Origin of the sequence: Mesorhizobium carmichaelinearum (assembly GCF_900199455.1) — a bacterium.
Classification (GTDB): domain Bacteria; phylum Pseudomonadota; class Alphaproteobacteria; order Rhizobiales; family Rhizobiaceae; genus Mesorhizobium; species Mesorhizobium carmichaelinearum.
Map to the genome: position 1 here is coordinate 1 of NZ_FZQR01000039.1, position 40,724 is coordinate 40,724.

Consider the following 40,724-nt stretch of genomic DNA (forward strand, 5'->3'; position numbering starts at 1 on the left):
CATCCGCGTTCGCCCGGGCTGCGCAACCCTCACCAGCTCCGCCCGGGCGAACGCTGACCGCCGCGCATTACATAAGGGGGTCAAAATTGGACGCCGATCGGGGGTCAGTTTTGGAAGCCGTTTGACAGTGAGCCATCTCTTTACTCTAATCCCGTGGATTTCCGTGATGTCAGCCATGGAGTTTGGGGCTGGCAGATCTTCTGAATCGTCTAGGAACCGGAACAGATTTCGAGCCCCGGTCATGCGCTTTACCAAGCTGTCTTCTCCCAGAGGCTCCCGCTCTAGGTAGTCGCGAAACTCGCTCGCCAGCTGTGGACGTCCCTTAAAATCTCCCGGCCACGTCCCTGTCCGATCGGCGCCCGAGCCGCCTTCGAAGAATTCCGTCAGGTCGATTTCAGCTGAGTTGCCAGACTTGGTAGTGACGACAGCCAATTGACGACGGTCAAGCATGGATGCGTTCATGGGAATATATCTTCCCCATCAAGGAAGCTGCCCCATCCACGGGCGACATCGACCATTTGATACATCGTCACAAGCCACCTGAGATAAAGCTCTGTCGTCGTTTCTGAGATATGACCCAGCTGCCGCCGCAGTGTGTCGAGCCAAAATGAGGCGCGGTTCGTGACCCAGTCCGGTTTCATCGAAGGGAGGGTGTGCCCGTATGCCGCCGCGTCTCTGGTAAGGCCTTCGAGCACATAGGTGCAGGCAAACCAATGCCGCCCGAGATGGGGGTACCATTCCTCTGGGCCGCCCGGGATTTCTAGCTTAAAGCAAAGATAGATGGTCGAACGTGTTAGGGCCGTTCCTTCGAAGCCCCGGCAGTCGGATACGAACAGCGTTCCGTGGTTCGCTAGGCGAGGGGGCACCAATCTGCTTCGCTCGCGATCTATCCAATCGCGGACCAGGGCAGCGAAGTCGAGCTTCAGTTGTATGGTTCGGGGTTTACCTCCTTTGGTCACTTTCAATGTCATATTGACGAAGCCGCGTCCGGCGCGTCGAGCGGAGTCAATGGCCGCCGCTGAGGGCCACTGTTGCACGCGAAGCGCGCATGTCTCATGTAGGCGTGCCCCAGTTTCTATGATGTAGCGACAGGCCAGCATCTTGGCCTTGCCCCGTCTTCGCTTCAGTGCTGACAGCCACGTCAGCACCTGGGGCTTTTGGGGCAGGGCTAGTATTCTCAGGCCGTGCTCGCCGATTGGCAGTCGCCCGGTTCGAGTAAGGAAAAGTTGGCCACGCTTCCGCCCAGGACCGACGAAGCGCACCAGTTTCGAATCGACTTTGAAATGCCCGCGATACCCGCAGTCAGCCAGCCACATTAAATAGAAAGTCGCTTCGTCTGCGCGCGGATTACAGGTCGATGGTTTGAGCTCCCTGCCACTAATGGACCAGCGTCCCTGCGCCATTCCATTCTGGTATTCCAAGATATCCTGGTACGTCATATTCTCGGGTTCGAGACCGAGCATCTCAGTCCAGTTAAGGAAATTGGAAAGCCGGTCGCCTATACCTTTGCAACTTGACGCCGCTTGCGGGTCACCTGAAGCACCTGACGGGCCCCTTTCGAACGTTGGCGTCCAACGGCCAGTGCTCCGATCCCTCAGATACCGGTTGGGAACCCTTCCGTAGCCTCTGACGCTATGGAACAGCGTGCAGCAGCCCGATACTGTCGCGTATCCAATCCGTTCGAGGCGTTCGGCGCTCGGCGCAAAGACGCTCCATGGCATGCTGCTACCCCCGCCCATGTGTCTTCAAGGGATGTGGGCTACAGTTCTCGACCCAACTCCGCGGCGAGTGTCGGAGGCAGTTTAGGCTGAGACAGGTGACGGGTTCCGCCATCACTGCGATGCAATTGCCCCGTTGAAAACCCACGGGACGGTGTCTTCGGTCTTTACGAGATTGGCAACGAACCTCAGCAGTGGGTACGCTAACGGGATCCGCGCTCTTGCGTTCGATGGCCAAGGCCAAGCTTCTCCAATCCCGGACAGACGCGAGCTGCAGAATAAGACGGATGCGGCGGCTCTCCTTTTCCGCAGGGGAAACTACCGAATCTCTGCGGCTCTCATGAACCAAAACAGGAAGTATCGACATCGTTACGGTCTCCAGCTGCGCGCGCTATCGGAGACGAAAGAAAGCAGGTGCGCAAGGTCTCTGCAAATTGTCTCAAAAAAATGGAAATATATGTTGACATCGTCGAATTCAACTTCTCGTACACGACGCCCGGATTGTGGTGCGATATCGAAGTATAGTAGAGATATCGAGGAAAGAGTTCTTAATGTGGGCAGATGAGTCCTTGAGGTGCTTGCAGGTCATTGAATGATATTGGGTTTTTGAGTTGTTAGAATTTGGCACCAGTTCCATGCCGCACCAGCCGTCAAGAACTCGTCGTCTCTCTCTTGCCAGCCCATTTGATGCTGTTGAGAGGTCCGCGTCGGTCACTCGCAAGGATTCAAAATACAGGCTGTGCCGAGACAAGAAGCGAAGAACGTGGTCGCGGCCACACCTTCTAGTTGATCGCTGTCCACAGATTTTCTGTTTTTCAACAGCGCGGATGAACCCGGTCAGCTCGGGCCGCCGCCGCGCGTGCCCGCGCGACAGACAACTTGTGCCGGGCAAGCGTCTAAACGAGGTCCTCGAGAAACTCTGAACCCGGCTTCACACTGGACACGAACAGCCTGTCCCGAGCCCGCGTCGCCGCCACATAGAGAAGTTGCCGCTCAGTGGCAATGACTTCATCGAGTTCAAATTCGTCGGCGACGTCCGCCACCCGAGCCGCGAGGGGTAGAACGCCCTCGTCACAGGCGACGACCAACACGGCCCGGAACTCCAGGCCCTTGGCCAAGTGCATGGTCCCGACCAGCGCCGCTGCGTCTTCGCCAGGTTTTCCGGAAGAGATCGTCCGGTACGGCAACGCTGCAGCCTCGGCGATGGCACGGGCGCGCGGAAGCTCGGCGGCCGAACGGACGAAAATAGCCATCTGATCTGCCGTCATGCCGTCGTCGAGCGCCTCGCGGATGAAGGCGGTAGCCGCCTTCCGCTCTGAAGCTTGATCATTGGCGATGACGACCGTCGGCTCCAGCCCTTCGAAGACGGATACAGTGCCCCGGCGGTCTTCCTCAAGCCCATCGATATCGCGGATCGTCTTCGGGATGAGCCGATCGGCCATCGCTCGGATCTGATGCGATGTGCGGTAGTTGACCTTCAACGTGGATGAGCGGCCGCGCACGTCGATTCCCAGTCCTTTCCAAGAAAACGGCTGCTGGAAGATCCGTTGGCCGATGTCGCCGGCAAAGAAGAGCGCGTCAGGCCTGTCGGGCGCGACACCCGCGAGGAAGCGTAGTTCAGGCACGCCGAGATCCTGTGCCTCGTCGACGACAATGTGGGTGAAGGGTTTTTCGGTTCTTTCGGAATAGGTCTCGGTCACTGCGGCGAACAGCGAAGCTGGCGTGAACAGCGCCTGCTGCCTGAGGGCATCGTGGACGTGCAAGAAGACCTGCCACAGCACCTCGCGTTGCCTCTGACCCAGGCGGTTCTTGCGACCCATGCGCGGCACCTCGGCGTAGGCATCGGCGCTGCCGATCCGCCAGGCGTCGATCACGTTCTCCCATTCGGAGATCAGGAATCTCTGGGAGAAGTCTCGCGCTCCCGCATCGTCCGCCGCTTTCTCGATCATCCCGCGTACTGTATCGCGCTTCGCAATATGCGCCTTGCGTCCGGTCGTGAGTGCATACAATTCTTCTGCAATCCTGCGGAAGGAGGCGACGGTCACGCGATCCTCAATTTCGGCGCGGCCGCCTGAGAGCATCGGCAGCTTACGCTGGAGCGCAGCTGCTAGCGGATCGGAAAAGGTGGTGAGGAGCACGCGGGCATCTGGATGTAGGCGAAGAATCCGCATTACCCGATGAAGCGCGACGACCGTCTTGCCTGTCCCGGCCGATCCGGCGACGCGCGCTGGGCCGGAATAGTCGCGGTCGACGACGCCGCGTTGGAGAGGGTGCAAGAAAACCGCCCACTTCTCGAACGGCGCGTCGAGGGCAGCTTGCAGTTCCTCAAGCCCTTCGAGAACGCGGAAGCGGCGCATCGTATCCGGATGCGCCATCGGGTCTTCGACGGACGCCACCGCGGATTTCAGGATTCCAGTCGCGGCATATTCAAGCAGTGCCTCAGCTGCCTCCTGAGGCAGGCGAGCAGCAAGCGTGAAGAAGGAATCTTCGGTCGCCTCGGCAACGTCGGAAAGCCAGTCCGTGGGAACGCCGACGGAGAGCAGATCGCCCTGCGCCAGTTTCGCGAAGATCGGTGCGGCGGATACAGGGGTTTCTTCTTCTATAGGGGCGACACGGAAGGGCAGATCGGCCTGTTTGAACGCGGTCGTTGCGGGCAGCGCCATCTCCTTGACCAGTGCCCGCACCTCGACGATCTGCATTGCACCAGTTGTCGGGTGTGCCTCGATGCGCCGCCGTTCCGCCCAGGAATATGCGTCATCGTGATGGCCGACATAGGCGAGCATCAGGCTTCCGCCCGCCTTGTGCACGATGATGCGGATGTCGCGGGAAACCCGCACCGACCAGAAATTCGGGTCCTTCGACTTGTCGATGCGATGGAATTGCAGGCCGGGCTGATCGGGATTCGCCTGCAGGTCGAACGCAGTCAATTTCGCCTGCTTCTGCTCGTCATTGGCGAGTTTTGCGAGGGATGCGGTAAAGCTGTCGGCGAGGATGGTGGTCATCTATGCCTTCGTACTCGCGGGGGAACTCTGTCAGCATCGATTCCCTCATCGCCGATACCGACCTTGCAGAACTGAATGCCTTCCCTCTCACAAACCATCTCGAGAGTGTCGAACAGAGCCTCATTCATTCGATGGCCGGCAATGACTCGCCTGACGGCGATATCGTTGTAGTACGTCTGGTTAGACAAAATTCGTATCTCTTCTTCGTAGGACCATTCCTGATATTTCGAGAACAGAATAGTTCTAGCGGCTTCGTCCTCCGTAAGAACTTGGTCCATATCCAAAAACGCAAAAACGCCCCTGTAATCTAGTCGTCTGACATTTGGATCATTGTTAGGGAGCTCTACTTCTATGACCAGACCATCAAAGCCGTTAGCATAGTGAGCCCACAGAAGGTGAGACTGAAAACTCGCCGAGAGAGAGCAGACCCTGTAAATGGACTTAGCGTCGCCGATCCCCTTGATGCGCTCTTGTATACTCGGGACCTGGCCCGTGGTCGAATACATGAATAGACCTTCCATCGGGTCATTCATTGACCGCCAGTCGCCGCAATAAAGTCGGCGCCTTAGAATGATGTCCAAGGCAAACTCAATTTTTGCCGCAGAGCGAAACTTGAAAGCTCTCACACCCCGAAAACCTTAAGCACTTCGTCGCCAAAATGGTTGATGACCTTTACCGCAATCCTCCCCGTGCTCGGTCTCGGGAACGGTCGTGAGGTGTCGGAATAGAGCGTCTCCCAAGCTTCCTCGTCAATCTCGGCCTTCAGTGCGGTCTTCAGCGATTTGTAGGGATCGTTGGCGCCGAGGAAATAGGCGTGGCGGACGAAGAAGCTCTCTTCGTTGTAGTCGGTGTCGATGAACCAGGCGGCGATGCCCTTCACGTCGTCGGAGCGGATTTCGCCCGTCGAGGGATCGAATATGTCGATGCCGTTGACCTTCACCTGCAATTCGCCTTGTGCTGTCTCGATCAGGTCGACGTCCGGCTCGCCGAATACGACGAAGAGGTTGCCCTTGCCTGTGTTCTTCAGGTCGTCAGCCATGTGGAGATCAGGGTTCATGCGCGCCTTCAGGATCGGCAAGGGGCCGAGCCGGTTCAGGTCGCTCACCTGGGCCTCGAAATTGAAGGCGCAGGCGATCAATGCGTCAAAGCGGGCCTCGGAGGCCTCCCTGGCGGCAGCAGTGATCTGGCTCCGGGTCAGAGTTCCGAACTCAGGACCGATCAGGATTCCCGCGCGCTTTTCGCGCCCGTCACCATCGGTGTAGCGGCCTTCAGCGGCCAGCCAGTTGCCAGGCCTTGGCTCGACCGAGTTGAAACGGATCGTGTCGCGTTTTTCCTGTTGGTGGACTCCGGCGGTACGCAGATGATCGAGCACCATCTGGCCGAAATCGATCTCCGGAACGTTTTTCGGGTCGGGCTGCATGCCGCCTTCGCCAGCCTTGATCTCGCTGCCTAGGGTGTCATCGCGCGCGGTAACGACGCGGTGTGGCGACAGACTTTCGACCGTGAACGGCCCGGCAACGCGCACGCGCGACTTGTCCTCGTAGGGGCGATCGAAAAGCATCTCGACGTCGGCGGCCCTGGCAATCGAGGCGTCGATCTCCTTCTGCCGCGCGATGCGGCCTTCCCACCAACCCTTGTGCAACTCGCGGACGCGGGCGCTGACCAGCCCGGCCTTTGCGGCGCCCTCCTTTGTCTCCAGCCACCGGTCGAGGTCGCGCGGGATTTCCCACTCCTCGAATCCCGTCGTCAGCTTCTCGTTCAGTTCCGTCCGCAGAGGCTCCGCCACCGCCTGCCACCTTTCCCGGATCACGTCGATCTCGGCATTGTTGGCGATGGATCTCAGCGTAACATGCGGTGCGCGCTCGTAGACAAATCCTTGACGGATATCGCCACTGGTCGGTAGATGCGGCTGGATTTTTCCGGAGACCTTCTGCTCTTGTGCGCGGCCATCCGTGCTGTCGGCGAGCAGGTAATAGGGATAGCGAGCCGACATCAGGCGCGTGCGGGCGAGCGCCAACGCCACGCGCGAAGTGTCGATGGTGATCCAGCGCCGGCCCCACTGCTCGGCGACCGTTGCCGTGGTGCCGGAACCGCAGGTCGGGTCGAGCACTAGATCGCCGGGGTCGGTGGTCATTAAAATGCAGCGTTGGACAGTATTCGCTGAAGTTTGCACGACATAAGTCTTGTCCTCTGATCGGCTCGAAAATTTTACGTCCCGCCAAATATTGTTTACTGGCACGACCGGGAAATCCTCAATGAAACGAACATAGCTCAAGCTGGTGCCACGCGCCTCGACACGTCGCGCAGCTACGAGCCGTGCCATTCCTTGTTCATTCGTCTTCCACCGATTCTGAAGGCTTGGACGAAAATTCTGGCCATCCACAAGAACGTCGAACCAGGATGCTGCACCTTCGCCCTTTTGTCGTCCCATGCTTTGACTGGTCAGGTTGTCTTGACGATAGACACGAGCAGCTTCGGGAATTTTGGAGCGGTCGACAGATTCGAGCGCACTCATTCGTCGCCTAAGCAAGTTCGGCTCTTCAACGCGACTGTACTCAGCGAACCCAGCAAGATCAGAGTTCTTTTCCAGCCACATGGGGCGATACTTTGCTGCCCTCCTGTTTTTGGCGCTCCAGAGGATGTAGTCGGCTACTGGTGAGATGTAATCTTGGGTTTGGCCGCTCGTTTTCTCGACAGTAACTTGCGCGATAAAATTTTCATCCCCAAATACCTCGCCTATTAGTGTACGCACATGATGAACGTTCTCGTCGCCGATCTGGACGAACACCGAGCCGCTTTCCGCCAGCAACTCGCGCGCAACCATCAACCGGTCACGCAGGTAAGTGAGGTATGAGTGGATGCCGTCCTTCCAGGTGTCGCGGAAGGCCTTGACCTGTTCCGGCTCGCGGGAGACGTCGGTTGCCTTGCCGTCCTTGACATCACGCGAGAGCGTCGAGACCTGCCAGTTGGAATTGAATTTGATGCCGTAGGGCGGGTCGAAATAAATGCATTGCACCTTGCCGCGCATCGCCTCGCGCTCGGCTAGGCTCGCCATCACCTGCAAAGAGTCACCTAGGACAAAACGGTTCGTCCAGTGCTGCGGATGCTGGTAGAACTCGGCCCGCGCTTCCGGGTCGGTGATGCCGTTGAAGTCGGAAAAGAAGCTCGGCTCGTCAGTCTTTTCTTCACGCGCCTTGTCGGACCTGCGCCTCAGATCGTCGATGAGGTGCCTCGGGTGGATCGCTTCCTGACGATAGATCGGTGGCGCATTGACGACGAGGTCGGACCAGTCCTGCGAATCCTTGCCTTTCCAGACGAGTTGGGCGTTGCCGATCTCGATATCGCCGGTCTCGGCGAGCTTGCGCATCTGATCCCTGGTGATCCTGATCCTCACACCGTTCCAGACGATCTGCGGGTCGAGATCACCATCGCGTTCGCGCTTCTCGCCATTCGCCAGCGGCCTCGGCCGGGGCAAGCTTATAGAGTGCTCACCCTCACCAAGGATTTCCTGCTGCTGCTCGAACAGCGAGGCCATCTCGGCAGTCGGGTTGTTGATGCGCCTGGCAGCGTCATGGGTCAGCGCATCGATGTTTTTCTGTGTCGGCGTCTTGGCCATTGAGCAGTCCAATCGAGTCGTCAGAGAAATTTCTTTATGAGGAAGTGGTAGACCGCAACGATCTCATCGTCGCGTTCGCGCTCAATGCCCTTGATGGTGAAGTCGGAGACCTTGCCGACAGTGGTGCCGCTGCCCTTGCTTGAGCCATTCCTGACCACGCCATCCTTGACGTTACCGACGGCTGTGCCCGCTCCGATCGAGGAACCATTGCGGATAACTCCGTCCTTTACGTTGCCTAGCGCTGTGCCTGAACCGGAAGAGGAGCCATTGCGGACTATCCCATTCTTGAGGTTACCCAATGCCGTCCCGGAACCGATAGAAGATCCGTCGCGGATTACACCGTCCTTGAAATTAGCCACTGCATCCCCCCTTTGCTTCGCTCGACTGTTTAGACAGCCAGCTCAATCAACACGCGTTCGAAAACGTTGCTTCCGTGGTGAGCCAGTCGGTCATAGCGGGCCAGTTGTCGGCCGCGAAGCAGTTGACCTGCCATTCCGACATGAACGGAAACTCCGTCGAACTGACCGCCGGATCGAGCTTCAGGATCTCGCAAAGGCGAGCGGCATGCCGCTGCAATCGCTCCACGACATCAATCGCGCCGAGTTTCTCGTTGCGGCCGAAGAAAAGACCGCAGCGGTCATTGTCCGGCGCGACATACATGGTGACTACGAGACTTAGCGAAGGCAGTGCGCGCTGCCAGTAGAACTTCGACTTTGCAGCCCGCCTGGTCCGTTCCTCCGGGTGCCGTTCCTCCAGCACCCTGCAGAACCAGTCGTCTTCAAATTCGGCAGCAGTGCGGGGGCCGATGTCGAAAATGGCGTTCATGCTGAGGTCATTTCATCTGGAGAGGGGGCGGCCGTGTCGGTCAGGAAGAGATAGCGTTTGCTGAGATAGCTCGCCCAGGGATCGTCCGCGGACCCATCGGCTATCAGCGGGCTGAATAGCTTGTCGGTCGAGCGGCTGATGAAGTCTTCGGGGTCGGCCAGCAAGGCGCGGTAGACCGTGAAGGCATTGTCGCCGAGCGACCGCAGTGCGGGCGAGGTGATACGAGCGAGTCGCCGATTGCCGGCCGGCGCAATATGCAGCACGCGAACGCGATCCGTGCCGTCTTCCTTCGATGCCTGCATACGCGACGCTAGCATTTGCTGACGAGTGAGCTGGTAGAACGGTTCCCAGAACAGGTCGGGAAGTTTCAGGTCGGCATTGCTGCGCAACGGGCCGAACGGCGCGAAGGCAATGTTCTGGTAGCGGCGAAGGCGTTCCGGTTGGCGCTTCGGTTCGGGTGGAGCGCCGTAGGATTCAGTGTACTTCCACTCGATCAGCAAGGTCTCGGCACGACCTGCCTGCCGGAAGCGTAAAATGGCATCAGCGCTTGTGACATTGGCGCCGCGTTTTGGCGATCCAGTTCGAGGCCATTCGTTGAGGTAATCCCTGCGGCCGATCCATTCAAAGCCGACGAACCAGGGTTCACCGTCCGGCCCTTTCTCGACCTCCAGCATTTCCGGCAGATCGCCACCAAGCGTGCTCTGGACGAGACGCGCCAACATCTCCGGACGCGTCGCGAGAGGCATCAGGAAATTCAGGCAGCTAACCTGTGACGAGAGGCCATGAGCGGCATGTTGATGCCAGGCGATGGCGTAGTCGGAGAAATAGCGGGCGGCGATGTTGCGGATTCCGGGATTGAGGTTCGAAAGGCGGTTCTCAGGAGCAAGGCGATAGGCACTGCCCCCGAACCCTCCTTCGCTCGGAAGATATGCTTCGAAGAAAGCCGATTGACGTGCGCGTTCCTGTGCCACGAAATGGGGCTCGCGTGGGCCGGTCATGCTTCGGTCCCACCCAGAGTTCCGAGCAGGGCCTTTTCATAGCGCTGCGAGGTGTCCCACAGGAAATCGGCCGCGGCGTCCCAATTGCCTTCGTCGTTCATGTCGAGATCAAGCCTGCTCGAAAAGAACCTGTCGCTCTCGCCCGGGCTTTTTAACGGAGCGCCCAGTGCTGGAAGCAGCTCGTCCTGCCAGTGTGTCAGGCGCTCGCGTAGCTTCGACGCTTTCCCGCCTTCCATCGTCCGGACGAAGACGCGGACAAAGTGGATGCCGGTGGTGATACTGATCGCCAGACCCAGTTCCGGCATGGCATGCCAGCGCGCGCCGACCGGCTGTGCCTTCCCATACAGCATCTCACCCTTGTGACGGCCGAACATATGCAGCCAGAAGCGCTTGATCACGTCTGTCTTGAGGTCATTGTAGATCATCGCACGTTCACTCCGCCGCGATAGTCATCTCAGCTTCGACGCCGTCGTCGTCGCGCTCGTCGTCCTCGCCTTCCTCGGAGACCTCGCCGCGATAAGCATCCTTGCCCATCGCCTGCCCGATCAGCGCCAGCAGCCGCGCCTGTCGGTCGGCCATAAAGGCCTGGAACGCGTCCGTGCGCAGGAGGCCGGAGTCAATCAGGTGCGAACTCAGGCTTGCATTGAGCCTTTCGCGCTCGATCGCCGGGCGCTCCGGTGGTGCGCCTTGCTCCAACCGCGCCAGATAGACGGAAGGCGCATCGCCTCCGATCGTTCGGTTCGTGCGATAGGCGAGCGGAGTCTTGTTGATGATGGAATCGTAGATGTCCGGCTTGATCCCGTTAGCGCGGCACCAGGCCTGCGGGAAGATGTGATGGATATCGACATTCTCGCCGAAGAACACGGTGTGGTCGAATGGCTGCCCGGAACGGAAATCCCTCGCTCCCTCCTTCATCAGCAGCGCGTTGACCCCCTTGTAGGCAGCTGAGAGGCGCATTCGCATCGTCTTCAGTCGATCAGCGCGGAAGATGGTCTCGCTGACGGTCGATGGGGGCGGACCTCCCCGAATCCAAGACGGCACTTCCATGAAGTCCCGAGCGATGCGGGTATCGACCGCGGAACCGTAGAGCTCGCCGAAAACGCCGTTCCAGTACCATTGCACGAGCTTCGCCCGGGCTGTTTCGTTTTCCCAAGCGTCACCAATGTCGGCGAGGATCGCCGCGAGTGGAATGATCTGCGATTGATAGGGCAGGTCGAAGATCCTGTAGATATGCAGCGTGCGCAGGAACTTGGCGGCCGTCAGGAAGCCGCGCTCTGCCTGTGTCTGATACTTCTTATAGGCGTCAAGCGGCAGGCTCAGGAGCGCCTGGCGGTTACCCGTGACCTGCGAGAGCTCCTTTCCCTGCTTGCCCTCGGCTTCCGCCTGCCTGCGCTTATCACGCGTATGGAACAACGAGACAACTTGGAGGAAATCGGTATTTCCGACCTCGGCAAGGATTCCTTTCTCCGCGTCGGCAAGCTTCAGCGCCCACACGAAGCGGCCATGACGCCCCCCATCGTTTTTGCCGTCGCCATACCAGTCCTTGCGCAGCTCGTGTCCGTCGGCCGCGTACATGGCGGTGACAAGTTCGAAGGCGTCGAGTGGCTTGCCGCCGGTGTTCACCTTCTCGAACACGACGCAGACCGCTTCCTTCGACGTTGATCGGTCGAGCGCGATGACGGGCACCTGGTAGGTCTTGAAACTCTCTAGCACTTCCTTCTTGAAGGCCCTGAAAAGTGCGCGTTTATCTTCGTCTTTCCAATATTCGTTGTAGCCGTCCTGCCAGTCATCCCAATCGAATATCTGTGAGACGGGATAGTGCAGGTTCTCGAACTCGCGTTCGGGTGACGAGAGGTCAAGAACTACCTCGCGGCCAAAATTCTCGCGAACCAGCTTGTCCTCGGGGACGCCGATGATGGCGTCCTCGCGATCCGTTACGCCGTCCAGCGCCTTTAGTATGTCTATATAGAACCAGCGCTTCACCTTCTTCTTTTTTGGCGTGATGGTTTCGACCACTGCACCGCGAAGCGAAACCTGAAAGAGCGAGGTCATGCGCTGTTGCCCGTCAAGAAGCAGCGCCCGTGGGGTAACGGTCCTCGCTGCCTCCGGCGCACCCTCGATCGGTCGTGGCTTGAAGTCGACGTTGCCGCCGGTTTCGAGCGTCATCAACGCTCCGACCGGGAAGGCACGCGAAACGGACGCGATCAGGCTCTTGATCCGGTCCTCATCCCAAACCCAGCTGCGCTGGAAGTCCGGAAGCTGGAGAACCCCGGAACCGCAGTCCTTGAGCAACTCATGCAGGTAATAAGGATTGGTCTTGAATGCGGCCCCCGCCATGATCTACGCGATCTCCTTTTGCTGATTCCTGTTTGTGCTGGAGGCGATGAGGCTGTCCATCAGCTTTCCGTATTCTTCCTGGGTCGCGAACGCATCGCGGAATTCGGCGAAAGCCCATCGTCCAAAATTCTTCAGATTGTTCACTCCCGGCACCCAGAGATTTTCCATGGTCTGTGCCTTGAGCCGCGCATCCAGACCGCGAAACCCCTTGATTTCGACGACGAGGTTGAGCGGGTCGTCGGCACTTCGCCCGTCATCGATCTGGACGATGAAGTCCGGCAGATAGCGGCGCGTGACGGAGCCGTTTAGATAGGGAATTTCGAAGCCCAGTGCCTGGTTCTTGACGTAGGAGAGGGTTGAAGGGTGACCCTCGACGACGCGGGCGAACTCCGCCTCCCAGTCAGAGTCGCAGACGACGTAGTTGATGTGGCTCTTCAAGGGTGAAGTCGTCCACAGATTCGTCTTGGTGGTATTGAAGGCAACGTGATTGGTCGAGCCGTGTGGATTGTATGGGTCGAGCATCGCCTTTACGACCGGCGCACCGTCGGCGCTCGCTTCGCGTACGATGCCCGCATAGATGAGGCTTGCGGCTTTTTCGGCGATCTCGGCATAGGTGAGCATGCCAATCTTGGTGCCGCCGGAAGTCTTCAGATGGTTTTGAATCCAGCGCCGGGTGATCGGCTGGACGAGATTGAACAGATGGTAGGGCGGGTCCTGGTCGCCGTCGCGAAAGTACCGTTCCACCAGCCGCTTGGTCAGATGCATCCCCACTTCGCTCGGCCGCATGTCATCAAGCGCATCCGGCGAGATGTCGTGGCCTTCGCCAACGAGTCCTTCAAGGCGGGTCTCGCAGGGGCCGACCAACTCCGGCGTCAACGTCAACGTGGAGTCTGGTGTAAACGTTGCAGAGATGCGATCCGGCGGCAGCTCGGTTCGGTAACCCGCGACGCGGGGAAAGCGGATGCCGAGGCGCTCGCGCTCCCGAACCGCGGCGACGCGCGTAACGGGCTTGGGCGGGTTCTTGGTGACCTTCTGCGGTTCCGTGGCGAAGTCGAAGGGAATGCCCAGGATGTCGGCATATTCGGTATCGAACAGTCGGCTTCCAGCGGGGTCGGTATTGTCGCCGAGGTCGTACGATTGGCGCCTTAGCCCGCGGCCGATCACCTGCTCACACAGAAGCTGGGTTCCGAAGGCGCGAACGCCGAGAATGTGCGTGACGGTATTGGCGTCCCAGCCCTCGGTCAGCATGGAGACGGAAACGACACAGCGAATTTGCTCGCCGAGGCGACCTTTCTGGCCGACCGTGTTCATCACCTCGCGCAGAAGCTCGCTGTCGGAGATGTTTTCGGCCGCCGCTCCTTCGCGCTCCTGTTTCTCGCGGCGGAATTGCTCGATCTCACCCGCAGCCATTTCGCGGAAACCGGGGTCCAGCGCCTCGCCGGACTCGATCTGTTGGGAATCGATCAGCAGCGTGTTCATGCGAGGCAGCGGCTCGCCGGTGTTCTTGTCGTAATTGCCGAACAACTCGAGATGCCCATGATGGATAGTCTGCATCTGGCCCTCGCGCTCGCGCTGCCATCCGGAGACCCATTCATAGACCAGCTTCGAACTGGCCGTGTTGTTGCAGACGACGATGAAAACCGGCGGTACTGGAATGGGCACGCGCTGCCATTCGTCGTATTCGGTCTTGTAGTGGCTGTAGAGGGAGATCAGCGCGGTCTGGAGCTGGGCGGGGATCGAAAGCGGGTTGAGTTCGCCGGACTTGCCCGCTCCCTTTTTCGGCATCGCCTTGCCGATGTGGTCCCACAAATTGCGATAGACTGGCGACTCGGCGTTGACTGAGTTGTCCGAGACCGGCACGCGCGGCAGTTTGACGATGCCGCATTCAATCGCGTCGACGAGGCTGAAGTCCGACACCACCCACGGAAACAATGTGCCCTCCTCGTAGCCCGAGCCGCGCAGGAAGAAGGGCGTGGCGGATAGATCATAGACGGCGCGCAGACCGACCTTGCGTTTCAGCGCCTCCAGCCCGGAAATCCAAAGCCGCGCGGCCTCGTTGTTCTTCTTTGCCTCTTCTTTGTCTTCGCCCTTCGCCTCTAACTCCTCGTCCGTGCCCGGCCGCTCGCGGTAGCAATGGTGCGCCTCGTCGTTGATGACGACGATGTTCTTCAGGTGAAGGAGCTCACCGCAAGCGCGGGCGAGCATTTCGCCTTCGCTTTCCTGCTTCTCGATCGGCTGGCCTGTGCGCCCCTGCATCAGCCGTTCGCCGACAGGATTGAGGTCGTGCGCCTTGCGGCGCTGAAAGGCATGATAGTTGGTGATGACGATCTTGGCCTTGCCGAGGTCGGTCATCAGCTCGGCCGGAACCAGCTCGCGCGTGCGGTAGTAATTATCGGTGTCCGAAGGATTCAGCACCCGCAGCCGATCCTTGATGGTAATGCCTGGCGCGACGAGTAGAAACCCTCGCGAGAAGAGCGACGAGTTCGGCTGCCGCGCTGCGTTGATCGACTGCCAGGCGATCAGCATGGCCATCACAGTCGTCTTGCCGGCGCCTGTTGCAAGCTTCAGGGCAAGGCGGAAGAGTTCCGGGTTTGCATCACGATTGGCCTCCTGCAGGTGGCGAAAGATATGCGCGTACTGCTTTCGCCCACGCGCCACCTCGGCCAGCCAGATCGCCGTCTCGACCGCTTCGATCTGACAGAAGAACGGCTGCTGGTTGGAGAACTCGTGATGCCGCCAATGCTGCAGCAGACGCTGTGTCACCGGCGTCACGCCCCAGTCGTTGGGATTCGGAAGCGCGCGCCAGGATTCGGTGTGGCCTCGGATCTCGTTGATGATTGGAGTCGGGTTGTAGCCGCTTTCGCTGGTTTCCTCGGCATCGAAGCCGAGCGAGGTCTGGCCTCGCGCCGAACCCGGCTTCGAGCGCCGTGCCTTGGGCACCGGCGTCACATATTTCGAGCGTCTCCGCCCTTCGATCGGCGGATGTTCCAGCGGCTGACCGTCGTCGCCCAGCGCGTGATGCCGCGTGGGTGGCAAGTACGGAGAATTAAGGATCGGCTCCGCGTAAAAAGGTTTTGTCATGGCCGCCCCCCAGAGCGAATCTTGCGTATCTTGTACGGGATGAAATTCGTTTATCAACCTTGAGGTGGTGGTTATTCCGATATGTCGTTTGCCAAATGGGCAAATGGGTGGAGGGCAGCCGATTGACCAAGGCAGTGAAAATCCTTTGCTGACCCTCACGAATTACCGAATTGGCGAAAAAGAGACGTTCCAATGAGCCAGTGAATTGCAGCCCAGAAAGCCAGGGGGCCAGGGTCTTGCACTACGCGATCAAATTTCGTGTCTCCACTCCCAGCACGGCAAGGTAAGCTAGAACTTCTAAAGAGAGGGGTGTATTGACAGGCGAAGGGCTCGGGGATTCAAATGTCTATTTTCGCATCGAAGCTGCTGTGGAACGGCGCCGTCCGCTTTGTCTTTTTTTGGGCCATTGTTGCGGCTGTATTATGGAAGCTTGCCTCCACATTCGCCTGGTTAGATGTTGATCTGATTTGGGCGACCCTCATAGAAGTGGGAAACAGAGACCTGAAAGGCGTGAGCACTCAAGGTTTCGCGTTCGCCATAGCTAGCAGTTTGGTGGCGTTCGCAGCGGCCTTGGCTATCGCTTTCACTGTCATGCACACGATTTTGATTTCGCTTTCTATCTCCGGCATAAGGCGCCGCGTGCAGAAAACGAAGGATATGGTCGACTTCGCCAAGGCCTATCCCTCAATGCAAAAGCGGCTGGAACTGCACCCGTTATTGGGTCACGCCTGGAAAGAGTTCGACGAGACGCTTGTTCCGCCAAAGGAAGAGGGTGGCGTCTATCGCAACACCGTACGTCCACAAGCCTTCGTCAACATGTCGGTCGCGCGAGAACATCTGCTCGGGTTGAAGCTCGTCGGCAGCATCCCCGGGTATTTTGTCGGCATAGGCTTGCTGTTGACTTTTGTGGGTTTGGTGCTTGCACTCAACAAAGCTGCAACTGCCGTCAACAGCGTGGATGCAGAAGGCATGCAGGTTGCGACGCGCGAGTTGCTCCAGGTCGCAACATTCAAATTTTCAACTTCGATCGCGGGTCTCGGCGCGTCGATTTTCTTGTCCTTCTGGTTCAAGCTCAATCTTTCAGTCATCGAATCGGTTTTCGACAAATTCTGCAAAGCGGTGGAGCGAAAACTTCGTTACACTGCGCCTCAGGCCATTACAGCCGAGATGAACGAAACGCTGGCGGGCCAACTCACGGAATTGAAACAGATTAATTCCGCTGACTTCTTCGCTCGCATGGGCGAAAACCTCTCGCCGCAGATCCAGACTGCCTTTGCGAGCGCCATGGCGCCTGTGACGGCAAGCATCGATCAGGCTGTTGGAAAGCTTTCCACTAATAGCCAATCTGGCGTCGCAGAACTTGTTACTCGGTTCAGCGAGAGCGTGCAGGGGGGCGCCGGAACTGAACTGCGCGAATTGGCTTCCACACTCCAGTCGATGCAAGGCACGCTGGTCGAGGCGCAGCGCGGAATCCACGGCAGCGGCGCCGATTTCGGCCGAAGACTGTCGGAGGCAGCTGAGAACCTCAATCGGCTCGTCTCGGATGCCGGTGACAAGCTCGGTTCAAGTTCCGAACAGAGCCGTGTCGCAATGGTCGAGGTCGTTGCTGCGCTGCGAGAAACGATGGAGCAGGCGAACCGCAAGGTAGACGAGAGCCTTGGCCAAGCGGCATCCGGCGCATCGGCGCGGCTCGAAGAAGCAATGGGGAGAGTATTCGAACGACTGGAAGCACAGGTATCGACGTTCAACAACGGGCTCGGTGGCTTCCAGGATGGCTTGTCGAAACAGCTCGAGGAAACGCGCGAGCGCGTCGCGGCGGCTCAGGCAGGTGCAGCTGAAGCTATTGGCGGTGCATCTGCAGAAGCTGCCAAGGCGTTGCGCGATGGGCTTGGAGGAGCCCTTGCCACCATCCGCGAAGAGATCGAGCGCTTCGCTGCGGCAATGCGTGGAACCGAAACCACGCTTGTCGCTCAGGGCAATGCAATGCGGGAGACGACCGACCAATCTCGCGCCGTAGCCGACGCTTTCCAGCGTACCGCCCAGGATGTTCGCACGGCTTCCGCACCGCTGCTCCAGTCCGGCGAGCGTATCGCGGGCGCGACCGACAAAATGGCAGAGGCGGTTACCTCCTCGGTAGCTACTCTGCAGGCGGGCCAGACCGCATCGCGCTCGTTGGCTGATGCACTAACGCAGCACCACAACCATCTGGCGACAGCTTGGTCGTCCTACGCGGAGCGCTTCGAAGGCGTAGACAAGAGTCTTGCCAGTGCAGTCGAAGGCTTGGCCAAGGCAGCCCAGGACCAAGGTGAAGTCATTGCGCAGCGGGTGCAGCAAATCGACGCCGGCTTCGCGAGCGCCATCGACAAGCTAAACCCGCTCTTAACAGACATGAACGACAACACCACTGCGTTGAGCGAGGAAGTTGATCGACTGCGGATGGCGTTGCTGCCGCAGGCCGCGGAATAGGACGCCGCGTGAATGATTAACGAGGAAGATTCTCACACAGCCGCGGAAGAAGGCGAAAACTATTTCGTTTCGATGACCGACATGATGGTGGGCGTCCTGTTTATTTTCATCATTATGCTCATGGTGTTCGCCCTCGATTTCCGGACGAAGACAGACACGCAGCAGATTGCCCTGGAAGCGGCGAGGCAGGCGGCGAAAAAGGTCGCGGCGTTGCAGATCGAGGTTCGCCAACACATCGCAGCGATGGATGAAGCGGCGGTAGCACGACGCACATTGCTGGAGCGGATCCGGGACCAGCTCGCCAGTCGAAATATTGATGTGGTGATCAGTCCTAAGAGTGATGTCCTGCGGATAACAGAAAATGCTGTCCAGTTTGGCTCAGATGAGTCGACACTAAAAGGTCAGGCTGAACGAAATGTGGAGACGATCGCACAAATCCTTCGGGAGGTGCTTGTCGACTATGTTGCATGCAAAGTGGAAGATGGTACGCGCACGTGTCGCGATACAAACGCACCCGCCATTGAGACCGTTTTCATCGAAGGGCACACCGACAGCACCGGCATCGACCAGAACAATTGGCGGCTATCAACCGCCCGCGCTTCGGAAACATTCAAGCAAATGATCGCAAGTGCTCCTGAGCTGAGAACGTTTTCGAACCACAATGATCAGGAAATCCTATCTGTCTCCGGTTACTCCTCGACGCGCCCTGCAGACAAGTCAGATACGACCGAAGCTCGGGCTGCCAATAGGCGCATCGACTTGCGTTTCGTTATGGAAAGCGACAATCGCGAACGGCTGGAGCAGTTGCGCAAGCAGACGGACGACATGCAGGGAGAAATCAAGATCCTGATAGACGCGATCGGAGGTGCACCGTGAGCCATCTGAAGGGAGTAATTCAGCAGTTGAAGGCGCGCCCGCTCACCTCCCCGAAACTCCGGGATGTTCCGGCCGTGGCGGCGGCAGCCGAGCGTATCAGTGGCATTGATGGGCAAGCCTTCCGTCGGGAGGCGAAGGATTACAACGAGCTGGCACGGACATTTCTCAATCGCCTGAGCGTCGGGTCGGACGTAACCATGCGTGAACTTCGTGATGCAGCGTGGTGCCTTTGGATGACTACTCCCGCCCTTTCCGATCACAGCGAGATCCTTAAAGGCACACTTGCTCGTATTGAAAACTGTGGCCGCAAGCCGCCCGGCCGCGCCTTGGCGTCGTCGTTCCTCTCAGCCTTCGCACCTGGTCGTAACGGAATGGCGGAAGCCTCAGCCGCGCTCGGCCGGCTTGCAAGCGGTTTGGGTCGGCCATGGTCCGACCTTCACGACGAACATGACCTGTTCGATTGGCGGACCGGACCGCGCAATATTAGCCGCCGCGCGCTGACAGATGGGGTCTCGCCGACAGTCGTCTTGCAGAAGGGCGGACTTGGCGCCCTCGACTCGCGATCTGGCTATGCGCGTGCCTGCGCAATGGAAGCGCTATCGCAGCTTGCTGCCGACGCCGGACTTCACGCCGACACCCGACTGGCAATCGTCAAGAACCTTGCTCTTGACCGGCATGGCGGGCTCATCTTCGAGGAGCATGCGCCTCTCGTAGCGAACGCGCTGGTGCTTCCCTTTGGCGCCGCTCTGCCGGCCAAACAGGTTCGCGATCAGTATCTTTCGTTGCTCCTCGAACTGTTCAAGGATCCGAGGCTGGAGAGCGGGCGATGGTCACGGATGCGGCAGGCGGAGGAGATCGTCCGGAAATGGCTGACCGAGCAGTCGCTAAGGCAGTTCCTCGACGTCGTCGACAAGATTGCGCTCGAACGGATGTGGGTCTATCGACGAGCCTTCTGGGAGGCTGTCTACAAGCTCGATCTCATCTCCGATGCGTGGGTTGTGTTTGACCCCTCAGGCGCGCGAGCGGCACGACACGCCTTCGGAAAGGACATCTCCTTCGCCACATTCGACGGCTCGGTTCAATCGGGCCAAGCCGTCCTTCTCCTACGGATAGGGCGTGGAGTTGTGGCAGAGTGGAGCCACGATGGAAGATGCCACATATGGAACGACGCGGAAGACCGCATAGCACCAAAACTAGGTCAAAGCCGGCGCCTCTACAGCCCGAGCGCCCTACGATCTCATGGCAACGATTCCATCCATCACTCGACATTCGCAGTGACTCACTGGCCGCACGACGGCGCGAATAGCTGGCAATCAAAGGTGGCCAACAAGATCCACCAGATGACTGGCATTCGAATCCCCTCGTCAAGCTACAAGGTAAGGGGATGAGGATTGTTTTCCGTACGCGCGTTGCGCCGGACGGCGTCCATGTAGAAGCGCAGCAGAAGGGATTGCTTGGACGAAAAAATGTTCCGCCGGCGCAGTGGGAAACCTTCAAAGGCGCTGAGTCCGTCGCGGCGCGAATGATCTTGTCGGCGGCCGCCAGACAGGAGGCTCGCGAAGAGCCGGCTTCGGTCGTGTTGTCCCACACTGCCGTGACTGGATTGCCGGCATCGATTGCCAGCACGCTTGGAATAGCTCCGTTGGCCCATCTCTCGGCAACGCTCTCTTTCGAGGACAGGATTGATTCGGCGACCGGACGAATCCGCGTTCGCTGGTACGACTCGAATACTCGGCCCGTTCTCGGAATCCGCACCGGAGCTTTCGTGACGGTTGGTGAGGACACGGGGAGGCTGACCGGTGCATTGTTTCGACTGACGGAGGCCATCGAATCCTACAATGCGAGTGCGGGGCAACCGATCGAGGTCCGCATCGGTCTATGGCAACCCGTGCAGGAAGCGTTGCACGAGAGCACGGGACTTGAGGTCAAATCTGATCAATATCTCTCCAGCCTTACGATCTATCAGGCGGGGTCCTTCGCGCTCGATGTCAGGGAAACGTCAAACGGCCCCGACTTTACGCCCATCCTGATGAGCCGAGGCAAGGCGGCAACTCTCGAGGACGTGGCGCCCGCCGTCGAAGGTGATGAGGACGAGCCAACGGGAAAGCTTCGTGACGAAATTGCCGACGCGCTTCTGCCGCCGGAACTGCAACAGAAATTCGTTTCCGAGCGTTACGAGGCCAGCGGCCGCACCCACAATGCCTACGTCCTTGGGCGCAATGTCTTCGTCGTCCTTGATCCTGACCTGAAGCAGGCGCTGGATGTGGTCAGAAAGATGCGTTCCGCTCCACGGGAAGCGCGACGGGCCTTTATCCGCAACCCTCGACCGGCGCTCTCGGAGGCGCTGGACGGTGAGGCGGCCGATGCCGTCGCCGCTTCGCTTTTTGTCGAGACACAACAATATTCCGAACGCGTTCTCGGCCTTGGCGTGTGGGAAAGGCCAGCGCTTCCCTGGTTGCAGAACAAGGCGGGTCAGTGGCTGCCCGAAGGTTTCGCGCTGAAGCTACGCGATAAGACCCTCATCTTCAGCCAGGAGGGCGTGGAGCAGCTGTCGCACCAGGTTCAGGCCGCCAAGGTCGAAGGACACGAGACCGTCGCCGTTATGGGGACGGACTATTCGGTATCCGAGGTCGAGGGCGCGCTTGCTCACATTGCGCCAGTTGATTCTGCCCCGGTCGGCATCGACCAAACGGGGGACGAACCCGGCCAGACCGCAAGCGATGAGGTACTGGCACAAGACGACCGGCAAGTCCTTCTCATCAGGCAGAATCTGGAAGACGCCGACTATGTGCATGCTGCTCCAAGGCGGATTGCATCCATTCCGCTTGAAGTGCCATCAGCACTGATGGGGAGCACCCGGGCAAAGCCGCACCAGCAAACAGGATTGTCATGGTTGCTCAACGCCTGGGTGGCGGGGCGACCGGGTGTACTTTTAGCTGACGACATGGGTTTGGGAAAAACGTTTCAGGCTTTGGGCTTTCTGGCCTGGACCAGGGCGAACCGGAAATCTCAAGCAGCATCGCTGACGCCGCTGCAGCGAGGTCCGATCCTGATCGTCGCACCAACGGCGCTTCTGAACAACTGGATCGCCGAGGCAGAACAACATCTTGCCTCGGATGCACTGGGAGAGAGGATGGACGCGTTCGGGCCGGGCTTGAAGAGGCTGAAGCGGCCACGAACGGTCTCCTGGTCCCCTGAGGACGCCCTCGACAGCGACGCCTTGAGGCGCGCCGACTGGATCCTGACCACATACGAAACCCTTGCGGACTATCATCGCGCCTTCGCACGGATTGGCTATTCGGTGGCGGTGTTCGACGAAATGCAGAAGGTGAAGGACCCACGTACGATCAACACTCATGCCGCTAAGGCGATGAACGCCGATTTCGTATTGGGGCTGACGGGAACGCCCATCGAGAACCGGCTCGAGGATCTGTGGTGTATCATGGACCGCGTTGCGCCCGGATTTCTTGGCGATCTCAAGAGATTTTCCGAGGCGCATACCGAGGACCAGCCGGCCAATCTCAAGGCGCTCAAGGACAAGCTCGACGAGCCGCAGGCCAACGGGCCACCAATGATGCTTCGTAGGATGAAGGAAAGCCACATAGAGGGGCTGCCTGAAAAGAAGATCATGTCCTACGAGACGCACATGCCCGGTGCACAAGCGGAGGCTTATATGGACGCCGTTCGCTCCGCTCAGGCAGGCGAGCGCTCGCATGGAGCGATGCTCAAGGCGATTCACGCGTTGCGCGGGATTTCCCTCCATCCCGAAGGAGCCGGGGACGTCGATCCTTATGACAGCCAATCGGCAGGGACTTGGCTCGGGCAATCGGCACGGCTGACACGAGCAATCGAAATCTTGCGACAAGTCAAATCAGCGGGTGATAAGGCACTGATCTTCATCGAAGACCGCGCCGTTCAGAGAGCCTTCGCCGGAGTTGCCGCCACTCTCTTCGATCTTCACGCCGAACCGACAATTATCAACGGTGAAGTGCCCGGCCATAGGCGGCAGGAATACGTCAAACGGTTTCAGGAGGCGCAAAAGGGCTTCGATCTACTGGTGCTGTCCCCGAAGGCGGCCGGAATCGGCCTCACCATAACGGCCGCGAATCACGTCATTCATCTTAGCCGCTGGTGGAATCCGGCGGTTGAGGATCAGTGCAATGACCGTTGTTATCGCATCGGGCAGGACAAGCCGGTAACTATCCATCTGCCGATAGCGATTCATCCAGTATTGGGCGACGCGTCCTTCGACGTCACGCTGGACCGTCTCCTGAGCCGAAAGCGTACGCTTTCGCGCAACATGCTGGCGCCACCCGTGTCGGATGGAGATTTGGGCGCTCTTTTCGGCGCCACCATCTCGACGCATTGATCCATCCGATCCCTCACATCAGAGTAAGCAAATGAAAGCGCTCATCGTTCGAGAGCCATGGATCGATCTGATCCTGGACGGCCACAAGACGTGGGAGCTGCGAACCCAGCCCACCTCGATCCGCGGGCGGATCGCACTCATTCGTAAAGGCAGCCGAGAAATCGAAGGCGTAGTTAAACTCGTCGACGTGCTGCCGCAATTGTCAGCGTCCGGCTTGGCAGATTCCATCGAGTTTCACGGTGTCCCGTCGAACAGACTTCAAGAGGTGACGCAAGCTGGCTGGTTGACACCATGGGTGCTGGTAGACGCCCACCGGTTTTCTGCGCCCGTTCCTTTCACGCGTCCCTCCGGGCCCGTCACCTGGGTCGATCTGGATGTCGAAACCATGCGTGCCGTGCAGCAGCATTCGGCCATCTTATATCGGTCGGACGCCGCGACAGTGCAGGCGGTGTCCGCCGCATTGCCCACTTCAACGTCTCGGCGATATGCAGAGGAGAAATTCGGTTATTCCCCCAGGTCATCTGGCAAGGAACCGCAAATATCCGCCGCCCTCGAGTCCAAGCTCGTGCTAAAGGCCGAGGAGCTCGGCTTCGCCGTCAAGCCGCGCAGAAGTTCGCAGACCAAGATGCTTGAACTGTCGGTTACTACACGGAGGGGCAAGCGCTTTATCTTCGTCGACCGGATGCCGAAGTCCGAACCGCTATTCAGGGTTTTCCTCCCGCCGGAGCTGGACAAGAAGGCTGAAACCGCAATCGCTGGAATTTCTGGCGTTGAGCGATTCAGGAATGGTAGATCGGGCCATTATGTGTTCAGACACAGCGCTTTTCGCGCATTCGCCCCATATGAGGGTCAGGAGCCTGAAGCGCATGGCTGGTTTGTGTCCGCGCTCCGCGCGGAATCCGCATTCGGAGCCATCCTTCAAGCCGTTGAGGTCGCTTGAACGCGGATCGCTACAAGAGACCCGCTTCCGTCAGATACGGCGACGGGTTGGCGGGTTGGTCTCCAATCCTTCCACTAAGCGTAATCATGAGACGGCGCTTTGGTCTTGTCATGGCCACGTAGAACAAGCGTCGCTCACTCTCCTTGGCTTCTGCCGTTTCCGCCCGGCGCAAGGGCCAGATGCCATCATTGGCATCAAGTATGATGACGGTATCGTATTCCTTGCCCTTTGCGCGCAACGCTGTCATCAGATGAACTGGTCGGCGCCACAGTTCGTCGGCAGCGCCTGAAGCGTCCTCCTCGCCCGGCAGCCGAGCAAGCGTATCGCGTGCGCTGTCAAGATCATCAATGAAGCGCTGGAAGTCGTCCTCATAGCGTCCCGCAAATTCCGCCAAGTAGAGGAAGGGCGGGTCGGTGTAGAATATGTCTTCCTGCGATTTGCCATAATCCTGGTTGAGCCCCGCAAAGCCCGCACCCAATGCCACGATTGCATCCCTTACCGTCGGCGCATCCAAGAGGTCGCGCAGCACCCGGCAGAAAACGAGGCCGGCGGCCCCATCCTCGTTGAGGCCTTTCAATGATCCGCGGTAGGCTGCTATCGCATCGAGCGCGTCGCTGTAGCTTTTTGGTCGGCTCGTGCGCAAATGGGCGGCCAATGCTTCTCGTTCCGCCTTTTTCAACGGATACCGTTTCACCAGGTCGCAAAGCTTGACAATATCGTCCACAAGCGCAGGCGGCCTGAAATTGGCTCGCGCCACTGCACATGTCTGCAGTGCATGCCGCAGCTTTTCAAAGGCACCACTCATGAAAATCTGAAGATCCTCGGCTGCACAAAAGGGCAAATCCTCGCTCGCCATAAGAACCTGATACGGGATAAGTTGCGCGCGTTTGCGGGAAAGAATGGCAAGCTTCGCATTTGGTCTGTTGCTGGCGAGGAAAGACCGCACTTCATCCATCACAGCATCGATGGATTCGACGAACCTGTCGCTTCTCACGATTTGGACCTCTGCATCTGCCGTTTGCATTGCAACGACGCGCTTATCTTCTCGACGCTTGTTGTTAACGATCAGCTTTTGTGATGCCGCTACAAGATTTCTGGGGCAACGATAATTTCGTTCCAGGATATGAGTCGAAAATTCACGATCGAAATGTTGATCAGGTTGCAGGATGTAGTGAGGCGTCGCCCCCCGCCACTCGAAGATGGCTTGGTCATCATCCCCCACGATCGTCAAGTCAGCCTTGTGCAGATCGACGATTTTTCGGACGAGGTTGAGGTCAAGCGGATTGATGTCCTGGAATTCATCCACGAGTACCTGTGTGTACCGCGAACCGCCGGTGGGAAAGCGATCCTCCGCAATCTGCCGGCGCAGATCCAGGAACGCGACATATTTCTGATCTTCCAATGAAAAAAGAGCCTGCCCAATCATCGTCTGACAACTGTCGACCCAAAACGGCAACACATCTTCGATAAAGGATTCAAGGCGCTTGTCGGCCAGTATCTCGCATTCGGCCAACTGGTCGATTAGATTTTGGATTTGCCAAAGCAAGCCCAGACGCATGAGGTAGTCCATCTGGTCGTGGGCGGCCCAAATGCTCGGAGCTTCATGATCAAAGCCCAATGATTTCAGTCGTTCAATCAGGCCGTTCAGAATCTTGTCGACAACGTAGGGTTGCGCCTCCATAGCCTTCTCAATCCGTGGGAATTTGCGCCAGACGGGCTGCAATGTGTTTCGCACGCAACCTGACTTTTCGAATTCGCTTACCAGCAGGCGCGGGCTGTGATGATTGGCGCGTAGCCTCTTGAAGCCCCAGCCGTTCAGAGTCACCACCTCGACAGCACTCGCCATAAATGCGAAATCGGGGTTTGAAAGTCGTGCGCGTAGTTCGTCGCGCGCTGCACGGGTGAAAGTCACGACAAGGAACCGGCCCTTCGAATCCGCTCGGCGATAAAGCTCTGCACACCGCCATAAGAGAGATTGTGTCTTACCACTGCCGGCAGGAGCAAGGAGGCGCAAATTGCCCCCGGGGGCCTTACAGAACCGCTGCTGAAATTCGTCAAGTTGCTGATCCGAGACGTCAATTGGCCTGGTCGAAATAGCTTGTGCGTCAGTCATGTCAGTGTTCCCAAACTGAGGCGATGGTCTACAGAATCTAATGATCTGTGCTTGCAGTCTGCCCCCTGGACTGCGGCGTGAGCAAGTTTCGAACACGGAGCACGACAGCGCGCAGTGCAAGCTTGTGCTGCGGCCCTGCTCGAATGCTGCGACCATGAGGTCAATGCTGACGCGTCATTGGCAACGGGATTTCCGAGCACAGCTCAAGATATCTGCAGAATGCATTGGCAAGCTGGATCTGGCGTGGCGTGCTGCATTCCGCTTCGAACACAGGCGGTGACGCTACCAGAATCGACAAACATTTGGCACGCGAAGTCGCAACGTTGAAGCGGTTTAGACTGTAAAGAAATTCCATTCCCCGTGGAGCATCTGCGTGAGTTGACGTCGTCATCGAATAAATCGCGATTGGCGCCTCCTGCCCCTGAAACTTGTCGACCGTACCGACTCTGGCGCCGAGCAGGCGCTGCTGGATTTCGAAGACCTGCGCGTTGTAGGGCGTGATGATCAGGATATCGTTGAGGGTGATGGCCGCTTCTTTGCCATCCCGATCTATCCAACGCGTATCCGACCGCAGCACGTGATCGACAAGACGATGAATGGCGTCAGCCTCTTCAGGTGAGGAATTCTGATTTCCACGGTGGGTGATAGGGAGGTACCGCAGGCCGGAACCGCTTATCGGACCGGTGGAGATGACCTGGCCCTCAAGTCCCGGTCTCGACGTCAGCTTGCCCTCATAGAACAGTTCCGAAGTGAATGCGCAGAGGTCCGGATGGAGTCGCCAGGTCTCTTCGAGAAAGAGGCCCTGGCCAGCGTCGATAGTTTTATCGCCATGAAGGATATGGTTGAGGGCAGACACGTCGGTTCCATCCGGGTGACTTCCCTGCATCGGCTGATCCAGCTGCTGAGGATCGCCAAGCAGCACGACCGTGTGGGCTGCCTGCGAAACCGCCAGCACATTTGCCAGGGACATCTGAGCGGCTTCGTCGACGACGAGAACGTCGACCGATGCGAACGCATCGGCACGCGACCAGAGAAAGCTTGTTCCCCCCGCGACTTTGCAGGGTCCGCTCAACGCGTCATACACGTCGGCATTAGTCTTTGCGAAAACCAAGCGATGCTGATTGGATTCCATCTCCTTCGGCTTCAGGATGCACGTCAGGTTGACGCCAAGTTCGTCGGCCGCTTCAATCACCTTGTCGACCAGATTCCTGATGACCTTGTGGCTGTTGGCGGTGATCCCGACAGTCTTACCTTCGCGAACAAGCGCACATACCATCCGAGCGCCAGTGAACGATTTTCCGGTGCCGGGAGGGCCTTGTATTGGGAAGATGCCGCCATCGAAGAGCGTGGCAACCCGCATCGCTGCCGCAAGGCTTGTCTCCCCATCAGTCTTGATCGGCTCACCCCGCAGGCGGGGCGCCAGGCGCAGCAGCAGATCGCGCGCCGCACAAAATGGCCCATCGCCAGCCAGCCCGTGGTCCACCACGTATTCGCCGATCCGCACGAGGGAATTGGCCTGTTCATCAGAGCCGAAAGTCTTGGAGCCGTAGATCGCCTGGGGATGAACACCAATGGACTTGCCCGTCTTTTTGAGGTCGATCGTACGGTTCTGCTGCGATACGGCAACGGTGGTTCCAATCTTGTCGCCGCCGACGTTGTGCAGGTCGTCGTCGACGCGAATGTCTGTTTCCTGCGGAATGAATGAATAGCGGTGAGTCGGCAGCTTTCCGGCCCCAGGGACCTCGCCGACGAAGGTGAGGCCCGACAGGCCGCTGCGTTCGTCCATCAACTCTTCGGCCGACAGATCGCGAAGGCGAAAGAACTCCCACCAAGTGGCCTTTGCCTCGCGCCGATGCCAATCGAGAATGTTGGCGAGTATCCATCGCGCTTGCTGGTCATGGTCGCGTTCCTCCGGATCGGCCGATACGCTTGCCGTTAGCCGCTCAATCAGCGGGCCGATCTTTGCGAGCCATGCCGTGACGTTTTCGCTTGCGACGTCGTCGCCGGGCTGGGGCCGGGCAATGTTTTCACCGGCAGCGATCGCCTGAGCGCGGAGCATTTCCAGCCAGTCCCGAAGACACTGCGTCGATACGCAGTCGTCGCGATTGTAGCTCTCGACTACCGATCGGTCTTGTTCGCGAATTTTGTCCGGGTGTCCTAGTTCCAAGCCCGATTGGAGACTCAGCAGTGCAATGTTTGCATCCTGAAGGGCTGTTTCGCGCGTGAATCCATAAAACGGCTCCAGCCTTTTGATCGAATAGCTTTCAACGCTGGCGCGAAGGCCGTTGCGGACGACGGCGTAAAGATCGACGAACAGCTTCGACCGTAGCATGTTGTCGAATTCTTCTTCGCGCGTTGCATGCCGACCCATCAGCCGTTTCAGAGCCCCAGGCTCGTAGGGCGCGTAGTGGTAGACGTGTAGTTCCGGATACGCCTTTCGACGCTTCGTTACGAAGTCGACGAACGCTTCGAACGCCACCTTCTCGTCGTCGCGGGAGAAAGCCCAGTCTCCGACGTAGGTCCATTCGCCAGTCTCATCTTTGAATTGATATCCAAAGAGGTACTCGAGCCCGTGTTCGCCGACGAACGGGTCGCCTTCCAGGTCAAGGAAGACATCTCCGTCAGAAGGTTCCGGAAGGCATGACCGTCCGAAGCCTGCTTCGACAGGGAGGAGCTCGAAACAGAGGTTGCCGCTGACTTTCGCCTCAACTTGCAACCGCGCTTGGTCGCGAACACGCTCATAGGAATGGGCCGAGCCGCGTTCGGGCTTCCATTGCAGGGGCAGGGGCATATGAGCCAGGGATTCCATGGCACCTACGCCGCGGCTCTTCAGTTCGTTGATCTGCACTTTGGAAATGCCGGCGACGAGACACAGGTGATCGTCGGCTCGGCGCCGCTTGTCACATTGCATGCTCCAGCGGCAAACATCGCAGTGACTGTTGGGGTCAGGATAGGTGTCGGAGTCACCGACAGAGTCGACAGTCAGCTCAAGCCCGGATTTAGCTCGGCGATAGAATGCGCCGTAGTCAGCGAAGCGATATTGCTCTCGTTGAAAATCCGCCCATGGCGGAACCACATGCATGAATTCAGGCGTCAGGCCTTGAACGCCGCCCAGGAGATCGGAATAAAGGCAAAGCTGGAGGACCGTGCCTCCCTTTGTTTCGCGAGCCAACTTGGTGTCGACTGCCTCATAAGACCAGGGGCCGAGTGCTGATGGTGTCTCAACACGGAGAAGCACGTCTGTTCGGCCGCTCCACCGTCCGTTCAATAAAGCTCCTTGGACGATAGCGGGCGTTCCAGCGCGCATGGCATCGAGTGTCTGTGCGGCCGTTGTCGCCGTGATATCGATGCCTTCAATGCGCACGGGATCGAGACCCGAAGTTTTCAGATGGTCGATGTACGCTTGCTCGTGAAGCGCGCCTCGTTCTCGAAGGATTTCGAGAAACGGATCGTAAGAAGCTGGTTTGGCAAGCGTCCCCTTCGCAACGGCTTGGTCTAGGCTTGTGAGATGGCGGCAGCTCAGATGGCCCACGAGATCAGTCGCGCTGAGATATGTTTTATGATCCGCCCACTTCATGCCCAGACCTTAGAGAGAATAGCGGCCCAATCAAAGGAATGAATGGCTCCTAAACGGATTTTTACTGTCGAAATTAGCTTGAGCTCCATGGAAAAATTAGAACTTATGAGCCTTCTGCGCGGCGTCTCAACGCCAGACCTACGCGGCTATCACCGGCGTAAGACGCCTTTGCGCCCAATGTCGGTCGTTCGGGCAAACGTTGCCGCGGCTCAAAAGCGGACATGTGGGCGGCCTGCGATGAAAAGCAGCAACGCGCGCCCATTGCGGACCCTCGGTGGCGACCTGCTCGAGGCATCGGAGCGTTCACCGGTTCTGTCGCAGATAGCCGCTTCTACACTTTTCGCTGTGCCTCAAAACTTAAGCTGTCTTACGCGCCGACCGCTTTCAGCAGCCGAACCCACTTTATGAAATCGCCTCCATTGCTGATCTAAGCTTGTTTAAGAAGCCATCAGGGTATCTAAGCGTGCCGGCCTCCGCCCTTGTGACGAAGCCGCGCAGTGCGCGGAACGAGACAGGCCGCCAAGAATCGGTGCGGAATTCTGTGATCGGAACCCAATCGGAGCGCTGCGGTCGGGAGTCTGCCTCGACTTTGAAGCGCACCTTGCCGTCACCATAGGCTGCATTCGGCCAGGCGGATCCATTCCGAATCTCAACGCCATAATCCACCCCCGGATTCTCAGGGCTGACGATCCGTCGCGCGACCCAGCGCGCCACCGGCACGCTTACCGAGTTTCCAACTAGCAACCATCTCGGAGATCGCTTGTGCTCGTTTGCTGTGGACGTCCAACCCGCCTCAAACCCCTGCAGCCGTTCGCAACTTTCGATGTCCGGCGTGAGAACCGCTCCATCCGGAAACAGCACCGCGGGTGCGGAGGGAATGCCAAGACCTGAGCCGGCCTTGATCGGAGGAACCGCATCCGACGTCAGTCCGGAACCCGAACGCCCTTCAGTCCAATAGAAGCCAACTGGACGGTCGAGTGAAACCTCCAAGAGGGGATCACTCGCTTCGGCCACAGGAAAAAGCGCCGCTTGAGGGTCCATGATCCTGCTAGCGACCAGGTAGACCCGCCGGCGCCTCTGAGGGAGCCCGAACCCGATGGTGTCGAGAACACGGTAGGCCCAGCGGTAACCCAGCTTCTCGAACTGACCGACCAGGAACTCCATCGCCTTCCCCCGATCGAGATGGAGCATGAAGTAGACGTTTTCGATGACAACGATTGGTGGTTTCGACCGTTCTATCAGCGAAAACAGGTGTACAACGTCCCGCGACTTTGTCCCGGAGATTCCAGCCTTGTCGCCAGCCATGCTGAGGTTCTGGCAAGGAAAGCCTGCGGTCACGACATCGATGTCGCTGGGCAACTCCGAAATGTCGGCAACGTCCGCGACGATCTCAGCATCTGGAAATCGGTGTCTGAGAACGGTCCGCGCGGAGCCTGCAAGTTCGGCGAACAAGCGCGGCTTGCCGATTTCGCGAAAGGCGAGTTCAAATCCTCCGATTCCTGCGTATAAACCCGCCAGCTGCAATGAATTCCACTCCTTCGTCGCACCTTGCGACGTGTTAGGCCAGTTCGAAGGGATCAGAGGCGTATGCCTGATCGAGACGGTACAAGTATCGAGCAACTGACCGAAGTGGCGCAACTCCACGCGCGTACCGGGGTATATACACGTTCCCTTCAGATTCAACTGGTTCTGGACGCGGTTGGCTGGACCGCTCGCGAGGATTTGGAAAGGCTGGTTTTAGTCGAGCCATCGGCCGGCGACGGCGGGTTCCTGGTGGAGGCTGCCAAGCGGCTTGTCGAAAGCCTCTCCAGCAAGGGCGGCAGACCGACTCGCGACATCCTGCGCGATCGAATTAGGGCATGGGAGTTCTTTCCAGACGCCGCCAGCGCTGCCCGGGGAAAACTCATAGAAGTTCTCACCGAGGCGGGACTTACGCGGCGGGATGCGCAGTCGGTCGTAGAGGCTTGGGTGAACACATCCGATTTTCTTGAGTCTGACTTACCCCCCATGTCTGCAGATGTAGTTGTCGGGAACCCTCCCTACCTCCGGTGGTCGCTGCTTCCCGCCGGTAAAAGGGCTGCCTACGAGGCCATCCTACCAGCAGATGTTGTTCGTGGTGACCTGCTCCTCCCATTTCTGGAAAAGGGTATCGATGCCCTCAAGATCGGCGGACGCCTTGGCTTCATCGTGTCTGATAGATGGCAACACGCGGCCTATGCCAGCAGATGGCGCACCCGGATGTTGCCTCAGATCGACATCCTCGAGCGGGTTGAACTCGCACCGAAGGATACCTTCGACCAACCCGTCGATGCGTATGTCGAGCGCCTCGTCGTCAAACGGCGCGCGGCAACTCCGAGCGGGAAGACATCGTCCACGTCAGCGCGGTTGTTCGACAGCAGCTTCGACATTCGCGTCGGACCGGCGCTCGGTTGTACGCCTGCGTACGTCCTGCATCCAGACGAGCTGCACGCTGTCGAGCATGAGCTACTGCGGCCCTGGGTCGACGGCAAGGAAGTGTCGGAAGAAGGTATAGCGTGGAAAGGGCGCCACATCATCACACTTTACGACGAAGAGGGCCGGCTCCGCGACCTTGGACAGTTCCCCAGGGCGATGGGTAGGCTCGAAGCGTACCGCGATCGTCTTGAACAGCGAGCGATTACAATACGGGGGGCGAAGCCATGGTGGCGACCGATCGATCGGCTGTCGCCAGAACCGTGGAGCCGACGAAAACTTCTCATCCCCGAGCTGTCCAAGATTCCACGCGTCGCAATGGATACGTCTGGTGCGATCCCGTCGCACGGGGTCTACGCGGTGTTCTCGGAAGACGATAAGGCGCTGGACAGCCTCTACGCAATCTTAAGGGATGGTGGGTTGGCTAAAGCACTGCAGGGCAACGCACCGAAGGTAAAAGGGGGGTACGTGCGGTGCTATGAGGCCATTCTACGCCGCCTGCGACTTTAGCAGGCTCAGATAAGCTTGCACTGCAACCAAGAAATCCTTATCGGCTACCCACTTGATCGCAATCCGCATCAACTCCTGCCCGGCGCCGAATAGAGAGACGAGGGCTGCGATCAGTAGGGAATGATGACTGTCTGCAGGCAACGGAAACGATGGAACGGAATCGGAAAAATCTTCGAGATGAGAAAGAGAACTAATCTCGATCAGCATCTCTTCCTTCGGAAAACCTCTGCACATTTGGACATGAAAAAATCCATGTTTATCACCGATGCTCTCAGGTCCTTCAAAGCGAAATGCAAGCGGACGCCGCTTCTTACTTAAAAGTACAATTGCAAAATTTGTGCCGCTGGCGTCATTTTTATAGGTTGGCAATATGATAAATGCCGAATGGATGTGCTTATTAGTCTCTTCAGATAAAGGAATTGGTACAAGCTTACGTTTTTCTGTGCCGTATATTTGCTTTCCGACATCGGTCTTCGTTGCGATCTGTGCGCCAATTTGGCGCTCCAATTCCCCATGCTCCGGAGCAGAGAAGCGACGGGACCATTCGTCAGCGCCTCTTTCGCAAAGCCTTCTGATCACATCATGGAAAGCGAACTCCGTCATGACGCGAGTCTTGACATTGGAACATAGCTGAACCCGTCTATCACCTCGACATAGCGAGAGGGGTATGACGTCTCCGTCTCCAAGTTGAAGCGTCTGGCGGATTTCCTGTCCAAGAAGCACGAAGTATCTTCTACAAAGACAAGATCTAAGCTGTCCTTCCACTCGAACCGCAGATTCTGCTCGACTAATTCATCGTCCGCATCGATGCTTCTCCATCTGAATACGGGCCGATCTGACCATATCTGCCAGTCGGGAAGGAGATATCTATCGAGGCGCTCCCAGTGTCTACCACGTCTCAACAACGAAAGGGCGCTTTCTGAATTCCCCGTAGTGGCTTTCCAAGCCTCTTTGTCGCCGACGCTCTCGCCCAGAAGAAATGGATAGCGTTCGACCAGATGTGGAATATCGACCAATACGTCCTGGCCTCCAATTAAGTCACGGCGAAGCCACACATCGATTTCGTGAGCGACGATCTGCAGCATAGGATCGAAGCTGGTCTTTCCATCCCTGAAGTTCGCCAGAATTCTGGCCCTGTCATCCTGCGATAAAGACCTTCCGGTGGAGAGAAATACATCGAGAAACGTCAAACTGCCGAGTGTGCGTCCATCCCCTTTTGGGCCAGCAGACTCAAGGAACCCCCTCGCATGTAGAGACAGCGCATCGATATCGAGATCGGACAAGCCGAGAGTTTTGAGAACGCCGTCCTCAAGATTCTTCCCGATATGGGATATCAGTTTCCGGCGTCGCGCCTGTGCCTTGATAAGCTCGGGCCAATACCACGGACGAAAGCCTGACCTAGGCGCATCGTCCGACCATAGCGATGGTATGGGCAGGTGGCTGGAGTTCAAAGACGCGTCTGATTTGCTATCATAGTCACCGATCGCATATCTTAGATCGAAATCGACAGATTCATTTCTATTCAACGCGACGTAATATATGCCGCTCGAAATAGTCCTTGCATAGCCAATAATTGTATCTGCTGTATGAATTGCGCCTTCAAAGTGAATTTCGGATAGGTTGTAATCTACAATCGCAATTTCGGCTTCGATTGGTCTACGGTCGATTTTTCCGCTTTTCAAAAATTCTCGATATAAGCTGAACATATCTACTATTACTGGTTGCAGCTTATCTCCAGACAGGTGGCTGATCTCGTATTTGCGAGCGTGCTCTGACAAAACCTTTTCGACCTGCGCGGCGGTCGCGGCAGCCCGGTCGGGATTGTCGTCCAGAACAAGGATTCTGGTTACTTCATTTCCCGTACTCTGCTCAGTCATTCCAGCTTATCTCCAACGTCGTTGAGAAGTCTTCAACGGGCTCTATGAACCGCACTTCACAACCGTGTGTGTGCGCGATCATTCTTACGATTGCGAGGCCTAATCCGCTGCCGCCCTGTCGAAGAGAGCGGCGGTCGGGCCCGGTTAGGTCAATGGTCTCGAAGGGGTCGAAGAGGCTGTCCGCCTCAGCCAGTGGCACTCTAAGGCCCACTCCTGTGTCGCTAAACCGCAGCTTCACATGACGTCGTTCATGCTTAACATCTATCCTAATCAGCGAAGTCGGGCTCTCGAGCAGTGCATCCCAGGCGTTCGAAAGGATATTTTGGAACATTGCGTTCCACGCTGCATAGGGGGCCGTAGGGAGCCGTATGTCGGCAGGAATGTCAGTCTCAATACTCACCCCGGGCATCAGTGGGCTCATGCTCCGAATGGCTGCCTGGATAACTGGGAGAACACGGTAGCGTTCTCGGGCATTGCGATCTTCGACATTGAGAAGCGGCTCGAACAGTTGCCGAATTGCACGTAGCCGATCCAGTCCTTTCCGGACCTCCTTTGCTGCCTCCGCAAGATCGCGCTCGTCGCGCGAGCTTGCCAGGCTTTCGAGAAGTATAGCTGTGCGTTCGAGGCTGGAGATCTCCCGTCTAAGCTCATGGTCTAGCGCCACTGCGCGCATTCCAGCAGCAGCTAGAGGGGCCAGTAGTGCAGCACGAGCGTTTAGCTGATTCTCGGCCTTCGTGACGGCAATCTCGGCACGCTCGAAATTTTCCTCCATATCGGCTATTAGCCGAGGAGGCACGCTATCAGGAGGCAAGCGCCTACGAACATCTTCCCATGTAGTGCGTGCTCGTTCTTGGGCTTGTGATGGCGATCCTGCAACCAATGCACCCAGTTGGTCAGCATCATACTTCCGCTTGGCGTACCGATTTGCATAGAAATCGATTGAGTAGCGAACGAGGCGCCTCAACTGCTCGAAGGCGACGTTCGCTTGCAGTCGATCGCGGCTGGCCTGAATTTCTAACCAATGACCCGGGGAAGCACCTCTTCGCTCCGCTTCTGTGCGCTCAACGGCTGTATTAATCTCGACCGCGCCGAGCGTTCGAGTACGCGGATCCGGGAGGTCAAGAAGGTATCGTTGGTCCGTGTCCAAGCGATCAGGCAGGAGTTGCGACTTCGAGATTCGACCGGCTTGATCGGCCGAGACCCTCAACCAGTCTTCATTCGGTCCATAGAACGGCAGGCGGAAGCCGGCGTCGTATATCCGAATGTTGCCCTGTTCCTTCAGGAAGTCGCGAAGGTCGGAGACGGTCAGGCGCCCCGGCTGCAATCCGATTAGGTTGTAGATCAAGATCGTGAAGCCAGCCTCGTGGAGGTGAGGCCGTCGATCCTCGTCAGTCACTAACTGATCGTCTTCGTGGACAGGAAACAGTAATGGAAGATCATCGAGTACGTCTACGTAACTCTCTTTGGGTGCTCCGTCCGGATAGCCATCACGGAACTCGATTTCTATCCTACAGCTGCCGCCGTCACGCCCGCGAGTGAGCCGACCTGTAATGCGTGCCTTCCATACGTCCTGGACGAGTGCCGTCTGAGCTGCTTCGAAGGCGGACTGCGCACCCTGAATCTCGGGTGCTTCGAGCTCAATCTCGAAGTCCGCTGCGGATCGTGTTTCGGGCGCGCGTTGGCCCCGCATACGGCGAAACGGATTCCGCAGCATCCATAGGTCGCGGCCTAGTCTTGAGAAAGCTTGCTGGCCCCATTCCTGGCGTCGACAAGAAAGAACGAGCTTTGTGCCTGTAGAGGATCCATACGGGTACGCGGCGGCGGGTGCATCGTCATCGACGTAGACCGTGAAGCTCGAGAGCTCGCTACCATGAACGATCTTCGTCCAGTCTACATCGGCATAGATGGTTTTGCCTTCCTCTGCTGTAGTCCAAAGTTGCAGCCGCGTTGCGAGAAACTGGGCCGAGAGGCGGCCAATGCCCTTTGAGCCCGTCAGCGGGCGTTTCAACCCTCGGGAGGTTTTCTTCTCACTCTTGTGGGTCGTGCCAAGCCGAAGCCAAAGGGAATGAAACTCTTCGACGGACATTCCGTGCCCGTCATCGACAATCTCGATCTGATCCTTCTCGAACGCAATCTTGCAGGTTGCCGCGTCCGCGTCATAGGCGTTCTTTACCAACTCACCGAGGGCTACATCGGGCCGCCCGATAAGTCGTGCTCCGAGTTCCTCCAGCAACGCTGCGTCGACGACAAACTGTTCGCCATGCGTCGTCATCGCCCCTCCGATAATCTACGAACTCAACCAACTCGTTTTCGGTGTCCACCCTGCCACCGTAAAGCGATTTTTCCTACAGGCTTCGCACGATTACTCTTGCGGGAGCGTTTCAAAACGTACCGATGGAAATCGCAGCCATCGTTCCAGCTCCATCAGTGTCTTCTCAAACCTTCCCTTCCTCATTGCGCACTCCCACACGATTGCCACCTTCCATCCGGCTTGATGAAGGGCTTCCTCCTTACGCGCGTCCCGAGCGGCGTTCGCATCAAACTTGGCAGACCAAAAATCTGAGCGGTCCTTCGGCTGCGTCGCAAAGCGACAGCCCTTGTGTTGATGCCAGAAACAGCCGTGCACGAAGATTGCCGACCGATATCTTGGTAGAACAAGGTCCGGCGACCCAGGAAGTCGCCGGTCATGAAGCCGAAAGCGAAATCTGTCGGCATGAAGCGCCCGCCGGAGCGTCATTTCCGGCCTGGTGTTCTTGCCGCCCACTGCAGCCATCATCCGCGATCGGGTCGCAGTATCCACGGTGTCGGTCATGTGGTGTGCGCTTCTTTCTTTGTAAAAATGCGACCGTCTTTCCTATGGCGCATACGGACCTCGGACGAAATAGCCATGTCGACACCCAGCGCCTGAGATCAGCTCATCGCCGCCTGGAACTTTGTCGGAAGCGGACTCTGGCCTACCCAGGCTTTAACGGCAGCTAGTCGCTCCTCGATCGCTAAAACCGGACCGTCCGCAGTCGGCCCCACTGCGGTCATTCGATGCCTTGTCCCTCAGGGACCGCTCATGGTGCAAGCAGATCATTGCAAGACGTGAGTGACGGTGAGTTTGAATCCTTACCGCAAAGGCAAACCTACATTCTCAACGACGTTCGTGGCGCGGAGTTCTTGTCAGACCAACCTCTTGAACGTAACCCGACTGACGAGGAACTCGCCGAGGCCGCGCCGCCGAGGTGGCGCGGACCATGGCTGGGGCCAACGCCTGATCTTTCCTGAATTGCCGCCCCTGCCGGCGTATGCCCCTAAGGGACGTCGCGAAGGCGGCCAATTCTGGGCCGTATGGGTGCCCTACGCCGCCTGAACGATCTCGACCAGTTCAACGTCGAACACCAGATCCTTTCCGGCCAACGGATGATTGCCGTCGAGCTTGACGCTGGCGTCGTCCACTTCGACGATTGTTACCGGCACGGGGCGACCGTCGCGGGTTCTGACCTGCAATCGCGTGCCGATATCAATGTTGACGTTGTCCGGCACCTTGGCGCGGTCGATGGTCATGACCGCTTCGGGGCGGTGGGGGCCATAGGCGGCGTCGGCGGGAACGGTGACGGTGCTTTTCGCGCCCACCTCCATACCCTCGACATGGGTTTCAAGACCGGGGATCACTTGTCCTTCACCCAGCGTGAATTGCAGCGGTTCGCTGCCGGAAGAGTCGAATTGAGTGCCGTCGACTAGGCGTCCATTGTAGTTGATGCGCACGGTATCGCCATTCTTGGCGTGTGTCATAGCAGTCATCCTTTCGGAAGTTTTTGAGGGACCGGCCTAAGCTCACGGTCCCGTTCTCGATCATCCACGCACTCAGAGGTGCACGGTGCGAAACTGCAAAACTAGGGGCTTGGCTGCCGATGTAAACCCAGAAATGCGGATTGAGCTACGCGGGTATGACCCGCAGGCGTTCGCCGCAGCTGGCGGCCGCGTGGTTACACTCTCACGACCAGCGCCGGATCAAATGCGCTGTTCTCGTCATCGTAGCCGCGCGGATTACAGAGAATACGCGTGCAGCCGAGCTGATAGTCGCAGCTGTCATGCGTATGTCCATGCACCCATAGAGCAGGACGTCCGTCTTCGATCACCTCGGAGAGGTCTGATGCAAAGGCGGCATTCAACGAATCGCCTTTGAAACGCGAATGAATGGACCGTGCGTGCGGCAGGTGATGGGTAACGACCACGGTCGTGGTGATCCGATCGGCCTTCAGCGCCGCATCGATGAATCGGCGCGAGGTTTGGTGCATTTGATATGCCGTCTCTGGCATAAAACGCTGCCACGGATTCCGTTGTTTTGCGATCAACTGGTGATCATTCATGCGTTCGCGTGCATGGAACATCGCCAGTTCCTGATGCCCTTGTATCCGGTAGTCCGTCCATAACGTGGCGCCGATGAATCGGACACCATTCATGATGACGGCCTCGTTTTCGAAGAAATGCACCCCTGGGAATCCTGCAGCGGTATGGCGACCGTCCTCTAATCCTTCCCGGATCGAGCCTTTGTAAAATTCATGGTTGCCGGCGACGTAAACGCAAGGCATCGCGTGGGCGACGTGCTTAGCCAGCCAATGCACGCCGTTGGCGGGGGCGCGGCAGAGGTCTCCAGCGACGACGCAGACGTCGGCGTCTGGGATCGTTAGCGGTTGCCGCAGGTCGGCGAATTCCAGGTGAAGATCAGAGAGTACCCAGATTTTCATGGGACAGATTCATTGGTTCATTGAGGAGGAGCATGCAGAGGATCTCTTGCCCTCTCTGGTGTTCGAAGCTGCAGGGGATAAGGCCTGCTGCGCACAGTGCCCGGGGTCTTTAAGGCAGGTCACGAGATCCCACTGAAAATCATTGTCGCGCTCGCTGGCGACCGCAACGTACCCGCGCGGGTTGCAGACGATCCGCGTTCGGCCAACCTTGACGTCTGAGGAATGATGCGTATGGCCGCAGACCCAGAGTGTCGGCGCCGCGCTTGAAGTCAGGGTTCCTTCGAATGCCTCCGTGCAGCAAGCAAACAGGTAGTTGGTTTCCCTGCCGACGTAAGCCGCAGGTGTACATGTTGGGTGAGGCAGATTGTGCGTGACGACAACCGTCTTGCCGTCGAACGGGATCGCCAGCTGGCGCTCGATGAAACCCCGGGTCAGCAGGTGGAAACCCAGCATAACCTGCGGAGACAGCTGCTCGCCGTGGCCAAGCCAGATTCTCGAGAAATCCGCCAACTGCGCGAGTGCCGATTGCATCCGCGTCCGAACATCGGCCTCGTTCACCAAGTCCATTCGGAAATCGGTCCACAACGTGCCGCCAACGAACCGCACACTGCCCAGCTCCACAGTGTCGTCGTCGAGGACATGAAACGGCTGCGCCCAGGACCTCGACGCCTCGGCCGCCTTTTTCATCAGAAGGTGATCCGAAGGTTTCGTTCGCGGTGGACGAACTCCGCCGTAGAACTCGTGATTGCCTGGCACGAAGATCAGGGGCACACCGTATGGATGCACGATGTCGAAGGCGTGCCGCTCGACATCGGGAGCATACGACAGATCGCCGGCGCAGACGATCGCATCAACGCCGTCGGGAGCTGCAGAGGGCAAGGCGATGTCCTGCATCTCGAGATGGAGGTCGGACCAGATCCAGAGTCTCATGTCAGGCTTCAGTCATCTTTGTTCAACAAGTGCCGTCAGCAGCATCGGAGTGCTCCCTCATTTTTCTGCAGGTCGGCGCCGGGTTTGCGGACGGTCGCTCCTTGCTTCCTCGGAGCACGTCCACGGAACGGCCGACGATCTGGCTCCAGTATTCGGCATAGCCTCCAGTCAGGGGTATCTAGGCCGTGAACTCATAATGCGGAATGATCGAGATGGTGGTGGAAGCGGACGTTGACATCAATCTTCGGGTGCTCAAAAAAGGGCGCAAGGATGGATGCGCCGTGAGTGGTCTCCGATGATCGATG

The 40,724-nt window shown here is 58.2% G+C and carries 26 protein-coding genes and 1 pseudogene; 6 read left to right on the forward strand and 21 right to left on the reverse strand.

Translation table 11 applies throughout. The annotated features are described in order from the left end of the window. From CKW40_RS44425 to CKW40_RS37590, 11 genes and pseudogenes are all read right to left on the reverse strand, one after another. A pseudogene (locus CKW40_RS44425) lies at nucleotides 1–462 on the reverse strand (hypothetical protein); the annotation flags it as partial. Then, complete coding sequence (locus CKW40_RS37550; RefSeq protein WP_179298255.1) at nucleotides 459–1,463, reverse strand: site-specific integrase; 1,005 nt, start codon at nucleotides 1,461–1,463, stop codon at nucleotides 459–461. The pseudogene CKW40_RS44425 and the gene CKW40_RS37550, both read right to left, overlap by 4 nt. A gap of 1,151 nt (nucleotides 1,464–2,614) precedes the next feature. After that, nucleotides 2,615–4,720, reverse strand: a complete 2,106-nt coding sequence (locus tag CKW40_RS37555) for a 3'-5' exonuclease (RefSeq protein WP_095204712.1) — start codon at nucleotides 4,718–4,720, stop codon at nucleotides 2,615–2,617. Beyond that, on the reverse strand, nucleotides 4,717–5,226 hold the full coding sequence (locus CKW40_RS37560; protein WP_198421182.1) for a hypothetical protein: 510 nt from the start codon (nucleotides 5,224–5,226) through the stop codon (nucleotides 4,717–4,719). The genes CKW40_RS37555 and CKW40_RS37560 overlap by 4 nt, the downstream gene beginning before the upstream one ends. 116 nt (nucleotides 5,227–5,342) lie before the next feature. Then, a complete protein-coding gene (locus CKW40_RS37565) occupies nucleotides 5,343–8,336 on the reverse strand; it encodes a site-specific DNA-methyltransferase (protein ID WP_095204714.1) in 2,994 nt (997 codons plus the stop codon). A gap of 20 nt (nucleotides 8,337–8,356) precedes the next feature. Next, nucleotides 8,357–8,695: a hypothetical protein gene (locus CKW40_RS43360; RefSeq protein ID WP_143748456.1), complete on the reverse strand. Its 339-nt coding sequence runs from the start codon at nucleotides 8,693–8,695 to the stop codon at nucleotides 8,357–8,359. A gap of 46 nt (nucleotides 8,696–8,741) precedes the next feature. Continuing rightward, a complete protein-coding gene (locus CKW40_RS37570) occupies nucleotides 8,742–9,161 on the reverse strand; it encodes a hypothetical protein (RefSeq protein WP_095204715.1) in 420 nt (139 codons plus the stop codon). Beyond that, nucleotides 9,158–10,159 (reverse strand): PGN_0703 family putative restriction endonuclease, encoded by a 1,002-nt coding sequence (locus CKW40_RS37575; RefSeq protein ID WP_095204716.1) that lies wholly within the window; start codon nucleotides 10,157–10,159, stop codon nucleotides 9,158–9,160. The genes CKW40_RS37570 and CKW40_RS37575 overlap by 4 nt, the downstream gene beginning before the upstream one ends. Next, nucleotides 10,156–10,584, reverse strand: a complete 429-nt coding sequence (locus tag CKW40_RS37580) for a hypothetical protein (protein ID WP_095204717.1) — start codon at nucleotides 10,582–10,584, stop codon at nucleotides 10,156–10,158. Before CKW40_RS37580 ends, CKW40_RS37575 begins: the two co-directional genes overlap by 4 nt. Nucleotides 10,585–10,591: 7 nt before the next feature. After that, nucleotides 10,592–12,496, reverse strand: coding sequence for a GmrSD restriction endonuclease domain-containing protein (locus tag CKW40_RS37585; protein WP_179298256.1), 1,905 nt, complete (start codon nucleotides 12,494–12,496; stop codon nucleotides 10,592–10,594). A 3-nt stretch (nucleotides 12,497–12,499) separates the two neighbouring features. After that, complete coding sequence (locus CKW40_RS37590) at nucleotides 12,500–15,577, reverse strand: BPTD_3080 family restriction endonuclease (RefSeq protein ID WP_095204719.1); 3,078 nt, start codon at nucleotides 15,575–15,577, stop codon at nucleotides 12,500–12,502. 342 nt (nucleotides 15,578–15,919) lie between these two features. Between CKW40_RS37590 and zorA the strand changes: the two genes are divergently transcribed. From zorA to CKW40_RS37615, 5 genes are read left to right on the forward strand one after another with little or no spacing between them, the layout of a single operon-like run. After that, nucleotides 15,920–18,043, forward strand: a complete 2,124-nt coding sequence (gene zorA / locus CKW40_RS37595; protein ID WP_095204720.1) for an anti-phage ZorAB system protein ZorA — start codon at nucleotides 15,920–15,922, stop codon at nucleotides 18,041–18,043. Between the two features lie 12 nt (nucleotides 18,044–18,055). Next, nucleotides 18,056–18,919 carry an OmpA/MotB family protein gene (locus CKW40_RS37600; protein WP_095204721.1) on the forward strand — a complete coding sequence of 288 codons (864 nt, stop codon included), beginning with the start codon at nucleotides 18,056–18,058 and terminating at the stop codon, nucleotides 18,917–18,919. Beyond that, on the forward strand, nucleotides 18,916–20,307 hold the full coding sequence (locus CKW40_RS37605; RefSeq protein ID WP_095204722.1) for an EH signature domain-containing protein: 1,392 nt from the start codon (nucleotides 18,916–18,918) through the stop codon (nucleotides 20,305–20,307). The genes CKW40_RS37600 and CKW40_RS37605 overlap by 4 nt, the downstream gene beginning before the upstream one ends. Continuing rightward, nucleotides 20,304–23,288, forward strand: coding sequence for a DEAD/DEAH box helicase (locus CKW40_RS37610; protein WP_095204723.1), 2,985 nt, complete (start codon nucleotides 20,304–20,306; stop codon nucleotides 23,286–23,288). Before CKW40_RS37605 ends, CKW40_RS37610 begins: the two co-directional genes overlap by 4 nt. A gap of 31 nt (nucleotides 23,289–23,319) precedes the next feature. Then, nucleotides 23,320–24,228 carry an ASCH domain-containing protein gene (locus tag CKW40_RS37615; protein WP_179298257.1) on the forward strand — a complete coding sequence of 303 codons (909 nt, stop codon included), beginning with the start codon at nucleotides 23,320–23,322 and terminating at the stop codon, nucleotides 24,226–24,228. Nucleotides 24,229–24,238: 10 nt separating this feature from the next. On the opposite strand, the gene CKW40_RS37620 is transcribed toward CKW40_RS37615, so the two are convergent. The 3 genes from CKW40_RS37620 to CKW40_RS37630 form a co-directional block, all read right to left on the reverse strand. Next, entirely contained in the window at nucleotides 24,239–26,341 is a 2,103-nt protein-coding gene (locus CKW40_RS37620; RefSeq protein ID WP_179298258.1) for a UvrD-helicase domain-containing protein, read from the reverse strand. Between the two features lie 160 nt (nucleotides 26,342–26,501). Further along, nucleotides 26,502–29,918, reverse strand: coding sequence for a TM0106 family RecB-like putative nuclease (locus CKW40_RS37625; RefSeq protein ID WP_095204726.1), 3,417 nt, complete (start codon nucleotides 29,916–29,918; stop codon nucleotides 26,502–26,504). Between the two features lie 402 nt (nucleotides 29,919–30,320). Further along, the gene (locus CKW40_RS37630) at nucleotides 30,321–31,442 is read right to left on the reverse strand and encodes a DNA cytosine methyltransferase (protein ID WP_179298259.1); all 1,122 of its coding nucleotides are present in this window, start codon (nucleotides 31,440–31,442) and stop codon (nucleotides 30,321–30,323) included. A gap of 63 nt (nucleotides 31,443–31,505) precedes the next feature. Here CKW40_RS37630 and CKW40_RS37635 point away from each other — a divergent pair, with 63 nt between their 5' ends. Further along, entirely contained in the window at nucleotides 31,506–32,879 is a 1,374-nt protein-coding gene (locus tag CKW40_RS37635) for an Eco57I restriction-modification methylase domain-containing protein (RefSeq protein WP_095204727.1), read from the forward strand. Here the strand turns inward: CKW40_RS37635 and CKW40_RS37640 are convergent. From CKW40_RS37640 to CKW40_RS37670, 7 genes are all read right to left on the reverse strand, one after another. Continuing rightward, on the reverse strand, nucleotides 32,859–33,482 hold the full coding sequence (locus CKW40_RS37640; RefSeq protein WP_095204728.1) for a hypothetical protein: 624 nt from the start codon (nucleotides 33,480–33,482) through the stop codon (nucleotides 32,859–32,861). The two genes, CKW40_RS37635 and CKW40_RS37640, sit on opposite strands and share 21 nt — an antisense overlap. After that, entirely contained in the window at nucleotides 33,479–34,756 is a 1,278-nt protein-coding gene (locus CKW40_RS37645) for a hypothetical protein (RefSeq protein WP_095204729.1), read from the reverse strand. The genes CKW40_RS37640 and CKW40_RS37645 overlap by 4 nt, the downstream gene beginning before the upstream one ends. After that, on the reverse strand, nucleotides 34,749–37,028 hold the full coding sequence (locus CKW40_RS37650; protein WP_095204730.1) for a sensor histidine kinase: 2,280 nt from the start codon (nucleotides 37,026–37,028) through the stop codon (nucleotides 34,749–34,751). Before CKW40_RS37650 ends, CKW40_RS37645 begins: the two co-directional genes overlap by 8 nt. 90 nt (nucleotides 37,029–37,118) lie before the next feature. Then, a complete protein-coding gene (locus CKW40_RS37655; RefSeq protein WP_095204731.1) occupies nucleotides 37,119–37,568 on the reverse strand; it encodes a very short patch repair endonuclease in 450 nt (149 codons plus the stop codon). 530 nt (nucleotides 37,569–38,098) lie between these two features. Continuing rightward, nucleotides 38,099–38,533, reverse strand: coding sequence for an FKBP-type peptidyl-prolyl cis-trans isomerase (locus tag CKW40_RS37660; RefSeq protein WP_095204732.1), 435 nt, complete (start codon nucleotides 38,531–38,533; stop codon nucleotides 38,099–38,101). 194 nt (nucleotides 38,534–38,727) lie between these two features. Beyond that, entirely contained in the window at nucleotides 38,728–39,489 is a 762-nt protein-coding gene (locus CKW40_RS37665) for a metallophosphoesterase (protein ID WP_095204733.1), read from the reverse strand. Nucleotides 39,490–39,498: 9 nt separating this feature from the next. Beyond that, nucleotides 39,499–40,419 carry a metallophosphoesterase gene (locus tag CKW40_RS37670; protein WP_179298260.1) on the reverse strand — a complete coding sequence of 307 codons (921 nt, stop codon included), beginning with the start codon at nucleotides 40,417–40,419 and terminating at the stop codon, nucleotides 39,499–39,501. Nucleotides 40,420–40,724: the final 305 nt, after the last annotated feature.

Excerpts from the sequence above, each read along its gene's own strand:
- CKW40_RS37590 (WP_095204719.1), bottom strand. The coding sequence starts at position 15,577 with ATGACAAAACCTTTTTACGCGGAGCCGATCCTTAATTCTCCGTACTTG.
- CKW40_RS37560 (WP_198421182.1), bottom strand. The coding sequence starts at position 5,226 with ATGTATTCGACCACGGGCCAGGTCCCGAGTATACAAGAGCGCATCAAG.
- CKW40_RS37670 (WP_179298260.1), bottom strand. The coding sequence starts at position 40,419 with ATGAGACTCTGGATCTGGTCCGACCTCCATCTCGAGATGCAGGACATC.
- CKW40_RS37575 (WP_095204716.1), bottom strand. The coding sequence starts at position 10,159 with ATGACCGGCCCACGCGAGCCCCATTTCGTGGCACAGGAACGCGCACGT.
- CKW40_RS37550 (WP_179298255.1), bottom strand. The coding sequence starts at position 1,463 with ATGCTCGGTCTCGAACCCGAGAATATGACGTACCAGGATATCTTGGAA.
- CKW40_RS37555 (WP_095204712.1), bottom strand. The coding sequence starts at position 4,720 with ATGACCACCATCCTCGCCGACAGCTTTACCGCATCCCTCGCAAAACTC.
- CKW40_RS37565 (WP_095204714.1), bottom strand. The coding sequence starts at position 8,336 with ATGGCCAAGACGCCGACACAGAAAAACATCGATGCGCTGACCCATGAC.
- CKW40_RS37610 (WP_095204723.1), top strand. The coding sequence starts at position 20,304 with ATGAGGATTGTTTTCCGTACGCGCGTTGCGCCGGACGGCGTCCATGTA.
- CKW40_RS37640 (WP_095204728.1), bottom strand. The coding sequence starts at position 33,482 with ATGACGGAGTTCGCTTTCCATGATGTGATCAGAAGGCTTTGCGAAAGA.
- CKW40_RS37665 (WP_095204733.1), bottom strand. The coding sequence starts at position 39,489 with ATGAAAATCTGGGTACTCTCTGATCTTCACCTGGAATTCGCCGACCTG.
- CKW40_RS37635 (WP_095204727.1), top strand. The coding sequence starts at position 31,506 with ATGCCTGATCGAGACGGTACAAGTATCGAGCAACTGACCGAAGTGGCG.
- CKW40_RS37625 (WP_095204726.1), bottom strand. The coding sequence starts at position 29,918 with ATGAAGTGGGCGGATCATAAAACATATCTCAGCGCGACTGATCTCGTG.
- zorA (WP_095204720.1), top strand. The coding sequence starts at position 15,920 with ATGTCTATTTTCGCATCGAAGCTGCTGTGGAACGGCGCCGTCCGCTTT.
- CKW40_RS37615 (WP_179298257.1), top strand. The coding sequence starts at position 23,320 with ATGAAAGCGCTCATCGTTCGAGAGCCATGGATCGATCTGATCCTGGAC.
- CKW40_RS37600 (WP_095204721.1), top strand. The coding sequence starts at position 18,056 with ATGATTAACGAGGAAGATTCTCACACAGCCGCGGAAGAAGGCGAAAAC.
- CKW40_RS37620 (WP_179298258.1), bottom strand. The coding sequence starts at position 26,341 with ATGACTGACGCACAAGCTATTTCGACCAGGCCAATTGACGTCTCGGAT.
- CKW40_RS37660 (WP_095204732.1), bottom strand. The coding sequence starts at position 38,533 with ATGACACACGCCAAGAATGGCGATACCGTGCGCATCAACTACAATGGA.
- CKW40_RS37580 (WP_095204717.1), bottom strand. The coding sequence starts at position 10,584 with ATGATCTACAATGACCTCAAGACAGACGTGATCAAGCGCTTCTGGCTG.
- CKW40_RS37645 (WP_095204729.1), bottom strand. The coding sequence starts at position 34,756 with ATGACTGAGCAGAGTACGGGAAATGAAGTAACCAGAATCCTTGTTCTG.
- CKW40_RS37655 (WP_095204731.1), bottom strand. The coding sequence starts at position 37,568 with ATGACCGACACCGTGGATACTGCGACCCGATCGCGGATGATGGCTGCA.
- CKW40_RS37650 (WP_095204730.1), bottom strand. The coding sequence starts at position 37,028 with ATGACGACGCATGGCGAACAGTTTGTCGTCGACGCAGCGTTGCTGGAG.
- CKW40_RS37585 (WP_179298256.1), bottom strand. The coding sequence starts at position 12,496 with ATGGCGGGGGCCGCATTCAAGACCAATCCTTATTACCTGCATGAGTTG.
- CKW40_RS37570 (WP_095204715.1), bottom strand. The coding sequence starts at position 9,161 with ATGAACGCCATTTTCGACATCGGCCCCCGCACTGCTGCCGAATTTGAA.